Origin of the sequence: Micromonospora sp. NPDC005254 (assembly GCF_042872525.1) — a bacterium.
GTDB lineage: Bacteria > Actinomycetota > Actinomycetes > Mycobacteriales > Micromonosporaceae > Micromonospora.
The window spans coordinates 795,725-849,866 of record NZ_JBIAKM010000001.1; the positions used below are offsets into that span (position 1 = coordinate 795,725).

A 54,142-nucleotide genomic window follows, 5' to 3' on the forward strand; every position below is an offset into this window, starting at 1 on the left:
CGCTCTTGTGGGGGGGGCACCCCCCCCCCCCGGGGGGTGGGGGGCGCCCCCCCCCCCGCCGCGCGGGGGGGGGGGGGGCGCCCCCGCCCCCCCCGGGGGGGGGGGGGGGCCCCCCCCCCCCCCCCCCCCCCCCCCCCCCCGTCGATCCGTACGGTCAGACCTTGGCCTTGCCGAGAATCCGGTTCACTGTTGTGCCGCAAACCGGACACTTGCCCTTGGCCATGTTCATTCCGGTCTTCGAGACCTCGACGTGCCCCTCGAAGTCCCGCTTCTCCTTGCACTTCACGCAGTAACCGTTGTAGGTCTGGGCCTGGTCGGCCACGGTAGCCCTCCTCGTCTCGTCCGCCGGTCAATACGGTCCCGGCGGGGTGCCCGGCGGCGGGCCACACGGGGCGCCGGCGCTGGGTCTCACTCCACGGCCACCCTCGTGACCGCTGGTCCGCGGACCCTACCCAGGTCTGGGCAGTTCCATGTCAGCTGTGCATCGGCCTGTGAGCAAGTCGACGTCGAGAGTGTGCATGGCGAATTAGGTCGGATAAGTCAGTTTGGCGGGGACACGCCGACCAAACCCTCACAGCCACCCGTGCGAGTGCCCCCGCGGCAGCGCCGAGCACGGTGATCACCTACGGTGGAGGGAGCCCGCGCGCTGCCGCGCCGTCGACGTACACGGTGGGTGACGAGACGTCCCGGCGACGACCGGCCCAAGAAATTTTCGGGACGCGGGGCGACCAAACACCATTTTTTGGGCGCGTGTCGTGCGGTTGACTCTTGCGGACTCCTGGTCAGTACGCATTAGCTTTCCTTCGTGACACGTAGCCGAGGCTGCGCGGGCCAGTGATGGCGGGGACGCGTAAGCCGGTCGTCGAGGTGCGGCGCAGCCAGCGTCGGCGACGCACGGTGTCTGCGTACCGTGACGGTGAGCGGGTGGTCGTCCTCATCCCGGACCAGTTCTCCCGGGCCGAGGAGAGCGAGTGGGTCGACCGTATGTTGGCGCGACTCGCCGCCCGCGAGGGCCGGCTCGCCCGCTCGGACGACGAACTGGTCGCCCGGGCCAACCGGCTGATCGACCAGTACCTCGGCGGGTACGGCGCGAAGGCGATGCCCGCCAGTGTCCGCTGGGTCACCAACCAGAACGGCCGCTGGGGCTCCTGCACGCCCGCCGACCGCAGCATCCGCATCTCGCACCGCGTCCAGGACATGCCCGACTGGGTGATCGACTACGTGCTGCTGCACGAGCTGACGCACCTCATCGTGCCCAGTCACAACGCTCGCTTCTGGGCGCTGGTCGGCCGCTACCCCAAGTCGGAGCGCGCCCGCGGCTACCTTGAGGGCGTCGCCGCCGCGTCCTGTGCCCCCGTCCCCACCTGATCGCACCCTGCCCGTGCCCTTGATCGGCACCAGGTCGGCGAGGTGGGGGCATCTCCACGACAGGACAGCGCAACATCGCCGACCTTGGTGCCGATCATCAGCCGTGCGAGCTGGCCGCGCTGGGCGAGGGGGTGGGCCGGGGCGTTAGGGTCGGGTCATGGCGCGGCGGGTGGTGGTGGTGATGCTCGGGCCGGTGCGCTGGTCGCCGCCCGGGATCGACCGGGTGCAGTGGCGGGCGGCGCTCGCCGAGGACGTCGTCGACCTGGTCGCCACCCTCAACGAGGTGGACGTCGCCGTCGCGGTGACCCCGGCCGACCGTCCACTGGCGGACGCGCTGGTCTGGCCCGGTACCGCCGTCCACGAGGTGGCCGAGCCGACGCCGAACGCAGTGTTCGCCGCGTTGGACGGCTACGACCAGGCGGCCGTGCTCTGCGCTGACGTGCCCGATCTGCCCGCGCTGACCGTCGGCAAGCTGCTGCGCCCGCTCACCACCCGGTCGGTCGCCGTGGCGCCGGTGGAGGGGGGTGGGCCGGGTCTGCTCGGAGTGGCCGTACGACTGCCCGTGCCGGAGTGGTTGCCCCCGCTCGACCTGGACACGGCGACGCCGGCGGACGCCCGAGCCGGTGCTCCCGCGCCCGGGGACGTCGCCGTCACGGCCGGCTGGCGCCGCCAGCGCGGACCGGCCGACCTCGCCACCCTGGACCCGGCCTTCGAGGGTTGGGAGGCCACCCGCGCGCTGCTGTCGGGCTCGGGTCGCCCCGCCTGACCAGGCAATCCTGCGCCCCGCCGCAACGGTGACGCGGCGCGGACGCGTGCCGGGTGCCCGCCGCCGAGTGGCGCGGGCACCCGGGCTCGCGCGTCAGGCCTTGGTGTCGCCGTCGGTGTTGGTGTCGCCCTCGGTGTCGTCGGACTGGCCCGGGGCCTTCTCCTCCACCCCACCAGGCGCGGTGAAGTCGAAGCTGTCCAGCTCGCTCAGGTCCGTGTCGTTCATCGCGAAGGCCACCGGGTCGGCGAAGTCGTCGTCCGACGGGAGCAGGTCCGGGTGGCCCCAGACGGCGTCCCGGCCTTCGATGCCGCGGTGCTGGGTGAGTGCCGCCCACAGGGCCGCCGCCTCGCGCAGCCGGCGCGGGCGCAGCTCCAGGCCGACGAGCGCGGCGAAGGTCTGCTCGGCGGGGCCGCCGGCGGCCCGGCGGCGGCGGAACGCCTCGCCCAACCGGACGACGTTGGGCAGGCGGTCACTGGCCGCGCTGTCCACGACGTGGCACACCCAGCCCTCGACCAGGGCCAGCGCGGTCTCCAACCGGGCCAGCGAGGCCTTCTGCGCCGGGCTGTCCTCCGGGGTGAAGATGCCTTCCAGGGCGATCGCCTGCATCGACTCCGGGTCGGTCGGGTCGACCCGGCCCATCGCCTCCTCGATCGCCTCGCGGTTGACCCGGATGCCCGAGGCGTACATCTCCACGGCGCTGAGCACGTGCCCGCGCAACCACGGGACGTGCTGGAACAGCCGCTGGTGGGCGGCCTCGCGCAGCGCCACGTAGAGGCGGACCTCGTCCTCGGGCAGCTCCAGGCCCTCGCCGTACGCGCGGATGTTGGCCGGGATCAGCGCGGCCGTGCCAGCCGGGCCGAGCGGCAGCCCGATGTCACCGGCGGAGAGCACCTCCGCGGCGAGCGAGCCGAGGGCCTGCCCCAGCTGACCGCCGAAGAGCGCGCCACCGAGGGTGGCCACCATCGACTGCATCGGGCCGAGCTGGGCGCGCGCCTCCGGCGGCACCAGGTCGCCCATCGCGCCGACCATGCGGCTGGCCACCGGGTCGCAGAGCTTGCGCCACACGTCGAGCGTCTTGAAGATCCACTCATTGCGGTTCCAGGCGACCGGGGACTGGATGCCCGACGGCCAGGACGAGGCCGGCTCCAACCACAGGTCGGCCAGGCGCAACGCCTCCTCTACCGCGTGGCGCTCGTACGGCGACACCGCCGGGTCGCCGGCGGCGGCGAGCTGGCTGGCCGCCACCTGCCGGGCCAGGTCCCAGTTGACCGGCCCGCTGCCCGGCGCGGAGAGCAGGTGCTGCAACTGCGACATGAACTGCTGCATCTGCGCGGGATCGTTGGGGTCTGGTGGTTGCCCACCCGGGAGCGCGAAACCGAACGGAATATCAGGCACGACGTCTACGGTACGCGGGCCGCGCCCCAGGTAGCCGCCGCTGGCGTTGCGCTGAGGGCGAAGTCGCGCGGCGCATCCGTCGGGTGGGCCCGGAGCAATCGGTACGCTCTGGCGCATGAGACGTCGTGGCCTGACGGTCCTGCTCGGTGCCCTGTTCACCGCCCTGCTGAGCATCGGGGTGCTCCGGGTGCCGATCCCGTACGTGGTGCTCGGCCCGGGCCCGACGGTCAACACCCTCGGCACGGCCGACGGTAAGGAGGTCATCCAGGTCACCGGCCGGGAGACCTCCACCTCCGCCGGCCAGCTCCGGCTGACGACGGTGGGGGTGCAGCCCACGGTGCGGCTCCGCTCGGCGATCGCCGGCTGGTTCTCCCACGACGAGGCAGTGGTGCCGCGCGAGCTGGTCTACCCGCCGGGGGAGTCGACGGAGCAGGTCGAGCAGCGCAACGCCGAGGACTTCAAGGTGTCGCAGACCAGCGCCGAGACCGCCGCGCTGCGTGAGCTGGGCTTCCCCGTGCAGGTGGTGATCAAGACGGTGGCCGCGGACGGCCCGTCCGCCGGCGCGCTCCGGGTCGGCGACGTGGTCACCTCGGTCGACGGTAAGCCGGTGCCGGTGGCCGCCAAGGTCACCGAGCTGATCCGGGCCAAGCCGGCCGGTACGGCCCTGAGCATCGGTTACACGCGCGACGGCACGGCGTCCACCGCGACGGTGACGAGCCGCGAGCAGGACGGCCGGCCGCGGATCGGCGTCGAGATCGACCAGCAGCAGCCGCATCCGTTCACGCTCGGCATCGACCTGGGGGACATTGGTGGCCCGAGCGCCGGCCTGATGTTCGCGCTGGGCATCGTGGACAAGCTGACGCCGGCCGACCTCACCGGCGGAAAGGTCATCGCGGGCACCGGCACCATCGACGACGAGGGCACGGTCGGCCCGATCGGCGGGATCGCCCAGAAGCTGGTGGGCGCGAAGCGTGCGGGGGCCAAGGTCTTCCTGGTGCCGGCGGACAACTGCGCCGAGGCGGTCCGCAATCCGCAGCCCGACCTGCCGTTGCTGAAGGTGGGCTCGCTGGACGAGGCGCTTACCGCTCTGGAGACGTTGCGCGCGGGTGGTCAGCCGACCCGCTGCTGACCGGTGTGACCGTGCCCCGACACGTTCAGAAACACCCCGTACTCTGGGTGCCTGATCGGAGCCGATCACATCGAGCGTGCGGAGCCAACCGTGGTAATGCGTAGCAGCAGCCCCCTGCCGAGGATGAGCCGGCGCGGCCGCGTCACCATCGCTGTCCTGGTCGGGGTGTTCGTGCTCTTCACCCTGCTCGGCTGGGGTGTCCAGGCCTGGACGGACTGGCTCTGGTTCGACGAGGTCCGCTACACCGAGGTCTTCACCGGTGTGCTGGTCACCCGGCTGATGCTGTTCCTCGTCATCGGGCTCGGCATGGCGCTGGTCGTCGGCGGCAACCTGTGGCTGGCCCACCGGCTGCGTCCGCGGCTGCGGCCGCACTCGGTGGAGCAGGCCACCCTGGAGCGTTACCGGATGGTGCTCAGCCCGCGCCTCGGCACCTGGATCGCGCTGACCGCCGCCGTGGTCGGGCTCTTCGCCGGCCTGTCCGCGCAGAGCCGGTGGAACCAGTGGCTGCTCTTTCGCAACGGTGGTGACTTCGGGGTCAAGGACCCGGAGTTCGGGGTGGACATCGGCTTCTACGTCTTCCAGCTGCCGTTCTGGCGCTACCTGCTCGGTGTCGGCTTCACCGCCGTGGTGCTGGCCCTGATCGGCGCGCTGGCGGTGCACTACCTCTTCGGCGGGGTCCGCCTGCAGGGCATCGGCGACCGGATGAGCAACGCGGCCCGCGCTCACCTGAGCACCCTGGTCGCGGTGTTCGTGCTGCTCAAGGCCCTGGCGTACGTGCTGGACCGCCGGGCGATGCTGCTGGAGTACAACGAGGGCGCCAAGTTGTACGGCGCCGGCTACGCCGACGTCAACGCGTTGCTGCCGGCGAAGGAGATCCTGGCGTACATCTCGATCGTCGTGGCGATCGCGATCATCGTGTTCTCCAACGCCTGGATGCGGAACCTGGTGTGGCCGGGCATCTCGCTCGCTCTGCTCGGCGTCTCCGCCGTGGCGATCGGCGGCATCTACCCCTGGGCGGTGCAGACCTTCGAGGTGAAGCCGAGCGCCAAGGACAAGGAGGCGCCGTACATCCAGCGCAGCATCGACGCGACGCGGGCGGCGTTCGGGCTGGGCGCCACCGACACCACCGCGTACGCGGCGAGCAACCTCAAGCCACCGGCGAACCTGGCCACCGACACGTCCGTCGTGTCGAACGTGCGGCTGCTCGACCCGCAGCTGGTCAGCGAGACGTACACCCAGCTCCAGCAGGTGCGGGGCTTCTACGACTTCGGCCCCAAGCTGGACATCGACCGGTACGGGGTGAACGGCAAGACCTCCGACTACGTCGTCGGCGTCCGGGAGATCAACTACGGCGAGCTGACCGACCAGCAGAACACCTGGATCAACCGGCACACCGTCTACACCCACGGGTACGGCCTGGTGGCCGCCCCGGCGAACCAGGTGGTGTGCGGCGGGCAGCCGTTCTTCGTCTCGGGCTTCCTCGGCGAGCGGACGCAGGAGGCGTGCTCCTCGCAGACCGAGCAGATCCCGGCCAAGCAGCCCCGTATCTACTACGGCGAGCGGATGGCGCCCGACGACTACGCGATCGTGGGGCAGTCCGACCCGAACAAGAAGGCCGAGTTCGACAGGCCGGTCGGTGAGGGCGGCGGCGAGTCCTACACCTACACCGGCGAGGGCGGCGTCAAGATCGGCTCCTTCACCCGGCGGCTGCTGTACGCCATCAAGGAGCAGGAGTCGAACTTCCTGCTCTCCGAGGCGGTCAACAAGGACTCCAAGCTGCTGTACGTGCGCAACCCGCGGGACCGGGTGGAGAAGGTCGCGCCCTTCCTCACCCTGGACGGCGACCCGTACCCGGCGGTGGTCGACGGCCGGGTGCAGTGGATCGTCGACGGCTACACGACGGCGGCGACCTACCCGTACGCCGAGCGGGTCAACCTCCAGGTCGAGACGACCGACGAGCTGACCAACCGGGGCACCTTCCAGCTGGCCCGGGAGAACGTCAACTACATGCGCAACTCGGTGAAGGCCACCGTCGACGCGTACGACGGCACCGTGACCCTCTACGAGTACGACGACACCGACCCGGTGCTCAAGGCGTGGAACAAGGCGTTCGGTGGGGACCTGATCAAGCCGAAGGCGGACATCCCGGTCGAGCTGACGGAGCACCTGCGCTACCCGGCCGACATGTTCAAGGTGCAGCGCAACCTGCTCACCAAGTTCCACGTGACCAACCCGGGTGACTTCTACTCCGCGCAGGACTTCTGGCAGGTGCCGAACGTGCCGGACGCGCCGGACAGCGGCCAGAAGCAGCCGCCGTACTACCTGTTCACCCAGTTCCCGGGGCAGGAGGGTCCGCGGTTCCAGCTCACCTCGGCGGTCACCCCGAACGGCCGGCAGAACCTGGCCGCGCTGATCTCCGGGTCGTACGTCGACGGGAAGCCCCGGCTGGAGGTGCTGGAGCTGCCGGACCAGACCCGGATCTCCGGGCCGGTGCAGGTGCACCAGCAGATGACCAACAACGCGAACATCCGCCAGCAGCTCAACCTGCTCTCCAGCAACCAGGCGCAGGTGCAGTACGGCAACCTGCTGTCGCTGCCCTTCGCCGACGGCATGCTCTACGTCGAGCCGGTCTACGTGAAGAGCAACCAGCAGGACGCGTACCCGCTGCTGCAGAAGGTGCTGCTCTCCTACGGTGACGGCGGCTCGTTCGTGGCGCTCGCCGACAACATCAACGACGGCATCAAGCAGTTGGTCGAGCAGGGTAAGAAGGCCGGGCAGGGCACCTCGCCGCCGCCGACCACGGGTGGTAACCCGACCAACCCGTCGCCGAGCGCGACGCCGACGCCGGGCAGCACGACTCCGCCGCCGGCCGGCGAGCTGGCCACCGCCGCGGACCGGGTGCAGGCCGCCATCACCGAGGTCCGCGCCGCGCAGACCTCCGGCGACTTCGAGCGGTACGGTCGCGCGCTCAAGGCGTTGGACGAGGCGCTCACCGCGTTCCAGCAGGCACAGCAGGGCGCCAACCCGACCGGCGCGCCGAGCGGCGGTGCGCCGCCGGCGCCGACCGCCACCCCGAGCGCCGGCACGGGCGGCTGACCGGCCGCCCGAGGAGCACCACGGAGCCCTCGTCGTCGGACCTGTCCGGTCCTGGCGGCGGGGGCTCCGTCGCGTCCGTACGTTATGCCGGCCTGTCGCCTCTCCGACACGCTTTGTCCCGCTGAACCGCAACCCACGACCGCCTCCCGCCGTCCTTGATGCAACGGGGCGCGGACAAGGGGGCAGGCGTGAGGGACGCACAGAGCTTCGACGAGTTCTACCGCAGCACCGCCCGGCGGACTGCTGCCCGACGTCCACATCGAGGAGCTGGAGGCGAACGATGTCAGCTGAACTCTCCGACCTGTACCGGTCGCTCACCGTCGTGGCCGACGGTGTCGAGGTGGCCCACCCCGAGCTGGTCCGTCGGCACGCCGACCGGCGGGCCCGGGTCCGGGTGGCCGGCAGTGCGCTGGCGGTGGCGGTGCTGCTCGGCGGGGTGGCCGTCGGGGGGCGGCTGGCGTTCTCCGCCGACGGGTCCGCGCCGCTGCCACCACCGGCCGGCACGCCGGCCTCCCAGCTGCCCACCGGGTCGGCTCTTCCACCCTCCCCGTCGCCGTCCGCGCCGCCGTCGGCATCCACGGCGCCCTCGTCCCCGACGCCGTCGCGCGCCACGCCGAGCGGTACGCCCTCGGCCGAGCCCACCGGCGCGGCGACCGCCCACCCACCGACCTCGATCCCGGACCGCGCCTTCTTCGTCCTGGCGGCCGCCAACCGGACGGGCCTGGAATCGACCGCGCCGGGCCCGGTCCTGCCGGCGCTGTGCGGGACCCGGTATCCCAGCGACTCGGCCGTGGTGCAGCGCCGCGCCCGGTCGATGGCCTACAAGCGACCGGAGACCCCGACGGGGAGCGTGCCGGACGGCAGTTACCGGCACAGCATCACGATCTACCGTTCCGGCCGCGCCGACGACGCGCTGCGGGAGCTACGGCAGGCCGTCCGCGCCTGCCCGGAGCAGAGGATGCCCGACGACACCAGGACCTGGCGGCAGCGACTGCTGGACCCGGGGGAGTACGGCGACGAGTCGGTGCTGTTCGAGCTGCGGGCCCCGTACCCGCAGGGCATGGGCGATCCGGGCGCGTACGAGGTGCGACTGGTCCGGGCGGTCCGGGTCGACGACGTGGTGACGGTGCTCTGGGAGCAGGGTTGGGAGTACACCGCCGCCGAGCGCGCGCAGGTCGACGCCGACAGCCGGCGGGCGGTGGCGGCAATCGAGAAATGGCTCGGCTGACGGCGGTATCGGAGTCGTTTTGCGGTGCCCCGGGTCGGTGCGCTACGGTTAACGAGCCGACGCGGGGTGGAGCAGCTCGGTAGCTCGCTGGGCTCATAACCCAGAGGTCGCAGGTTCAAATCCTGTCCCCGCTACGACTGAAAGCCCGTCTCCGGATCTCCGGAGGCGGGCTTTCGCCATCTCCGGGACCCGTGTCCCGGGCCGTCGAGGCCCCCGCTGATCATCGTCGGGGCGGATGGGTTAGGGTTAACCAGTCGACGCGGGGTGGAGCAGCTCGGTAGCTCGCTGGGCTCATAACCCAGAGGTCGCAGGTTCAAATCCTGTCCCCGCTACCACGGAAAGTGCACACCGGAACCCGGCCCCAGATGATGGGGCCGGGTTTTCTGTTTCCCGGCCGGGTGCGGTGCGCGTGGGGGGTCGGCCGGTGGGCGCTGCCGACGAGGGGCAGGGTGCAGAAGGGCGGCGGGTCTGCTCCGGCCGCCCGAACGGCGTGAATTCGGCGTGGACCGACGTGCTGAGGTTGCGTCGTTCGGCGAGGATGGGCGCATGTCTTCATTCGGGAAGTGGTGGGGCCGGCTCAGCGCGGTCCTCGGTGCGGTCGTCCTGGCGGTCTTCGTGCCGGTCGCGGCCTGGGCGTCCACGGGGACCGGCGAGTTGGTGGTGGAGGCCGCCCGGCGGCGCTCCCGTGGCGGCGGCTTCGGTTTCCTCGGTCTGCTCTGCTGCCTCGTGGTGGTGGCGATCATCGTGTTCCTGGTGCTGCGTCTGACGCGCAGCCGACGCGGTGGCCCCCCGCGCTGACCGTGGCCCATCCGGCCGGGGGGCGCCGGCCCCCCGGCGGCGGCGGGGGGGGGGGGGGGGGGGGGGGGGGGGGGGGGGGGGGGGGGGGGCCGGGGGGGGGGGGGGGGGGGGGGGGGGGGGGGGGGGGGGGGGGGGGGGGGGGGGACCGCCCCCCCCCCCCCCCCCCCCGCGGCCCGCGGGGGGGGGGGGGGGGGGGGGGGGGGGCCCCCCCCCCCCCCCCCCCCCCCCCCCGCCCGCCGCCCCCCCCCCCCCCCCCCCCCCCCCCCCCCCCCCCCCCCCCCCCGGGCCGGGGCGGACGGCGGGCGTGGCTGGCGGCGGTGGGCCGCCGGTGGGTCAGGCCGCCAGGGCGGCGTTGGCCTGGGCGAGGAAACGTGAGGTCGCCGCCCGCGTGCCGGCACGCCGGGCGCGGAGGCTCTCCGCCGCGGTGACCAGCAGGGAACGCACCTTGGGATGGCCCTTCGGCGGTGGCGCGGGGGCCGGCCCCAACTGGTCGGCGATGCTGGCGCCGAACGCGGCGGCGCGCTGCTGAGCCGGGTCGGTGATGCTGCCCTCGGTGTAGCGGCGGACGGCGAGGCTGGCGTTGAGGCCCCGCTCGTGGCCGAGGACGGTGCCCGCCTCCCCGTTCGTGGTCAGAAAGTTGATCACGTCAGCCACCGTGTCCGCGTGGCGGGTGCCCCGGAACCCCGCCCAGTACATCGACGCCCGCGCCCACTGGGCGCCCGGCGGGCCGGGGAAGCCCACCACACCCAGCTCGGAATCGGTGAGTCGTTGCAGCTCCGGCAGCTGGTGGGACCAGGCGAAGGACGCGGCGGTCAACCCGGTGACCACCAACTGCCGGGCCGGCTCCCCGCTGTCGGCCTGGTCGACGAGGGCCGCGCCCGGCGTGGCCCGCCCGGTGCGGGCGCGCTGCCACAGCTCGAACCAGGCGATCAGCTCCTCGGCGCCAAAGCCGAGCTGCCGCCCGCGGTAGAACTCGCCGCCCTGGGACCGTAGCCAGAGCCAGAGGGCGCGGTAGTCGCCGGACGCGTCCATCGTGCCGGCCACCTGGCCGTCGCTCGCCTCGGTGACCTGCTGCGCCCAGGCGAGGTAGTCCACCCAGGACATCCCGCCGCGCGGCTCGGGCACCCGCAGCTCGCGCAGCAGGTCACGGTTGAAGACCACGGCCGCGAGAGTCTGCCCGGCGGCCACCGCCATCGTCCGCCCGTCCACGGTGCCGTAGCGGATCAGACCCTCCGGCAGGCCACGCAGGTCCAACCGGTGATCGGCGGTCGCTTCGGTGAGGTCGAGGGCGATCTGGCGTTCGGTGTACTCGGTCAGCATGGCGTCGTCGAGCTGGATCAGGTCCGGGACGTTGCCGCCGGCCGCCTGGGTGGCCAGCCGCTCGTAGTAACCGTCGGCGCCCTGCCAGGTGATCCGGAAGCTGACCCGCGGGTTGCGCTGCGAATACAGCCGAAGGACCTTTTCCGTCAACTCGGCCCGCTTCGTCCCGCCCCACCAGAAGACCGACAGCTCGATCGGCCCGTCCTGGGTCGAGGTGTCGGCGCCATCGCTGCATCCGGCCAGCCCACCGGTGGCCAGCAGGGGAGCGCCGAGCAGCGCGGTGAGCACTCGACGTCGGCCCGGGTCGGCGCCGAAACGGGCGATCGGGGGACGGACAACGGGCACGGGGTCTCCTGGCACGTACGGACGGGTCGGACCATTCACGCAGGCGGCGCAGGAGGGTGTCAACGTCCGTCCGGTCACCCGGCAGCCCGAGGGCGGTACGGGTGCCGGAACGGGCCCGGCGTCGCCGCGTGGTGTACTAGGGCGCGTGGAACTTCTGCACTCGGGCAAGGTCCGGGACGTGTACGCCGACGGCGACGACCTGATCCTGGTCGCGTCGGACCGCATCTCGATCTACGACGTGGCCCTCCCGACACCGATCCCGGACAAGGGTCGACTGCTCACCGCCCTCTCGCTGTGGTGGTTCGAGCAGCTCGCCGACCTGGTGCCGAACCACGTCATCTCGGCCACCGACGTGCCGGCCGAGTTCGCCGGGCGGGCCATCCGCTGCCAGCGGCTGGACATGGTCCCGGTCGAGTGCGTCGCCCGGGGTTACCTCACCGGCGGCGGCCTGCGGGAGTACGAGCGCACCGGCGCGGTCTCCGGCGTACCGCTGCCGCGCGGGCTCGGCGAGGCGTCGATCCTGCCCGAGCCGATCTTCACGCCGTCGAGCAAGGCGCCGGCGGGCGAGCACGACGAGCCGATCACGTACACCGACGTGGTGGACAAGGTGGGCGAGGCGACCGCCGAGCGGCTGCGACAGATCACCATCGACGTCTACCGGCGTGGCGCCGAGCTGGCCGCCGACCGGGGCATCCTGGTCGCCGACACCAAGATCGAGCTGGGCTGGGCGCCGGACGGCACCCTGGTGCTCGCCGACGAGCTGCTCACCTCCGACTCGTCGCGGTTCTGGCCGGCCGAGTCGTACCAGCCGGGCCGGGTGCAGTTCTCCTACGACAAGCAGTACGTCCGGGACTGGGCCACCGGCAGCGGTTGGAACAAGCTGCCTCCGGCGCCGGACGTGCCCGCCGAGGTCGTCGAGGCGACCCGCGCCCGCTACGTCGAGGTCTACGAGAAGCTCACCGGCAACCGCTGGGAGTGAACGCGGCGCCGGGACGGGTGTCGTCCCGGCTCGCTCAGTGGTTCCAGGCGTCGCCCCCGAACAGCCGTGCCCACAGGTTGTCCACCACGCCCGAGGTGCCCCAGACGGTGTCCCCGTCGCCGTCCGAACCGGCCGGCGCGACCTGGGTCCCACCGCCGTAGATGAGGTAGCCCGGCCCGGTCGGTGAACCCACGGCGTGCCGGGCGCCGCTGTGGATGCCGTAGCCGACGAAGTCGCGCTCCCACTTCGACAGGAACCCGGCGGCCACGTTGTCGAGCCCGTCGACGGTGGCCTGGACCAGATCCTTGAGCACCTCGGTGTCGCCGGTGCCGAGCTGGGTGCCGACGTCGAACGAGGCGGCGCCCGCGATGGCCGCCGCTCCGCCGGTGGCGATCGCCTCGGCCATCGCCTCGATCCCCTTCAGGAAGCTGAGCGCCGAGGCGGCGAACGAGGTCGCCGTCGCCTCGGCGGACGCCGCGGCGGGCGCTCCGACGACGGTCGCCGAGGCCGCCGCGATGAAGGTGGCGAAGACCGCCAGGATGGTGGACACCACCGCGTACGCCACGACGAGGCAGAGCAGGGCGGCGCCGACGCAGAGCATGGTGACGCCCACGGTGATCGCCAGCACCTGGGTGCCGACGACCTGCGCGCCGTAGGCGTTGATGTGCACCCCGAACGCGTCGCGGTCCTGGCCGCTCCACTGGGCCGGTGTCAGGGTCGCGACGGCGTCGTCGAGGTTGTCGTGGGCGGTGCCGAGTTGGTCGTACATGGCGAGCCAGTCGCCGCCCTTGCGCATGATCGTCTCTGGGTCGCACTGGTTGAAGTAGACGATCTGGGCGATGGGCCAGGCGGCGGGGATGACCGCGGCGGCCAGGCTGATCTCCACCAGCGCGATCTTCGCGGCTGCCGCGGGGTAGGTAGGGTCTGCCATGTCGGTCTCCGGCGTCTTCAGCGGGGGACGATGGTGCTGGCGGTCTCCGCGGCCTCCCAGTTGTCCGCGGTGCGGACCAACCGGGACCGGACCTCGGTGAGGTGCTCGCGCTTGGTGCGCAGTTGCTCCTCGACGAACTCGACGGCGCCGACGTAGGCGACCGCGAGTTGCGGCACCACCGAGGTGAAGTTGCTGTGTTCGATGGCGCGGGCGGACGTCAGCAGCTCGGCGCAGGCGTCCAGGGGCGGCCCGACCTGACGTTCGATCGTGTCGCCGAGCGCACGGATCGCCGGCGGATCAACCTCGATCATCGACTCTCCCCGTGTACGTGATCGATGTTCATGGTGCCGGAGCGCGGACAGCCTAACAGGATCATGGATGGGCGGGGGTGCCCGTCGCTGGTAGCCTGCGGCCCATGGCATCCGGACGGTCCGCGTCGACGCCCCCCGATGACTACGTGACCCGGATGGCCCGCCGGCCGCGCTGGCAGCGGGTCCTGGTGCCGATCCTCATGGTCCTGGTCCTCCTGGTGTTGCCCGTCGGCCTCGGCCGCAATCTGATCGGCGCCGAGCGGGTGAGCATCCAGGTCGAGTCGTGCGACCTCGGCGGTCCGAAGGCGACCGAGCGGTGCCGCGGCACCTGGAGCATGGCCGACGGCCGGGTGGTCACCGGCCCGGTGGGCGGCGGCTCCCCGCGCGCGGGGGAGCAGGTCGACGGCTGGGCCAACGGCGAGCGGGCCACCGTCAACCTGATGAGTTGGCTCATCGCCCCGCTGATGGTGGGCTCGGTCCTGTTGGCGGTGATGGTGGCGCTCGCCGTCGTGTTCGTGCGGGCGGCCGCGAAGCGGGCGCGGCAGGGCCGCTGACCCGCTCCGGGCCGGCTCGGGTCAGACCCCCAGTTGACGCCGCAGGCGTTCCAACATCTCCGTGCTCTCCCGGATCGGCCCGCTGACCATGTCGTTGAGCTGCGCCAGCTTGGCCTGCGCCGCCGCCGGGTCGTGCAGGACCGCCGCGGGCCCGGCCGGACCACCGAACTCGCGCATCACCTCGGCGGTGGCCCGCTGGAGGTCGGCCCGCGCCGCCCGAAGGAGGCCGGAGATCAGCTCCGCCAGCTCGGCTGCGGGCATCCGCAGCGCCCGCGGATCGATGTGCAGCTCCTGGGCGGGATCCTCGGCCGTGCAGGTGACCCGCACCAACCCGTTCTCGCTCTCCGCGTGACCGGTCAGGCCGGTCAACCGGCCGCGCAGCTCCTCGCCGCGGCCCAACTGCTCCCGCATCCGCGCCGCCAGCTGCGCCATCACGCCCGGAGTTGGTGTGGTGCCGATCGGCCCGGTCATCGTGCCCCTCCCGCTGTCGTCTGCCTGCGCGGCCGACGGTACCCACCGCAGCCAACCACTGTGGAGGGCGGATCAGCTCAGGACCGAGAAGACCACGATGCCGACGGCCAGCACGGTCGCGCTCACGCCGAACAGCGAGACGAACGGCACGACCACTGAGGACGTTCCCCCCAGAGCCGGCGACTCGACCAGGATCCGGGTCGGACGGGAGGGCTCGTGCACCACGGTGACCGGCCCGGGCGCCGTCGACAGCGGGGTCTGCCGCCAACGCCCCGGCGTCGCGGTGACCACGGAACGGTCGACGGTCTGGTACCGAACGACGGGGTAGTAGGTGCGCGGGCCGTGGCCGAAGGTGACCGGACGGAGCTCCACCACCTCGCCCGGCACCCGGACGCCCCGCCGCAGCAGGCCGAGGTCCCGCCAGAAACGGACGGCCGCGTACGCCATGCCGGCCAGACCGAGGCTCGCCATGATCGTCAGGACCAGGTACGGCATCTCGTCATCCTCTCGGATCGCGCAGCGAGCCCGGCCGCGTCGGTGGAGTCGAAGACGATGCACCGCGAGGAGGTGGTGCCCTGGTCGATGGCGGCGACGTACTCGGGGGTCACGGCAGCACCGTACCCAAAGCGGCGGCGCGGAGCGACCGCCGTCACGTTGGCCTCCTCGTCGCCTACGATGTGCGAACGTGCGCGACATCGCCGTTTTCAGTGGAACCGCCCATCCCGACCTGGCTGCCGAGATCTGCGCCCACCTGGGGGTGCCGCTGCATCCGGTGCGGGTCTCCCGGTTCGCCAACGACTGCCTGGAAGTGCAGTTGCAGGCCAACTGCCGGGAGCGGGACGTCTTCCTGATCCAGCCGCTGGTGCCCCCGGTGCAGGAGAACCTCGTCGAGCTGTTGTTGATGATCGACGCGGCGCGGGGCGCGTCCGCCGGCCGGATCACTGTGGTGCTGCCGCACTACGCGTACGCCCGCTCGGACAAGAAGGACGCGCCGCGGATCTCGATCGGCGCCCGGCTCGTCGCCGACCTGCTCACCTCGGCGGGGGCGGACCGGGTGCTCGCGATGACCCTGCACTCGCCGCAGGTGCACGGCTTCTTCAGCGTCCCGGTGGATCATCTGCACGCGCTGCGCGAGTTGGCCACCCACTTCCGGCGCTACGACCTCAGCAACACCGTGGTGGTCTCGCCCGATCTGGGCAACGCCAAGGAGGCCGCCGCCTTCGCCCGGCTGCTCGGCACGCCGGTGGCGGCCGGTGCGAAGCAGCGGTTCAGCGACGACCTGGTCAAGATCAGCGCGGTGATCGGCGAGGTCGCCGATCGGGACGTCATCGTGCTGGACGACGAGATCGCCAAGGGCAGCACGGTGGTCGAGCTGATGGAGCACCTGCGTGGCCTGAAGGTGCGCTCGATCCGGCTGGCCTGCACGCACGGCCTGTTCTCCGGCGACGCACTGCGGCGGCTCAGCGAGCAGGACGGCGTGTTGGAGATCGTCTGCACCAACACGGTCCCCATTCCGGCCGCGAAGCGGGTCGGGAAACTCCAGGTCCTCTCGGTGGCTCCCGCCCTGGCCGAGGCCATGCGCCGGATCCACAACGGGGAATCGGTCTCGGCCCTCTTCGGCTGAGCCCGCCCGCGCCCCGGCCCGGTCTCAGCGCTGGGTGCGGTCGGTGGCGGCGAGGGTGGCGGTGATGCGGACGGTGGTGCCGGCGGCGCTGGTGGCGATCTCCATGGCGTCGGTCAGCTCCCGGGCCAGCCAGAGACCCCACCCGCCGGCCGTGTCCGGGGCGGGCCGACTCCGGTCGCCCAGCCGCTGCGGGGTGATGCCCTGCCCGTGGTCCGCCACCTCGCAGAACAGCGCGCTGGGCTCCCGCCAGAGCCGCAGCCACCCGCGCCCACCGCCGTGCCGCACCGCGTTGGTGATCAACTCGTTGACCGCCAGCACGAAGTCGTCCAGCCGTTGGCCGTCGAGGCCGGAGGCGTGCGCGCAAGAGGTGACCGAGTGTCGAATCTCGGTCACCTGGGCCTGCTCGAAGGCCTCGGCGATCAGGAGGGAGGGTTCGATGGGCACAACCGTACGCGGTGCGTGCGGATCTGCATTCGTCATGGCCCGTCCCGACAGCGGATCTCGGAGTATTCGCGGCTTTTCAACCGTACGTCAGGGTTACGTGAGGCGCACTCCGTGACCCCGCGCCGTCGGCCCGGCTGTGGCATCCTGACCGCCATGCCGTCGCCGCCGGGTGGTTTCGAGGTGCCGCTCTGGCGGGCGCTCACGGTGTTCCGGGTGGCCTCCCTCGGGTATGTCTGCGCGCTCGCCGTGCGCGACGCCGACCGGTACGACCACCCGTTCGCCGTCGGCGCCCTGATCCTGGCGATGATCCTCTGGACCGGGGCGACCGCCGTCGGGTACGCCCGGCCCGCCTGGCGCCGCTGGCCGCTGCTGCTGGCCGACCTCGGGGTGGTGGTCGCCATCGTGCTGTCCACCCCCTGGGTGATCGGACGGGAGGCGCTCGCCCACGGCGTACCCACCCTGGGGGTTGCCTGGATGGCCGGCCCGGTGCTGGCCTGGGCCGTCTCCGGCGGCCGGCGGCGGGGCACGGTGGCCGCGCTGCTGGTGGCCGGCGCGGACGTGGCCACCCGGGAACGGATCAGCCAGTCCTCCTTCACCGGGGTGATCCTGCTGCTGCTCGCCGGGGTGGTGGTCGGCCATGTCGCCCGGCTCGCCGTGACCGCCGAGGAACGCCTGCAACACGCGGTGGAGCTGGAGGCGGCCACCCGGGAGCGGGAACGACTGGCACGCGACATCCACGACTCGGTGCTCCAGGTGCTGGCGCTGGTGCAGCGGCGCGGCGCGCACCTGCCCGGCGAGGCCGGCGAACTGGCCCGGCTCGCCGGTGAGCAGGAGGCCGCCCTGCGGGCACTGATCACGGGCATCGCACCGGCCGCCGCCGGGGCGGAAGTGGTGGACCTGCGGAGCCTGCTCGGCCGGTACGCCTCGGCGGCGGTGTCGCTCTCGGCCCCCGCCACGCCGGTGACCCTGCCCCGGCAGGTGGCCGGCGAGTTGGCGGCGGCGGCCGGCGCGGCCCTGGACAACGTGGGCCGCCACGCCGGCGGGCGGGCCTGGGTGTTGATCGAGGATGAGGGGGAGACCGTGACCGTGTCGATCCGCGACGAGGGGCCGGGCATCCCGGACGGCAGACTGGTCGAGGCCGCCGCGCAGGGGCGGCTCGGCGTGGCCCAGTCGATCCGCGGTCGGGTGACCGACCTCGGGGGTACGGTCCGGATCATGTCGACCCCCGACGCGGGCACCGAGATCGAGCTGATCGTGCCGAGGGTGCAGCGGTGACGGCGGTGCGGGTGATGGTGGTCGACGACCATCCGATGTGGCGCGAGGGCGTGGCCCGAGATCTGGCCGAGGCTGGCTTCCTGGTGGTGGCGACCAGCGGCGAGGGGCGGCAGGCGATCCGGGTCGCCGCCGCCGCCCGACCCGACGTGGTGGTCCTCGACCTGCAACTACCGGACATCTCCGGGGTCGAGGTGGTCGTCGGGCTGCGCGCCGCGCTGCCCGAGGTCCGGGTGCTGATGCTCAGCGCCAGCGGCGAGGAGCAGGGCGTGCTCGACGCGGTCAAGGCGGGCGCCACCGGCTACCTGGTGAAGTCGACGGCGCCCGCCGCGTTCCTCGACGCGGTCCGCCGCACCGCCGCCGGTGACCCGGTCTTCACGCCCGGCCTGGCGGGGTTGGTGCTGGGGGAGTACCGGCGGATGGCCGCCGGGCCGGGACAGGGCACGAGCGGGGACGCGGAGCCGGGAATGCCCCGCCTCACCGACCGGGAGACGGAGGTGCTGCGCCTGGTGGCCAAGGGAATGTCGTACAAGCAGATCGCGCAGCGGCTCGGCCTGTCCCACCGCACCGTGCAGAACCACGTGCAGAACACGCTGGGCAAGCTGCAGCTGCACAACCGGGTCGAGTTGACCCGTTACGCGATCGAGCGTGGCCTGGACGACTGATCGGCTCAGACCGAGCGCGGCGGCTCGGTCTCGTGGATGGCCAGCTCCTCCGCGGTCGCCCCGCCGCCCGCCGACCCGGCGTCGTACGCCACGGAGTCGGTCTCCTGGTCGGTGTGCGCCCCCTCGTCCGGTTCCACGAGCCGGCCCACGGTGGCGTCGGCGACCGTGCCGAGCTGGCCGTGGTCGTAGAGGGAGACCGGCGAGTTGGGATCCGAGGTGGGCCCCGGGTCCATCACGTCGGCGTCCAGCTGGGCCTCCGCCGCGGCGGCCTCGTTCTCCGCCTCGAAGGCGATCTTCGGGTCGACCGGGCCGGCCAGGGGGTCGTCCACCGGGCGCTCGTAGACCTCTCGGTCGAGCTTGTAGTCCAACGACTCCCCGTCCAGTTGCTCCTCGGCGGTCGTCCCGAAGCGGTCCACCGCCACCGGCGTCCGGTCGCCGGGCAGCTGGGCCGGCTCCGGGCCGTCCGCCTCGCGCCCGGTGAGCACGTCGTCGTTGGCGCTCGAGTCGTCATCGGCGGTGTCGGGCAGCCCCTCCGCCTCGGTGTCGGACACGGGGGTCGGGTACTCGTTGTCGCGCATGTCTGATCACTACCCGCTGCCCTCCCGCCGTAACCGGAGCACCGCCGGTCATGCGGCGGCGAACCGGACACCGGGTGCGGGAAGCCCGTCAGCCGTGCGCCGCCTCGTCGTCCGGATGCAGCACGCACCAGACGACCTTGCCGTCCGGCACCATGCTGGTGCCCCACCGGCGGGCCACGGTGTCGATCAGCAGCAGACCCCGGCCACCCACCCGGTTCGGCGGGGACAGACCGGCGAACGTGGGCCGGCGCGACGAGTGGTCCCGAACCGCCAGGCGCAGGGTGTGGTCCTGCGGCGCCAACCGGACGCTCATCGGGGTCCGGGCGTGCGTGACCACGTTGTTGACCATCTCGGTGACCGCGATCTGCGCCGGCTCGGTCAGGGCCGGCATGCCCCAGCGCGCACAACCGGTGGCGACCAGCTCGCGGGCCTGCCGGGCGGACTCCGCGGTCGGCGGCAGCTCGGCGGTCAGCACCGCCGCCAGCGCCGCGGCGACCGCGGCCAGCGCGGCGTCGAGGGTGGGCCAGGCCGGCACACCCGCCAGGACGGCGTCGGGGCGACCGGGCCCGGAGACCGCCGGGTCGCACAGCAGCAGGTCCGCGGCCGGCCAGTCGGCGATCTCCCGGCGGACCTCGGCAAAGACGCTCCGTCCGGCCGGGTCGGTGACCCGCAGCCCGGTCACGTCGGCGACCACCGGGCCGGGCCGGTCGCTGAGCCGTGCGAGCAACGCGTCGTGGACCCGGTCGGCCTCGGCGGTGTCGAGCACCCCGCTCAACCGGATGACCGGGGACGACTCGTCGACCTCCACCCGGCAGCGCTCGTCCACCGGGATGGTCGCCTCGGGGCGTGGCCCGCGGACGAACGGCGCGTCCGGTCGATCGACGCCAGCCATCAGTGATCCGACCGGGAGCGGCGGTTCATGGCCATCGTGCCGACGGCGGTGCCGGCCGCGGCGAGACCGAACGCGGCGGTCATCCGCACCAGCTGACGCCGCCGACCGTGCCAGCCACCGCCGCGGCTGGCCTGCCCGTCGGCGTGGAACACGTTTCCGGTGCTGTCCAGCCGCGCACCCGGACCGAACTGGGTGCGGTGGACGTACCAGCCGAGGGTGCGCTCGACCAGCGCCGGCGCCAGCCGCCACTGCAGGCCGAGCAGCCGCGCGGCGCCACCGGCGTACGCCTCGCGACGCGGCCGGCGCAGCAACCGCACGATCGTCTCGGCGACCACCTCCGGAGGGTAGATCGGCGGGGGTGGCACCAGCTCGCGACCGCTGTGGTTGGCCGCGTGCCGGAAGAAGGGGGTGTCGATGGTGGCCGGCAGCACGGTGCAGACGGAGATCTGCCCCCGACCGGTGACCCGCAGCTCCTGCCGGACGGTGTCGGTCAGCCCGCGGATGCCGTGCTTGGCCGCGTTGTACGCCGACTGGTAGGGCATCGCCACCTCGGCCAGCACCGACGCGTTGTTGACCAGCACGCCGCCGCCGGCCGCGCCGAGGTACGGCAACGCGGCCTTGATGCCGTGCACCGTGCCCAGCAGGTTGACCTCCAGCACGCGCCGGAACTCGGCGACGGGGATCTCGTCGAACAGGCCCACCGCGCTCACCGCGGCGTTGTTCACCCAGGCGTCGATGCGGCCGAATTCGCCCACCGCGCGGTCGGCCAGCCGCTGCACCGACTCCAGGTCGGTCACGTCGGTCGGGACGGCCACCGCCCGGCCGCCCAGCTCCCGGCAGCGCTGCGCGACCTGTCGCAGCGCGGGCTCGCTGCGGGCGGCGAGCACCACGGCGGCACCCCGGCGAGCCAGCGCGTACGCGGTGGCGGTGCCGATCCCGCTGGACGCGCCGGTGATCACCACGGTCGAATCGTCGAGGGTGCGGGTCAGCGGCATTCTCCAGCGGTACCCCCGGGCGGGCCCGGTCATACCAGCAGCCGCCCGACGATCATCGGCGATCCGTCCGATACGTCGTCGAATCGGGGCTCATGTGGTTGCCGTGGCGCAAGTGTCGGCGGCACTCGCGGTGACTGTTCCCGATCTGCCAGGTTTCGGCTCGGGGCTCCGAGGTTAATGGGACGCTCTGACCGGGACCGCCGAGGAAAAGATCGCAGGGAGGTGACCCATGCGCGTCGGCCTCGTCTGCGCGCACACCAGCTCGTACCGGCACGCCGACGGCCCGCCGGTCGGCACCCAACAACACATCGCGCGGGTCGCCGCCGAGCTGGCTGGCAGAGGCCACGATGTCCGCATCTACGAGCGCCGGGACGACCCGGACCTGCCGGCGACTGTGGACGTCGGCGGCTACCGGGTGCACCGGGTGCCCGTCGGCCCGGCGACCGCCCTGCCCACCGCCGGTCTGATCCCGCACGTCACCGAGTTCGGGCGCTGGCTGACCGACGAGTGGGGCGGCGCCTGGCGCCCCGAGGTGGTGCACGGGCACTACTGGATCGGTGGCCTGGCCGCCGCGCACGCCGTCCGGGAGACCGACATCCCGGTCGTGCAGACCTTTCATTCGCTCGGTGTGGAGCAGCTGCGCCATCTGGGCGGCGAGTACGACGGCCCGGGGGAGCGGATCCCGCTGGAGCGGGCGCTGACCCGGGCGGTGGACATCGCCGTCGCCCAGTGCAACGACGAGGTGGACGAGCTGACCCGGATGGGTCTGCAACGTACCTCCGTGGCGATGGTGCCGGCCGGGGTGGACACCGCGCAGTTCCACCCCGACGGTGAGGCGGCCCCGCGCGAACAGCGGGCCCGGATCCTCTCCGTCGGCGGACTGTCCCCGGGGCATGGCCAGGACGACCTGATCCGGGCGATGCGGCTGGTCGGCGACGCCGAACTGGTGATCGCCGGTGGCCCACCGGCCGGCCAGCTGGCCAACCACGCGGAGGCGCGTCGCCTCCGCGAGCTGGCCGAGCGGGCCGGGGTGGCCGAGCAGGTGCGCCTGGTCGGGGCGGTGCCGCACGACCAGATGGCCACCTGGTACCGGTCGGCCGACGTGGTGGCCTGCACGCCGCACTACTCCTCGGCGGGACGGGTCTCCCTGGAGGCCATGGCCTGCGGGGTGCCGGTGGTCGGTTACGCGATGGGCGGCCTGGCGGACGCGGTGGTCGACGAGGTAACCGGCCGTCTGGTGCCTCCCGGCGACGTGCGGACGCTCGGGGTCTCCCTGCGCCGGCTGCTCGCCGACAACGCCGGCCGGTTCGCCTACGGTCACGCCGCCGTGGACCGGGTCCGCAGCAGCTACACGTGGGAGCGGACCGCCGGGGCGTTGGAACGTCTCTACGAGCGGGTGGTGAGCCGCCGCAAGCCCGTCGAAGCCTGAGCCGAGAAACCCACGCCGCTCCCTTCGGTGCGGCGTGGGTTTGCGGTCAGACGGGCCGGCCGGCGCCGACCATGGCCCGGTCGTGGCGGTGCGCCACCGAGCGGTGCTGCTGCGGCTGCGCGTAGCGGGTCAGGCCGATCACGGCGGCCAGGGTGACCAGGAAACCGGTGGCGGCCAGCCACTCCCGACCCGGCCAGATCTTGTCGTTGAGCAGCAGCAGGCCGACGATCGCCGCCGGCACCGCTCCGGCGGCGTCCATGGCGGCGACCGCAGCGGTCGTCGAACCGCGCTGCATGGCCAGGCCGAGCAGCAGTTGGCCGACGATCGAGTGGGCGATCAGCAGGTAGAACAGCGGGTTGGCGAGGAACGCCTCGGCCGACGGCGCGGAGGCCAGCGGCCGGGCCGCGACGGCCGCCGAGGAGAACGCCAGCCCGGCCAGCGAGCCCAGGGCCACCGACCCGGGCGCCCCGTGCAGTCGGACGGCGAAGAAACCAAGCACCGCGATGACCCCGAGCGCCACCAGCAGGGCCACCGAGCCGGCGGTGCCGAGCTGCTTCGACGGCGCCGGCCGCGCGGCCAGCACCAGCGCGGTGATCCCGGCGAAGAGCAGCGCCAGCAGGGCCACCTCCGCCACCGGCAACCGCCACTTCAGCACCAGCACGCCGATGATGGTGGTCACCCCGAGCCCGGCCGCCACGCTCGCCTGCACCAGGAACAGGGGCAGGTCCCGCCGGGCCAGGAAGGCGAGCACGAACCCGCCGATCTGGCAGCCCAGCCCCACCAGGTACGTCCGGTGCCCGGCCAGTCGCAGCAGCAGACCCGGATCGAAGGTGTGGTGGACTGTGGTGCGCGCCGCGGCCACCGACTGGAGCAGGTTGGCGAAGCCGTACGCAACGATCATCGCCGCGAGGAAGCACCAGCCGGAGGAGACCACCTGGCGAGGATAGAGGTTGCCGGGGGTCAGCGCTCGGCTGGTCGATCCAGCCGGGCGAGGATGTCGGCGTGCAGCACACCGTTGGTGGCCACCACACTGCTCTCGGTGCCCGGCTCGCCGGTCGGGGACGGTCGACCGCCCAGATCCGTGACCGTCCCACCCGCCTCCGTGATGATCGGAACCAGCGCCGCCACATCCCACAGTGACAACTCCGGCTCGGCCATCACGTCCAGTGCGCCCTCGGCCAACAGCATGTAGCCGTAGAAGTCGCCGTACGCCCGGCTGCGCCAACCGGCCCGCAGCAGGTCGAGCATCGCGTCGAGTCGCCCGGCGTTCTCCCACCCGGTCAGCGAGGAGTAGCAGACGCTCGCGTCGGCGACCCGGCGCACCGCCGAGACCTCGATCCGGTCGCCCGCGGCCGGGCCCCGCCCGGCGTACGCGCCCGCGCCGGCGCTCGCCCACCAGCGTCGGTCCAACGCCGGCGCCGACACCACGCCGACGGCCGGTCGGTCGCCGTCGTACAGCGCGATCAGGCTGGCCCAGATCGGCACCCCACGGACGAAGTTCTTGGTGCCGTCGATCGGGTCGACGATCCACCGCCGGCCGTTCGGATCGGTGGCCGGCTCGGCGCCGTACTCCTCGCCGAGCAGCCCGTCGGCGGGCCGGTGCTCGGCCAGCAGCGCGCGGATCTCCCGTTCCACGGCCGTGTCCGCGTCGGAGACCGGGGTCAGGTCGGGCTTCGTCTCCACCCGCAGGTCGAGCGCCCGGAACCGGGTCATGGCGATGGCGTCGGCCCGGTCGGCGAGCAGGTGGGCGAGGGCGAGGTCGTCGGCGTAGCCGGTCATGCCGGCAACCTAGCCGACGCCTCGCGGGTCACTCGTCGGGCCCGCGCCGGTCACCCTCGCCGGGCCCGCGCTGGTCGCTGTCGCCGCGCGCGTCGCCCTCGCCGGCCCGCGAGGCGAGCAACCGGCGGTACGACGCCAGCCGGCGCGGGTCGGCCTTGCCGGCGGCCACCCAGGCGTCCAGCGCGCAGTCGGTCTCGTCGGCCGTGTGCTGACAGTTGGGCGGGCAGTCGACGGTGCCCTCGACCAGGTCCGGGAAGCCGTGCAGCAGGCTGTCGGCGGAGACGTGCGCCAGCCCGAAGCTGCGGATACCGGGGGTGTCGATGATCCAGCCCGGGTCGGTGTCGACGCCCGGCACCGGTGGCAGCCGCAGCGCCACGGCGCTGGTCGAGGTGTGCCGGCCCCGGCCGATCGCGCTGACCACGCCGACCGCGCGCAGCGCCTCCGGGACGAGGCGGTTGACAAGCGTCGACTTGCCCACCCCGGAGTGCCCGACCAGTACCGACACCTTGCCGCTCAGCAGCGCACGGAGCGCGGCGAGGTCGGAGTCGGGGCGGTTGAGCACGTACGGCAGCTCCAGCTCGGTGTAGTAGCCCAGCACCTCCTCCGGCCCGGCCAGGTCGGCCTTCGTGAGGCAGAGCAGCGGCTCGACGTCCGCGTCGTACGCGGCCACCAGGCAGCGGTCGATGAACCCGGTGCGCGGCGGCGGGTCGGCCAACGCGCTGACGATCACCAACTGGTCGGCGTTCGCCACCACCACCCGTTCCAGCCGACCCTCGGCGGTGGTCTCGTCGTCGTCGGCGGTGCGGCGCAGCACCGAGCGGCGCACGGCGATCCGGACGATCCGGGCGAGAGCACCCTCCGCGCCGGAGGTGTCGCCGACCAGGCTGACGCGGTCACCCACGACCACCGACTTGCGGCCCAGCTCCCGGGCCCGCATCGCGGTCACCGTGGGCAGCTCGGCCCCCACCACGCCGCGTTCGGCCCCGGCCAGCACGCACTGGTAGCGCCCCCGGTCGACGGCGATGACGAAGCCGTCCACCGCGTCGGCGTGCTGCGGGCGGGTGCGCGTACGCGGGCGCGACGACTTTCCGGGTCGGACGCGTACGTCGTCCTCGTCGTACTCCCGCCGTTTGGTCGCCAGGACCTGTCCCCTTCTCGCGTCAGTTCTTGCCGGTCACCATCGCTGACCATAGTGCCGGGAACTCGGGCATGGTCTTGGAGGTACACCCCACGTCGTCCACCTCGATGCCCGGAACGGCGAGCCCGGCCACCGCGGCGGCGTGGGCCATCCGGTGGTCGTGGTAGGTGCGGAACATCCCGCCGCGCAGCGGGCGAGGCCGGATCTCCAGCCCGTCCGGTGTCTCGGTGATGTCGGCCCCGAGGGCGGCGAACTCCCGCGCCAGCGCGGCCAGCCGGTCGGTCTCGTGGCCGCGGATGTGCCCGACACCGGTGAAGACCGACGGCGAGTCGGCAAGCATGGCCAGCGCGGTCAGCGCGGGGGTCAGCTCGCTGACGTCGGACAGATCGGCGGTCAGGCCGTGCACCACCCCGGTGCCGCGCACGGTCAGCCCGTTGGTGGAGAGGGTGACCTCGCCGCCCATCCGCTGCAGCAGCGAGCGGAGTTGCTCGACCGGCTGGGCGCTGCTGTGCGGCCAACCCTGCAGGGTCACCTCACCACCGGTGACCAGGGCGGCGGCGAAGAACGGCACCGCGCCGGAGAGGTCCGGCTCGATCTCCCAACCACGCCCGGTGAGCGGGCCGGGCTCGACGGTCCAGACGTCGGGGGTGGTGTCGTCGACGGCGGCGCCGGCGGCCCGCAGCATCTGCACGGTCATCCGCAGGTGCGGCGCGGAGGGCACCGGCGCACCGACGTGGCGCACCACGAGGCCCCGGTCGAAGCGCGGGGCGGCCAGCAGCAGACCGGAGACCAGCTGGCTGGACGCGGACGCGTCGATCACCACCTCGCCGCCGGTGACCCCACCGGTGCCGAGCACGGTCAGCGGGAGGCTGCCCGTCCCGGTGGCGTCGATCCGGACGCCCAGCGAGCGCAGCGCGTCGACCAGCGGGCCGAGCGGGCGGGTGCGGGCGTACGGGTCGCCGTCGAAGGTGACCTGCCCGTCGGTCAGCCCTGCCACCGGCGGCAGGAACCGCATCACGGTGCCGGCCAGCCCCACGTCCACGTGGGCGGGGCCGACCAGCGGGTGCGGCCGGACCAGCCAACGCTCGTCGTCGTTGATCGACACGTAGGTGCCCATCGCGCGCAGGCCGGCGGCCATCAGCTCGGTGTCACGGGCGCGCAGCGGCTCGGCCAGGGTCGACGGCCCGGCGGCCACGGCGCTGAGCACCAGGGCGCGGGCGGTCATCGACTTGGAGCCGGGCAGGCGCAGTGTCGCCGACACCGGGTCGGACGCGGTCGGTGCGCTCCACGGCTGCGGCGGCCGGGTCGCGGTCAGATTCCCCACGGTTACATTCTGCCGTGTCGGCCGGTGAGTGACGCCGACCGGCGGTCGTACTCCCGGTTGGCGGGACAGCAGGCCGGGCCCCCGGCGGGTTAGCGTGAGCCCATGTGCGGCAGGTACGCGACGACCCGTGGCTCCGGCGAGTTGAGCGCGCTGTTCGAGTCGTCCGACGACACCGACGGCGCAATCCGGCCGGATCACAACGTCGCGCCCACCGATCGCGTGCCGCTGGTCCGGCTCACCCCGGAAGGGCACCGCAGCCTCTGTGTCGCCCGCTGGGGGTTTCTGCCGCACTGGTCCCGTTCCGCCGCCGGCGCGGCCCGCATGATCAACGCGCGGGCCGAGACGGTGGCCACCAGGCGGGCGTACGCCGGCGCGTTCACCCGCCGCCGCTGCCTGGTCCCGGCCGACGGCTGGTACGAGTGGGTCCGCCAGCCCGACGGCGGCCGGCAGGCGTACTTCATGACCCCGGCCGACGGCTCGGTGCTCGCCCTGGCCGGCATCTGGTCGGTCTGGGAGTCCGGCGCCGAGAGTCGGCTCACCTTCAGCGTGCTGACCACCGCGGCGCTCGGCGAGCTGGCCGAGGTGCACGACCGGATGCCGGTGCTGCTGCCGCCCGATCAGTGGTCGTCCTGGCTGGGGCCGTGCGACGAGCCCGAACGCCTGCTCGCGCCCGCGTCGCCCGATCGGCTGGCCGGGTTGGAGATCCGCCCGGTCGGGCCGGCGGTGGGTGACGTCCGCAACGACGGCCCGGAGTTGACCGCCCGAGTGTCCGTTCCGCCGCTGCCGGCCCCATCGGAGCTGACCCTGTTCTGAAGATGACAGGCATCGTCGGGCACCGATTTGCCAGGGTTCTGCTCGATTCGTCGCCTGGCCGTTCAGCCATGTTCTCCGTAGCCCCTTGTCCCGGTGTCCAGAAGTGCGATACAACACAGCGCCGGTAGTGGCTGTCGATTCGCACGGGGCGGACGACATCCACCGATCTTGCCGGTCCCACGGGGGAGGTGGGTGGAATGACACGGGCGCGTATGCCCCGTCCGCACGAGGTGGCTGCGGCACGGAGAGATCCGCGGCTGCTGCGGGCCTTGCGAGAACGCCGACAGGACGACGCGTGGCGCACCAGAGGGACGTGCCAGAGCGTCGATCCGGAGACGTTCTTTCCGGCGCCGAACGAACCGGCGGACGCCGCCGTCGCGCTGTGCCGCAGTTGTGACGTGCAGGGTTCCTGCCTGGCATGGGCGCTGGAGGTCGGCGACTGCCACGGCGTGTGGGGCGCGACCACACCCCGCGAGCGGCGGGCGATGCTGGTCGCCTGGCGCGGCGAGGTGGAGCCCGATCCGGACGCGGCCGACGACGCCGGCCCTCCGGTACGCGACCGCCTGCTCACCCTGGTGCCGCTGAGCTGACCGCCGGGGCGAACCATCCCGGTGATCGGCGAGGGCGGCGCAGAATGGGTCGGTGCTGCCCAGCGAAGAGATCAACACGCCCCGCGGTCCGGCGCGGATCGACACCGACCTGCCGGCCCGGTCGGCGACCGCCCTGCTGGTGCTCGGGCACGGGGCGGGCGGCAGCGTCGACGCGCCCGACCTGCTCGCGGTACGGGACACGGCGGTCGCGGCCGGCCTGACGGTGATCCGGGTGACCCAGCCCTACCGGGTCGCCGGCCGTCGCGCGCCGGCCCCCGCCGGGCACCTCGACGAGGCGTGGACGGCAGTGCTCGCCGCGCTGCGCGCTCGCCACGACGAGGTGCCCACGTTGCTGGTCGGAGGTCGTTCCAGCGGCGCGCGGGTGGCCTGCCGGACGGCCCGCGCGGTGGGCGCCGCCGGCGTCGTCGCGCTGGCCTTCCCGCTGCACCCGCCCGGCCGGCCGGAACGCTCCCGGGCCGCCGAACTGGCCACCGGCCTGCCGACGCTGGTGGTCAACGGCGACCGGGACCCGTTCGGGGTGCCGGCGTCGGGGCCGGAGGTGCAGGTCGTGACCCGGCCCGGTGAGACGCACGACCTACGGCGGGATCCGGCCGGCACCGCGGACGTGGTGCGGGACTGGCTGCGCCGGCACCGGTGGACGGCCGACTGAACCGTCCGACCGTTTCCGCTGCCGGCCGCGGGTCGTTGCATCCGTTGGTGCCGCCGGCCCGATTCGGACGGACGGCGCCAGTCCTCCCAGGCCCTTCCTGGTCCCAGCGCCGGTGCCACCGGGGCCGGGACCAGGAACGGGAGAGCCGGGCGGAATGCCCCACCGGTCATCTCGCGTTACTAACCCCGGACGACTTTTCTGCGAGGGGGGTGACCGGTGCCGACCGAGACACGAAGCCTGGAACGGGACGAGCGGGACGCCCGGCAGCTACAGCGGCTGCTGGATGGTCCGGACTGGCCCGTGACAGCGGGACCGGGCGTGGTGGGTGCGGTGAGCACGGGCACACCAGCCGGAAGTGAATCTGTGGGCAGGTCCGTGCGCGTATCCTCGGCGGGAAAGCATCCGACGCGAGGGGATGTGCGGTTGACCACCGAGAAGACGGACGAGCGCAGGGCCCGGTTCGAGCGGGACGCGATGCCATTCGTCGATCAGCTCTACGCTGCTGGGCTGCGCATGACGCGCAACCCGGCGGATGCCGAAGACCTGGTCCAGGAGACCTACCTGAAGGCGTACGCGGCCTTCCACCAGTTCGAGCAGGGCACGAACCTGAAGGCCTGGCTCTACCGGATCCTGACCAACACCTACATCAACTCCTACCGCAAGCGGCAGCGCCAACCGATCCAGGCGCCCACGGAGGAGATCACCGACTGGCAGCTCGCCGAGGCCGAGTCGCACACCTCCAGCGGGCTGCGCTCGGCCGAGACCGAGGCTCTGGACCGGCTGCCGGACAGCGACGTGAAGGAGGCCCTCCAGCAGTTGCCGGAGGAGTTCCGCCTGGCCGTCTACCTGACCGACGTGGAGGGCTTCTCCTACAAGGAGGTCGCCGACATCATGGGCACGCCGATCGGCACCGTGATGTCGCGTCTGCACCGCGGCCGTCGTAATCTGCGCAAGCTGCTCGAGCAGTACGCCGCGGAGCGGGGCTTCAGCCCCGCCCGGTCCGCGAAGGGCTCTGCCGCTGCCGCTGCCGGCCGGGAGGTGTGACGTGAGCTGTGGAAAGCCGCACGAGACGGACTGCCGCGAGGTGCTCGCGGAGGTCTACCTCTACCTGGATCTCGAGTGCGCCGACGAGCGGCGCTCGCTGATCCGGCACCACCTCGACGAGTGCGGGCCGTGCCTGCGCGAGTACGGGCTCGAACAGGAGGTGCGGGCACTGGTCGCCCGTTGCTGCGGCAACGAGACCGCACCCGATCAGCTGCGCGAGCGGCTGCGGGTCAAGCTCACCGAGCTGGTGGTCTTCGAGACCAGCGATTCCCGTGAGCTGGCCGACTGAGCGTCGGCGTACCGATACGGCGAAACACCGGTGGCCCGGGTCGATCTTCGACCCGGGCCACCGGCGTACCCGGCCTGCGCCGGGTCGGACTGACCGGTGACGGGCGCATCGCCCGTCGGCGCGTTCAGGAGTTGGGACGCTTGCCGTGGTTGGCGGCGCTCTTCTTGCGGGCCTTCTTCTTGCGGGACTTCTTCGCCATGCTGACCTCCTCGTGATGGGTCGGATCCGTGCTGCGCGCGGCCTCGCGCCGGTGCACCCACCGGCCGCCCGGCGTCGGGTCCGACCCGCTGATGGTAGTGCGCTCGGCACCCGGTGCCTTCCCCCGGGGCCGCCCCGGCCGGCGGGCCGCACCGCTCCGCTCCCGCGCCCCACCCTCGCGTGATTGGATACGTCGGCAGACACATCGCGAAAAAGGGAGGGCCGTGGACATGGCCGAGGAGATCCGCGCCGAGATGGTGGCGAACGTCTGGAAGGTCGTCGCGTCGGCGGGCGACACCGTGTCCGAGGGCGACACTCTGGTGATCCTCGAGTCGATGAAGATGGAGATCCCGGTCGTCGCCGAGGCCGATGGCGTGGTCCAGCAGCTCGCCGTGCACGAGGGCGACGTCGTGCAGGACGGCGACCTGATCGCGGTGATCGGTTGAGCGGGCTTCTGGTCCGGCTCGCCGACAGCGCCGACTTCCCGGCGGTCGCCCGGCTGACCGTGGCCGCGTACGAGGCGGACGGTCAGCTCAAGGGCGAGCACGGGTACGGGGCGGTGCTGGCCGACGTCTCGACCCGGGCCGCCAGCGGCGAGGTGCTGGTCGCGGTGGACGAGGCGACCGGCGCGGTGCTCGGCTCGGTCACCTTCGTGCTGCCGGGCACCCCGTTCGCCGAGCTGTCCGGGCCGGGCGAGGCGGAGTTCCGCATGCTGGCGGTCGACCCGGCCGCCCAGGGGCGGGGTGTGGGCGCGGCGCTGGCCCAGGCGTGCGTCGACCGGGCGGCCGAGCTGGGCTGTACGGCGGTCGTCATCTGCGTCCGCGCGGGGATGGCCGTTTCGGCCCACCGGCTCTACGAGCGCCTCGGGTTCGTCCGCATGTCGGAGAAGGACTGGTCGCCGGTGGAGGGCGTGGCCCTGCTGGGCCTGCGGCTGGAGCTGCCCCGCACCTGAGGCCGGCTCGTCAGCCCCGACCGCTGGTCGAGGCCGCGTCCTCGTCGGGCTCCGTGCCGATCGCGGCCAGCAACTCGTCGGCCACCTCCAGCGCCAGCCGGCGGCGTTCGGCGTCGGTGATGCCCGGCGCCCGCACGGCGAACCAGCTGGTGTGCACGGCGAACAGGGACAGGGTGGCGCGCAGTTGGGCGGCGGGGGAGTCGTCGCCCCGGCAGAGGGCGCTGGCGAGCCGCATCATCCGGCCACGCATCTGCTGGCCGGAGGAGAGGCTCTTGAGCACTGTCTGGTTCTGCTCGAAGAAGCGCATCACCGACGGCATGTCGCCGCCGAACATCGTGTCGGCGTAGCGGGAGATGAGGGCGCGGCGGGTGGCCAGGGTCGCGGGCTGTGAGTCGGCCCAGGCGGTCAGCGCGTCCATCTGATCCAGCCGATCCTCCACGAAGCTGGCGACGATGTCGTCCTTGCTCTTGAAGTGGTAGTAGAGCGCCGCCTTGGTGACGTTGAGGCGTTCGGCGATCTCCCGCAGCGAGGTCTTCTCGTAGCCCTGCTCGGTGAAGAGCTCCAACGCGACGGCCTTGATCCGCTCTCGGGTGCCGCCTGTGCTCTCCCTCACCTACGCCCCCCAATTCACTTGACCGTCAGTTGGTACCCAACTTACCGTGCGGCTAGTAAGGTGACTAGCCGGGCGGCAAGTAAGTAAGGCAATCTTTGGGGGGAGCTTACCCATGACACAGGCAACCCAGGCCGGCGCACGACCCAACGTACGGGTCGTGCTGTTCGGGCTGATGATCGCGATGATGCTCGCGATGCTCGACAACATGATCGTGAGCACCGCGCTGCCGCGGATCACCTTCGAGTTCGGCGGTGCCGGCCACTTCACGTGGATCGTCACGGCGTACATCCTCGGCACGACTGTCTCCACGCCGATTTGGGGCAAGCTCGGCGACCTCTACGGTCGCAAGACGGTCTTCCTGACCTCGGTGGTCATCTTCCTGATCGGATCGGCGCTCTGCGGCATGGCCGGCTCGGCGATGTTCGGCGGTGTCGACAAGGGCATGATGGAGCTGATCGCCTTCCGCGCCGTGCAGGGCCTGGGCGCCGGCGGCCTGATGGTCGGCGTGATGGCGATCATCGGCGATCTGGTGCCGCCGCGTGAGCGCGGGCGCTACCAGGGCATGATCGCTGGCATCATGGCCATCGCCATGGTGGCCGGCCCGCTGGTCGGCGGCTTCATCACCGACAACCTCTCCTGGCGCTGGGCGTTCTACGTGAACCTGCCGCTGGGTGGCATCGCGCTGCTCGTGCTGATCACCACGATGCACCTGCCGAAGTACCGCACCGAGCACCGGATCGACTGGCTCGGCGCCGGCCTGCTCTCGGTCGGCATCACCGCGATCGTGCTGATCACCACCTGGGGCGGCAACGAGTACGACTGGGTCTCGCCGCAGATCCTCGGCCTGGCCGTGCTGGCGCTGGTCGCGCTGGTGGCGTTCGGCCTCGTGGAGCGCCGGGTTCCGGAGCCGATCCTGCCGCTGGCGCTGTTCGCCAACCGCAACTTCGCGCTGATCTCGGTGATCGGCTTCCTGCTCGGCTTCGCGATGTTCGGCGCGATGAACTTCCTGCCGCTCTACCAGCAGACCGTGCAGGGGGCCTCGGCCACCAACAGCGGCCTGCTGCTGCTGCCGTTGATGTTCGGCATGCTGGTGGTCTCGCTGGTCATCGGCCGGGCGATCACCAAGAACGGTAGGTACCGGGCGTACCCGATCATCGGCGGCGTGGTGATGACCGGGGGCATGGCGCTGCTCTCCATGCTCGCCCTCGACACCAGCAAGCTGCAGTCCTCGCTCTACATGGTCGTGCTGGGCGTCGGCATGGGCTTCCTCATGCAGACCTCCATGCTGATCGCGCAGAACAGCGTGGAGCAGAAGGACCTGGGCGCGGCGAGCGGCGCGGCCACCTTCTTCCGGTCGATCGGCGGCTCGTTCGGTGTCTCGCTCTTCGGCGCGATCTTCGCCAACCAGCTCGCCGGCTCCGCCGCCGGCAAGGCGTTCAGCGGCGGCGGCGAGGGCGGGATGGACCTGGAGAAGCTCAAGCAGCTGCCCGCCCAGACGCGTGAGCTGGTCCTCACCGGCCTCTCGGACGCGATCTCGCACGTGTTCCTCTGGGCTGTGCTGTTCACCATCGTGATCCCGGTGCTCGCCTGGTTCATCAAGGAGATCCCGCTGCGCACCGCCAACGAGGCGCCGCCGCAGGCCACCCCGGAGGAGGAGGCCGAGGTCGCCCTCGGCAAGGCCCCGGTCGCCTGAGCCCACCCGGCACCCGCGCGCCGCGTCGTCCCCCGGTGGGGAGGGCGCGGCGCGCGGGTCAGGAGCGGCGGGTCAGCCGTTGCCAGAGGCGGCGCAGCGGGTTGCGGGGGCGGGGGATTCGGGGGGCCAGCTCGCCGAGCATCCGGGTGGCCAGTGCCGCGGTGTCCGGGTCCAGGGCGGGGGCGGCCAGCGCGAGGTGGGCCAGCGAGACCGCGATCGGCACCGGCCGGGCCTGGGCCACCGCCGCCGCGTCGGCCAACCGGTCCGCCACCACGCGGGCCACGTCCGGCCGCACCGCCGGGTCCACCCAGGCGGCGGTGATCAGGGCGAACAGCGCCGCCTCGGTGACCCAGTCCTCCACACCCCAGACCAGGTCCACCAGCACCCGGCGCCGGGTCGAGTCCGCCCAGGGCTCGTCGGTGCGCTGGTGCAGCAGCCCCAGACAGGCCCAGACCTGCACCCCGCGGACCCAGATCGACGGATCCTGGGCGGCCAGCAGTCGTCCCAGCCCGCTCGCCGGTGCCGCGGGCGGGTGCACCAGCAGCCCGAGCAGGTCGTCGACGTCGAGGCCGGCCAGGCCCACCGCCGCGTCGTAGGCCGCTGGCGGGTGCGGCCACGCCGGGTGGGCCACCTGTCCGATCCGTTCGACCGCCGCCGCCGAGGGCACCGGCAGCGCCGGCGTCGGCACGTTCTCCGCGAAATGCCACAGCCGCTGCGCGGACGGGCGTCGGGGCTCGCGCGGGTCCGGCTCCGCGGCGTCGGCGACCTCGATCCGCAGTCCGGGCGCCACCGCCGTCGCCGTCCGTAGGGCGCTCGGTGGGGCTGCCGCCGCGAGGCGTACGGCGCCGCCGATGCCGTTGTCGTCGTCGGCGACCGCCCGACGGAGCGCGTCGACCAGGGGGCCGCCGGCCGGCGTCAGTTGCCCGAGCCAGGGCCGTCCCCGGCAGCACTGGGCCAGATCGCCGTGCTCGTGGCTGTCGTCCGGGTGGTCACGGATGAAGTCGGCGAGCGCGACCAGGTGGGACAGGTCGCCGTCGCGCAGGTGCCGCAGCCGGTGGGCGGTGTGCACCGCGCAGTCGAACGACGGGTCCCGGGCCAGCGCCCGCTCGGTCCACTCCAACGCCTCGTCGAGTCGGCCGGTCTCGGCCAGGGTGCCGGCGATGTCGGCGTAGATGGCCAGGTCGTCGGGGTCCAGGTCGACGGCCCGGCCGAGCGCCGCGAGGGCGTCGCGGGTCCGACCCGCGCTGCGGTACGCGTACCCGAGCCAGACCTCGCCCATCTTCGAGGGCTGGCACCGTACTCCTCGGCTGGCCCAGCGGATCGCCAGCGCGACCTCGCCGAGCCGTCGGGCCAGCGCGGACGCCGCGCCCAGCAGGAGACCGTGTTCGGGGTGCACGGTGGCGGCGTTGCGGGCCAGCGTGAGGTACGGCGTGAGGGCGTTCCGCCCGGCCCTCGGCACCGGGTCGGTCAGCGCCGCGCAGACCTGCATGAGGACGCGGGCGATGTGTTCCGGTTCCAGCCGTTCGGCCAGTTCGGAGGCGGTCACCCACGGCACGCCCGCCCACTGGGTGCCGGGGGTGTGACCGGTCGCCGCGGCCAGCAGCTCCAGCCCTTCGGCGGGGCGACCGGCGGCGGCCAGCAGGTGGGCGCGGGCGACGACCGCGCCCACGAAGGTGTGGTGGTTGATCGGGAAGAGGTCGAGCCCTCCTCCGTCGGCCGCGGCGAGGCGGGCCAGCGTCTCGTGCACCTCAGGCAGGGTGGGCGCCCGCGCCAGCGCGCCGGCCAGGTGGCCGGCGGCGTGGTGGAGGTCACCCTCGTCCAGTGCCAGCCGGGCCAGGGCCAGCTCCTCCGTCGCGGAGAGCGCGGGCTCGTCCCTTCCCTCTGGCACGGTGTCCTCTCGTCGCAGCTACAGACAGCGGGGCCAGCGTAGTTGATATTGAGATGATCAAGTGATCAACTGCGCACTGCTGCTCGAACAATTGCTGCTGTCAACTCTAACGTGCAAGACTGAGCAGGAAACGCGCGGCAATCGCGCAAGAGGGGAGCGTTCGTGACACGTGCAGGGTCCGGAATGGCGGCCGACATCGACGAGCAGCCCGCCAGCTACGCGCGCCTGCTCGACAGCGCCAACGCCGCGGCGATCGCCCGGGTGGCGGCTGTCGTGGCCGAGCGTCGACCGCGACACGTGGTCTTCACCGCCCGGGGCACGTCCGACCACGCGGCCCTCTACGGCGCGTACCTGACCGAGATCCGGCTCGGCCTGCCCGCCGGGCTCGCCTCGCCGAGCGTGGTCACCCTGTTCGGCGCCCGCCCCGACCTGTCCGACGCGCTCGTCGTCGGGGTCAGCCAGAGCGGTGGCTCACCCGACCTCGCCGAGGTGCTGCGCGCCGCGCGGGCCTCCGGCGCGCTCACCCTCGCGGTGACCAACGCCCCCGGCTCCCCGCTGGCCGAGACGGCCGAGTTGAGCATCGACATCGCCGCCGGGCACGAGCGGGCGGTGGCGGCGACGAAGACGTACACCGCTGAACTGCTCGCCCTGCTCATGCTGGTCGAGGGGATCCGGGCCGGCGACGGCGTGCTCCCGGCGGCCGAGCGGGAGGCGCTCGCCGCGCTGCCCGACCTGGCCACCAGGACGCTCGCCGACGACACCCCGGCCCAGCTCGCGCCGCGCTACCGCTTCGCCCGCCAACTGGTCACCACCGGCCGTGGGTACGCCTACCCGACCGCCCGCGAGGCCGCGCTGAAGCTGATGGAGACCTCGTACCTGCCGGCGCTCGCCTTCTCCGGCGCCGACCTGCTTCACGGGCCGCTCGCGATGACCGACCCGGAGGTCCCGGTGCTCGCCGTCGTCGGCTCCGGTCCGGGTGGTCGGTCGATGGGCGAGGTGCTGCCCCGCCTCGGCGAGCGCCGCGCCGACGTGGTGGTCGTCGGCTCCGCCGACGTGCCGGGCGCCACCCGGCTCGCCGTCCCCGAGGTCGACGAGCGGTACGCGCCACTGCTGGACATCCTGCCGTTGCAGCGTCTGGCGCTGGCGTTGGCCCTGACCCGTGGCGAGGACCCGGACGCGCCGCGCGGCCTGAAGAAGGTCACCGCGACGATGTGAGGCGCCGCGCGGCGTGGCACCCTGGTCACCGTGTCCACGCTGCGCGACCTCGCCGAGGAGCACACCCATCTCCGTCCGGCCGACATCGACCACCTGCACCGGATCGCCGGCGACTGGCAGCTGCTCTCCGATCTGTCCTTCGCCGACCTGCTGCTCTGGGTGCCGGTCGACGCCGAGGGCACGTTCCTCTGTGTCGCCCAGGTCCGCCCGACGACCGCGCCCACCGCGTACCAGGACGACCAGGTGGGCCGGATCATCGGCGGCTCGGAGGTGGCCCACCTGGGGGTCGCCTACTCCCAGGGGCGGATCTGGCGGGAGGGCGACCCGGTCTGGTACGGCGACGTGCCGGCCCGACACGAGGCGATCCCGGTCCGGCTACGCACCGCCGACGGCGAGGCCGGCGAAGTGATCGCGGTGGTCGGCCGCGACACCAACCTCTCCACCGCGCGTACGCCCAGCCAGCTGGAACTCAACTATCTGACCACGGCCGACGACCTGGCCCAGATGATCGCGGACGGCACCTTCCCGCCACCGCGGCACCCGGGCGAGACCACCTCCGCCCCCCGCGTCGGCGACGGCCTGGTCCGGCTGGACGCCGGTGGCAAGGTCACCTACGCGAGCCCGAACGCGCAGTCCGCGTACCGCCGGTTGGGCTACGCCTCCCACCTGGTGGGGGAGGATCTGGCCGCGCTGCACCGCCGGCTGGCGGGCGACCCGCTGGACGGCACCGAGGCGGCGAACGGCATCCTGGCGGCGTTGCGCGGCGAGGCGCCGCCCCGGCGGGAGATCGACGCACGCGGGGCCACGATGCTCACCCGCGCCCTGCCGCTGATGCCGGCCGGGGTGCCGATCGGCGCGCTGGTGCTGGTGCGCGACATCACCGAGGTCCGTCGTCGGGACCGGGCACTGATCACCAAGGACGCCACCATCCGGGAAATCCATCACCGGGTGAAGAACAACCTCCAGACGGTGGCCGCCCTGCTGCGGTTGCAGGCCCGCCGGGTGGCCATGCCGGAGGCCCGGGTCGCCCTGGAGGAGTCCGTCCGCCGGGTCGCTTCGATCGCTCTCGTGCACGAGACGCTCTCGATGTCCAGCGATGAGGCGGTCGAGTTCGACGGCATCGTCGACCGGGTCGCCAGCGCGGCGACCGAGGTCGCGGCGACCGAGGTGAGCGTCGGCATGCGCCGCAAGGGCAGCTTCGGCGTACTGCCCGCGGAGATCGCCACGTCGCTGGTGATGGTCCTCAACGAACTGCTGCTCAACGCCGTCGAACACGGCTTCCCGCCAGCCGACGAGACGGACGACGCACCCGTGCCGCCGACCTCGGGCGTGGTGCCGGCCGTCGTCGCCGAGGTTGATCCGTCGGCGCGACCGGAGGTGGTGGTCTCGGCGCACCGGTTCCGCAAGATGCTGCACGTCTCGGTGACTGACAACGGGCGCGGGCTGCCACCCGAGTTCGACGCCGAGCGCGGCAGCCGACTCGGTCTCCAGATCGTGCGGGCCCTGGTCACCGGCGAGCTGCGCGGCACCATCGAGCTGCGCGCGGGCGCCAAGGGCGGCACCGAGGCGCTGCTCGTCGTCCCGCTGGCCCGCAACGCCCCGGAAGGCCGCGCACAAGCCTGACCCCCGCCCGGTTACGCCTCCGTCGGCCGCTGGGGCTCTGGCGTTGGTGACGCGTTCGCGGTCCGGCGTTGGTGGCGCGTTTACCGTCCCGGCTTGCCGGCGCGGCGCGGCCGGGCAGTCATGTCGTTTGGAGCCCTATACCTGTGAGTCATAAATATGACTCACAGGTATATCGCCTACTGAGGTGTGGCGGCTGACGGGCGACGGCTGGCGGGGTGTCCAGGCTGTCGCGCCGAGCCCCCCGACCCTGGGCGGCATCGGCCCGAGGCGACGACCGGGCTGGGCCGGTGGGTCAGCGATCGGGGCGGCTGGTCAGCAGCGCGACGGTCAGGCCGGCACGCTGCCAGACCTGCGTGACGGTGAAGTCGGTGCGCAGCGCGTCGCCCTTGGCGCCGGGCACGGCGGCCAGCGGCTCGGCGTGCCGGCCGGAGACGACGAGCCACACTCGTGTCGTACCGGCCAGGCACTGTGCCGGTTGCGGGCACTCGGCGGCCCACAGGTCGCCCCGGCGGACCTCGTCCTCGGTGACCAGCACATCCCGTGGGGGGTCGCCGAGGTGGTATTCGATGCCGAGGTCGAGGAAGAGCCAACTGTGCCGGGGCGAGTAGACCACCGCGTCCCCCGGGCGTTGGCCGTCGGCGATCACCTGAGCCGCGCCCGCGTAGTCCACCGGCGCGCTGCGCGGCCACTCGTGGGTCCGGCGCAGCGCGGCCTGGTCGGGTAGGCCGAGCAGCGCGGCCAGGACCACCACGACGAGAGCGGCCGGCGTCGCGACCGCGGCCAGCGCCGCGCCCGCCAGCAGACACGCGAACGGCACCACGAAGACCAGGTACCGAGGAACCCACAGGGGTACGACCGTGCCGACGGCGAAGAGCAGCAGCACGGGCAGCAGCATCGCGCTCACCGGCAGCAGGGCGCGCCGCCCGAGCCGGGCAGCGCCCAGAGCGGCGACCCCGACCAGCAGACCGCCCACCACGCTGCTCTGGGCCACGCCGCCGGGCAGCGCGCTCAGGTCGTCCAGCCGGGCCGGATCGACCCAGCTCAACTGCTGGGAGCGCTGGGCGCGGGCGCGCAGCAGCAACGGGGTCACCACCAGCGCGGCCGGCACCAGGGCGATCACCCACCGCCAAATCCGCCCGTCCCGGCCGCCGGGACGACCGGCGGGCGCATTGTCGTGGACCGGCGCGCTGTCGTGGGTCGGGGTGGTGTGGTGGACCGGCGCGGTGTGGTGGGTCGGCGTGGTCCCGGCGACCGGCGAGGCGATGCCGGCGGCGGCCGGGCCACGCCACCAGGTGATGACGACGACCAGCGCATGCGCGGCGAGCAGGGTGAGCGCGATCAGATGGATGAGCCCGAGCGCGGCGACGGCGACGGCGTAACCGGCCCAACGGGCCCAGCTCGGTCGACGCAACGCGGTCACCAGCTGCAGGGTGGCGAGCACCGCGAGCATGGTGGCCAGCGCGTACGGGCGGGCCTCCTGGCCGTAGCGGGAGGTGCCGGGGAGCACCGCGAACAGCAGCCCCGCGAAGAGGCCGGCACGCCGGTCGACGAGTCGCGCGCCGAGCACGGCGAGCAACCCGGCGGCCGCGGTCATCGCCAACACGGCCGGTACCCGCAGGGCGATGGTGGAGTCGCCGAAGACTCTGGTCCAGCCGTGCATCAGCAGGTAGTACGGCCCGGTGGCGGCGTCGATGGTGCCGGCCAGGCGGGCCAGGTCGCGGGGCGACCGGGTGGCCGCGCTCCAGGTCGCCAGCTCGTCGCGCCAGAGCTGGGCGGAGCCCAGCCCGGTCACCGTCACCGCCAGGGTGAGCAGCGCCGGGGCGAGCCAGACCGGCAGGCGACGCAGGTGTTCCCACGCCGCCCCGGTCGACTCGGACAATCCGCCCACGGTTCGAGCCTGCCACGACCAGGCGGGCCCGTGATGTGGGATCCAGCACGCGGACATTGGCCGGCCCCCATGGGGTGTGGCAGCATGGGCCTATGACCGCCGCAGTCGTCCGCCGCTTCGTGGCTCGTCGCCACGTTGATTACGGCCGCGTGCGCAGCGCGATCTGTCCGGCCTACTGACGACGCCCGACCAATCCGTCTCGGGCGCGCTCCGCGCCGGCTGTCTGAAGACACCGTTGTCCCGCCCGCTATGCGGGCCGGCCGCCGCGCCCCGCGTAGCCTGAGGCACAGCAGACAACGGAGGACGCCGCGATGGCGGTCAGCAGCATCCCGGCCCGTTCCGAGGACCCGACGGCCCGCCCGGCCCGGGCGCCACGCCGGCCCCGGGGTGAGGGTCAGTGGGCGCTCGGCCACCGCGAGCCCCTCAACCCCAACGAGCGGATCAAGAAGGACGACGACCCGCTCAACGTCCGGGCCCGCATCGAGAACATCTACGCGCACCGCGGCTTCGCCTCCATCGACCCGCAGGATCTGCGCGGCCGTTTCCGCTGGTGGGGCCTCTACACCCAGCGCAAGGCGGGCATCGACGGCGGGCGCACCGCCGTGCTGGAGCCGCACGAGCTGGAGGACGAGTTCTTCATGCTCCGGGTCCGCATCGACGGCGGCCAGCTCAGCCTGGCCCAGTTGCGGGTGATCGCGGACATCTCCCGGGAGTTCGCCAGGGACACCGCCGACATCACCGACCGGCAGAACATCCAGTACCACTGGATCCGCGTCGAGGACATGCCGGAGATCTGGCGTCGGCTGGAGTCGGTCGGCCTGCAGACGACCGAGGCCTGCGGCGACTGCCCACGGATCGTGCTGGGCAGCCCGGTCGCCGGGGTGGCCCGCGACGAGCTGGTCGACCCGACCCCGGCGATCGACGAGATCGTCTCCCGGTACGTGGGGGACAAGCAGTTCTCCAACCTGCCCCGCAAGTTCAAGACCTCCATCTCCTGGCTGGTCGACACCCCGTACGAGTCGAACGACATCGCCTTCCTCGGCGTCGACCACCCCGAGCACGGGCCGGGCTTCGACGTCTGGGTCGGTGGCGGGCTCTCCACCAACCCGATGCTCGCCCAGCGGCTCGGCGTCTGGGTGCCGCTGGCCGAGGTGCCGGACGTGTGGGCCGGCGTGGTCGGGATCTTCCGCGACTACGGCTACCGCCGGCTGCGTAACCGGGCCCGGCTGAAGTTCCTGGTGGCCGACTGGGGCGTGGAGCGTTTCCGGGAGGTCCTGGAGAAGGAGTACCTGGGCCGTACGCTGCTCGACGGTCCCGCCCCGGAGCTGCCGGCGAAGCCGGTCGACCACGTGGGCGTGCACGAGCAGGCCGACGGGCGGCACTACGTGGGGGCCGCCCCGGTGGTCGGGCGGGTCTCCGGTGGGCAGCTCGCCCAGCTGGCCGACGTGGTCGAGGCGCACGGCAGCGACCGGGTGCGGCTCACCCCGTACCAGAAGCTGCTGGTGCTCGACGTGCCGTCGGAGCGGACGGAGTCGCTTGTCGACGCGCTTCGCGGGATCGGGCTGGAGGCCCGGCCGTCGGCCTGGCGACGCGGCACGATGGCGTGCACCGGCATCGAGTACTGCAAGCTCGCCATCGTCGAGACGAAGGCCCGCGGCGAGGAGCTGGTGGCCCGGCTGGAGCAGCGGCTGCGCGACTTCGACGCGGACATCTCGATCCACATCAACGGCTGCCCGAACGCCTGCGCCCGCACCCAGGTGGCCGACATCGGGCTCAAGGGCCAGCTGGTGGTCGGCCCGGACGGCCGCCAGGTAGAGGGCTTCCAGGTGCACCTGGGCGGTGGCCTGGGCATGGCGCAGGGGCAGAAGGCTGGTTTCGGCCGCAAGCTGCGCGGTCTGAAGACCACCGCCGACGAGCTTCCGGAGTACGTGGAACGGCTGGCCCGTCGCTACCTGGCCGGGCGGAGCGAGGGCGAGACGTTCGCCAACTGGGTGATCAGAGTCGACGAGGAGGAACTGCGATGAGCAGCGAGAACCGAGCGGCACCCCTGTACTGCCCGTACTGCGGCGAGGAGGACCTACGGCCGCACGAGGCGGGGCACGGCGCCTGGGAGTGCCACGCCTGCGCACGGGTCTTCTCGGTGAAGTTCACCGGGCTGCTCTCGCAGGCGGTGACCCGATGAGTCTCGTCTCCGCCGCGAGCCTGCGCCTGGTCGGTCCGGGCGCTCAGACCTCGACCGACCCGGCCGGGCGCAGCCCGGACGAGCTGCGGACGCTGGCCGAGCAGGCGGCTCAGGACCTGGAGGGCGCCCCCGCCCTGGAGATCGCCCGCTGGGCGGCGCAGACCTTTGGTGACCGCTTCTGCGTCACCAGCTCGATGGCCGACGCCGTCCTGGCCCACCTGGTGTCCCGGGTCGCCCCGGGGGTGGACGTGGTCTTCCTCGACACCGGTCTGCACTTCCCGGAGACACTGCGGGTGCGCGACGAGGTGGCCCGGACGCTGCCGGTGAACGTCCGGTCGATCCGGCCCCGGCTCACCGTGGGGCAGCAGGACGGCCAGTACGGTCCGCGACTGTTCAACAAGTCGCCGGACGACTGCTGCCAGCTGCGCAAGGTGGAGCCGCTGGAGCGGGCGCTGTCCGGGTACGACGCCTGGGCCGCCGGCCTGCGCCGGGACGAGTCGCCGACCCGTGCCAACACGCCTGTGGTGACGTTCGACGCGCGGCGCGGCAAGGTCAAGGTCAACCCGATCGCGGCCTGGTCGCAGGCGGACGTGGACGCCTACATCGCCCGCTGGAACGTCCCGGTCAACGAGCTGTTCAAGCAGGGCTACGGCTCGATCGGCTGCTGGCCGTGCACCCGACGGACGAAGGCCGGCGAGGACCCGCGGGCCGGGCGGTGGGCCATGTTCGAGAAGACCGAGTGCGGGCTGCACGTCTGACCCCGTCACCGACGACCCCGACCGGCCCGGTTGCGGCCGGCGGGGCGGCCCCGGTGGTGCTTGTCGCACACGGCAGCCGGGATCCACGAGCGGCCGAGGCCACCCGGGCGCTGGCCCGGGCGGTGTCGGCCGCCCGGCCCGGCCTGTCGGTGTGGGCGAGCTGGCTGGACCACACCGAGCCGGGACCGACCGAGGTGCTGCGCAGGCTGGCCGAGGCCGGGCATCCCCGTGCGGTGGTCGTGCCACTGCTGCTGACCGCCGCGTACCACCACCGGGTGGACATTCCGGCGGCCGTCGCCGCCGCGACGGAGGCCGGGCCCCCACTGGCGGTACGGGTGACCGACGTGCTCGGTCCGGCGGACGGAACGGTGTCGCCGGCGTTGCTGGCGGGGCTGCGCCGTCGGCTCGTCGAGGTTGGCCCGGGGCGCTTCGACGCGCTGGTGCTGGCCGCCGCGGGCACCCGGGACGCCCGGGCGCGCGGTTCGGTGGGCCGGGTGGCGGACGCGCTCGGCGCGGAGTTCGGGGTGCCCTGCCGGGTGTCGTACGCCTCGGCTGCCCCACCGGCGACCGGTGTGGCCGTGGCCCGGCTGCGGGCGGCCGGCGCGCGCCGGGTGGCGGTGTCCGCGTACTTCCTCGCGCCGGGCCTGTTCCACGACGCGGTGGCCGACTCGGCTCGGGCGGCCGGTGCGGTGGCGGTGGCGGCCCCGCTCACGGATGCGCCGGAGTTGGCCGAGCTGGTGCTACGCCGGGTCGACGACCGGGGCGCGCTGGCGCCGACGGGTTGACGGCTCAGCGGCTCGGGCGGCTCTGCCGCTGGCGGCTCAGGCGGCTCAGACCCTACGGCTCGGACGGCGGCTCAGGTGGGTTCGCGGGCACGGGACAGCAGTACGCCCCGGCAGGCGGACCTGCCGGGGCGTGCAGCTGTGTCGTTGGGGATCAGGCGGAGTGAGCGCGCAGCACCCGGAGGCCGCCGCGCCGCTTCACAGCGCGCCGCTCCTCCTCGCTCATCCCGCCCCAGACGCCAGCGTCCTGACCGGACTCGAGCGCCCACTGCAGGCACTGGTCGGTCACGGAGCAGCGCCGGCAGACGGCCTTGGCCTGCTCGACCTGCAGGAGAGCCGGTCCGGACGTCCCAATCGGGAAGAACAGTTCCGGGTCCTCGTCGCGGCAGACAGCATGGTGACGCCAGTCCATGGCGGCAACACTCCTCATTCTGGATGGGTGGCAATTTATTGCGGGTAGTGCTTTTCCTATATGCATCAGCAGTGCCTAAGGTGACCGTTCGCGTCTGACCATTCGGCAGTGCGTGAGCAGGCGGTTAGCCTCGGAGACCTGCTGGAACAGCTCAACCTGACGAGCATATCCAGGCAATGTCCCGGTAACTCAAGTTCGCTTGTGAATACTTTCACGAACGCTCGTGATGTCAAGGGTGACGCTCGGAAAAACTCCAAGCGGTGAGCAAGCCCACAACCCATTTGTCCGGGTTCCAGTGCGTTCCTGGTTACCCGCCGTGCCACAGCCGAGGATCAATATAGTACAGTCCGCGTGACATTGCTGACATTTCCGGCACCTGCCCCTCGGTGTGGCGGCACCTGCCGGCGCGGTTGCGGCGCCGCGTCGACCAAGGGCAGTACCCGAGACCTAGCAGATTACTCTGAGTGCGGCCGGAATGGATGCGAATCTGACTTTCTCCCGCTCGCCAAGATAGTCGCCGTCCAGCTGGAACGCCTGCGGGCGGCTGGAGAGCAGGGTGAACTCCGCTGTGTCATGGAGTCGTAACACCTGACGACCGCTCGGATCCGGCCGCCGGGACAGGAACTGGGTGACTGTCCGTGTTGTGCTAGCCACCCGGAGCTGACGCAGTGCCAGCACGTCGAGGCCGAGATCGAACGACGCCTCCGGGTTCGGGTTGACCTCGCGGTCGCCCAGGTACGTCCACGGAGCGGTGTTCTGGATGATGACGGTGGCCAGCTCGTCCTCCGCCGGCTCACCCGGTCGCTCCAGGCTGATCGCCGGATGCCGCCGGTCCGAGGCGAAGAAGTACTGGTTCATGATCGAGCGCAGGTAGAGCCCCGGAGTCGAGACCCGCCCCTTCCGCCGCGCCTGCTCCACCCGGTGGATCACCGCAGCGTCCAGGCCGAACCCGGCGCAGAAGGTGAAGTAGCGGTCGTCCGCGCGGCCCAGCCCGACCGTGCGGTGCCGGCCCAGGCGCAACCCTTCGAGGATCATGCTGGTCGCCTCCGGCCATTCCCGGGGCAGGCCCAACGCGCGGGCGAACACGTTTGTCGAACCGCCCGGAACGGTGGCCAACGCGGGCAGTCGCTCCGCCATCGAGGCGCCCTCGACGCCGGCCGGCGGTTCGGCCGCCATCAGGCCGTTCACCACCTCGTTCACAGTGCCGTCACCACCCAGGGTGACGACGAGATCGACCCCCTCCACGGCGGCCTCCCGGGCCAGCGCCATGGCGTGCCCCCGGCGACGGGTGTAGCGCACACTGAGGTCGACTTCGCTGCGCAGCGCCCGGACAAGCACGTCCCGGCTGCGTTCGCTGGTGGTGGTGGCCTTCGGATTGACCACCAGGACGGCCCGCATGGGCGGCACTGTACCTCTCGATAGCCCGGGTATCGTGGCGCGCGTGACCATCGACTCGGCCCCGGTTCCCGTCACACTCCGCTGGGCGGTGCGGCTGCTCTGGGCGGAGGCGGTCGCCGTCGGGCTGATCGCGGTCTGGCTGGTCTGGGCCGACCTCACCGCCACCACCACCGACCTGGCGTCGGCGTTGCTGGTGACCGCGTTCGCCGTCGGGGCGGCCGTCGCGCTCTGGGCGTTGGGCCGCGCGCTGCTGCGCCGACAGGCCGGCGCGCGGGCCCCCGCGATCGTCCTTCAGCTCATGCTGCTGCCGATCGGCTGGTTCATGATCCAGGCCGGGCTGGGCTGGCTGGGCGTACCGCTGATGGCGCTCGGCCTGGGCGTCGGCTGGCTGCTCGTCAGCCCGCCCACGACGAAGGCCCTCGGCTTCGAGTGACCCCGCCGCACGGGCGGAGAGCAACGGATTCGCCCGCGGCCCCGGCTGTACGGGGTCGGCGGGGTGCGTCGGTCAGTAGCCGCCGGAGCGGCGGGTGAGCAACGAGATCGTCGCCCGGCCGTCGGTGGCCGTGGCGGACGCCGACGTGGTCAGGGCGGTGAGCACCTTCCAGGCGAAGGACGACTCGGCCGGCAACGTTGCCCCGCGTACGGTCGGCACGGTCACCTCGACGGTCAGCGCGTCGTTGGTGACCGAGAACCGGCACTCCAACTCGGCGTCGCGGGTGGCGATGGCGAGCAGCATGGCGCACGCCTCGTCGACGGCGATCCGCAGATCCTCGATCTCGTCGAGCGCGAACTGCAACCGGGCCGCGAGGCCGGCGGTGGCGGTGCGGAGCACGCCGAGGTAACCGCCGTCGGCGGGCACCGTGAGGTGCACCACGTCGTCGTCGGTCGCTGGCTGGCCGGTCAGTTGAGTCACGCCTCATCCCCCCGGTCGGGGACTCTACCCGGTCAGTCGTTCGGGCGCGTGTCGGCGGCCTCCGCCTGAGCGGCCAGGTCGCGCAACGCGTCACCGCTGAGCCGGTAGGGGACCCACTCGCTCATCTGCTCGGCGCCGATGGAGGCGTAGAAACCGGCAGCCGGATTCCACTCGATCATCCACCACTCCAGCCGCCGGTAACCCCGTCGTACGCAGATGTCGGCGAGCGTGGCGAGCAGCAGCCGGCCCGCGCCGGTGCCCCGGGCGGCCGGGGATACGTAGAGATCCTCCAGGTAGATGCCGTGCACGCCAGCCCAGGTGGAAAAGTTGAGAAACCACAGGGCGAAGCCGACCGGCTGGTCGCGCTCGTCGACCGCGACGTGGCCGAAGAGCGCCGGAGCAGTCGCGAACAGCGCCGAGGTGAGCTGCTCGGTGGTGAGGTGGCACTGGTCGGGAGCGCGTTCGTACTCCGCCAACTCGTGCACCATGGCGACGACGGCCGGCACGTCCTCGGGACGTACCGGCCGGATCGTCGGGATGACCGCGTTGGTCACGCCTTCTTGGTCTCCCAGAAGATCTTCGCGATCTCGTCGATCTTCGCGAGGAGCTTGTCGGCGGTGGCCGGGTCGAGGCTGCCCTTGACGCCACCGGCGCCGGCGAGCTTGGTGGCCTCGTTGAACAGGGTGTGCAGGTTCGGGTACTTCTCGAAGTGCGGCGCCTTGAAGTAGTCGGTCCAGAGCACCCACAGGTGGTGCTTGACCAGCTCGGCGCGCTGCTCCTTGATGATGACCGCCCGGGTGCGGAATTCCGGGTCGGTGTTCGCCTGGTACTTCTCGCAGATCATTTTGACCGACTCGGCCTCGATCCGGGCCTGGGCCGGGTCGTAGACGCCGCACGGCAGGTCGCAGTGAGCGCTCGCGGTGACGCGGGGCGCAAGGATGCGTGGAAGTCGCATCGGGATCCTCCATGGGAAGTTTGCGATGATCAAAGGCGACATTACTCCTGGGAATGCTCCCCGAACCGGGTGGAGGTGAAACCAGTGCGAGCCGATCACCCGGCGGAGGCACCGCACCTGCGCGGGCCGCTGACGCCCGTTTCGGTGACGGGCCCGTCCATGGCGCCGACGCTGCGGCACGGCGACGCGGTGCTGGTCCGCTCGGGGGGGCGCCCGATCCGACCCGGTGACGTGGTGGTCGCCGTCTTCCGGACGCGTCCCGAGCTGCTGGTCGTGAAGCGGGCGGTACGACCGCAGGACGGCGGCTGGTGGCTGCGCGGCGACAACGATCTGGTCACCGACGACTCCCGGGCGTACGGGGTGGCCGACGTGCGCGGGAGGGTGCTGTTCCGCTACTGGCCCCGCCCCGGACGGGTGCACCGTCGGACGTTATGACCCTGCTCACATCCGAGTGACGGTACCGACACTATGCTCGGAAAGTGCCCGGGTGACCCCCCGCACCGCGTGCCACTGCTCGCCGCCCACCTCGCGGCCGGGCCGGCCGCCCCGTCTGCTCGACAGATCCTGGAGTCACCATCATGTCTTCGTCCACCGTGGACCCTGCTGATCCCGTCTTCCAACTGCACCTGGGCGGCAAGATGGCCGTCGCCTCGACGGTCCCGCTCACCAGCCGCGAGGACCTCTCCCTCGCGTACACCCCGGGTGTGGCCCGGGTGTGTGAGGCGATCGCCGCCGACCCCGACCTGGCCGACGACTACACCTGGGCGTCGCACGCCGTCGCGGTGGTCACCGATGGTTCGGCGGTGCTCGGGCTCGGCAACATCGGCCCGCGCGCCGCGTTGCCGGTGATGGAGGGCAAGGCGGTGCTGTTCAAGCAGTTCGCGGGGGTGGACGCGGTTCCGGTCTGCCTGGACACCCAGGACGTGGACGAGATCGTCGCGGTGGTGCGGGCACTGGCCCCGTCGTTCGGCGGGATCAACCTGGAGGACATCAGCGCGCCGCGCTGCTTCGAGGTGGAGCGCCGACTCGACGAGGCGCTGGACATCCCGGTCTTCCACGACGACCAGCACGGCACCGCCATCGTGGTGCTCGCCGCGCTGCGCAACGCCGCCACCCTGCTCAACCGCAAGCTCGGTGACCTGCGGGTGGCGGTGAGTGGCGCGGGCGCGGCCGGCGTGGCCGTGACGAAGATGCTGGTCGCCGGTGGGGTCAACCCCGACCAGGTGGTGGTCTGCGACTCCAAGGGGATCATCGGCCGGCACCGCACCGAGTTGACCGGCACCAAGGCCGAGTTGGCGGCGAGCACCAACGCCGACGGCCGCCAGGGCGACATCACCGAGGCGCTGCGTGGTGCGGACGTGCTGATCGGCGTCTCCGGCGGGCAGATCCCCGAGGCGGCCGTCGCCCAGATGGCACCCGGCGGGATCGTGTTCGCGCTGGCCAACCCGACCCCGGAGGTGCACCCCGAGGTGGCCACCCGGCACGTCGCGGTGGTCGCCACCGGCCGCAGCGACTTTCCCAACCAGATCAACAACGTGCTGGCCTTCCCCGGGGTGTTCCGGGGCGCGTTGGACGCGCGGGCCACCCGGATCACCGAGGGGATGAAGGTCGCCGCCGCCGACGCCATCGCCGGCGTGGTGGCCGAGTCGCTCACCGCCGACGCGATCGTCCCGTCGCCGCTCGACCCGCGCGTCGCCCCGGCCGTCGCCGAGGCCGTCGCCGAAGCGGCCCGCCGCGACGGAGTCGCCCGCCGGTAGGCGGGGCCCTTCTTAACGGGCGCTCAGCTTGTTACCGTGCCGATCATGCGTGCCGCCTTCGCCTCCCGCTTCGACGATGCCGATCCGCTCGCCGCCCTCACCGTCGGTGAGCGGCCCGAGCCGACCCACCCGGAGGACGACTGGGTGACCGTGCAGGTACGGGCCACCTCGCTCAACCACCACGACCTCTGGTCGCTGCGCGGCGTCGGTCTCACCGAGGCCCAGCTGCCGATGATCCTCGGCTGCGACGCGGTCGGCGTGGACGCCGAGGGCAACGAGATGGTCGTCTACCCGGTCGTCGTCACACCGGGTGACCCGCGCGGGGTCTCGATCCTGTCCGAGCACTTCGCCGGGACCCTCGCCGAGCGGGTCGCCGTACCCCGGTCGAACCTGATCCCACTGCCCGACGGCATGGCGGCGACCGACGCGGCGTGCCTGCCCACGGCCTGGCTGACCGCGTGGCGGATGCTGACCACCAAGGGCCGCGTCGCGGACGCCGACAGCGTGCTGGTGCAGGGCGCGGGCGGCGGCGTCGCGACCGCGGCCGTCGCGCTCGCTGTCGCGATGGGCAAGCGGGTGTACGCGACCAGCCGTGACGCCGCCAAGCGGGAGCGGATCACCGCCCTCGGGGCGACTGCCCTGGAGTCCGGTGCCCGGCTGCCGGAGCGGGTCGACGTGGTGATCGAGACGGTCGGCGCGGCGACGTTCGACCACTCGTTGAAGTCGGCCGCGCCGATGGCCCGGATCGTGGTCTCCGGCGCCACCGCCGGGCACCAGCCGTCGGTCAACCTGCGCCGGGTCTTCGCCATGCAGCTGGAGATCCTGGGGACCTCGATGGGCACGCCGGAGGAGCTGTACGAGCTGCTGGCGTTCTGCGCCGAGAACGAGGTCCGCCCGGTGATCGACACCGTGGTCCCGTTCAGCCGGGTCGAGGACGCCTTCGCCCGCCTGCACTCCGGCGACACCTTCGGCAAGATCGTCATCGACCACACCGCCTGACGCACGTCGTGCCCCCGCCGGACGCCGCCCGGCCGGCCGGCCCAGCCCAGCCCCAAGATCGCGCAACATCATGGAAATAGTGGCCTCCGCGTCGTGGGAGGCCACTGTTTCCTGGTTGTTGCGCGATCTTGAGCGGTCGGGATCTCAGAGGTGATCGTCGAAGGTGGCGATGTCGCCGCGCGTCGCGTCGGTGGGGATGCGCTTCTTGGCCTCCGCGTCGCCGTACAGCGACCAGCGCAGGAACTCGACGGACGTGTCCGAGACGACCCGCAGCGTCGCGGCGTCGCTGAGCAGCGCCCGCCCGTGGTCGCCCTTGGGCAGGCTGAGCAGCGCCTTCGGCCAGGGCACCTTGTCGTACGCCGCCTTGCCCGCCGCGTAGTCGACCACCTCGTCCAGCTCGCCGTGCACGAACAGCTGCGGCGCGGTCGCCCCTGCGAACGCCGTACCCACGCCGACGGCCGTACCGGCGAACACCACCCCGGCGTCCAGCCGCTCGTCCCGGCTGGCGGTGAAGAGGCCGATGGTGGTCACCCCGCCGGCCGAGTGCCCGGCCGCGGCGACCCGGTCGGTGGCCAGCCGGCCGCGCAGCCCGTCGCCGGCCTTGCCGTCGAGCGCCAGCACCTGGGTCAGCGCGTACGACACGTCGGCCGGCTGGTTGAGCACGTCGAGGATGTTGCCGTCGCTGCCCCGGGAGGTGTGCGGGAAGGTCGGCGCGGCCACCACGAAGCCCGCCGCCGCCCAGCGGGTCAGCAGGGTGGCGTAGTCCTCCGGCCGCCCGGTGAGGCCGTGGCTGAACATCACCACCGGAAACCGGCCCTGTGCCGCCGCCGCGGACCGCTTGACCGCGCCGCCGGACTCCCCGGCCGCCGGATACCAGAGCGTCACCGGCAGCGCGCGGCCGTCCCGGTTCAGCTTGAGCTGGCGTACGCCGACGCCGAAGGCGCTCTTCGGTGCGGTCCCGGCGGGTACCTGCGGCGTCGGCGTGGCGGCGGGCGGTGGCTCGGCCGGCGCCCGCCAGCTCTCGGTCTTGCGGGCGTCGGCGGAGCAGCCGACCAGGCCGGCCATGAGCAGGACGCTGGCCAGCAGCGTGGAGGTGACGCGACGCGACATGAAGCCAATTGTGCCCTGCCGCGCCGACCGGCTCGGCGCGGTTCGACGCGCGGTGGCCGCGGCGTGACCGGTTCGCTCAGGCCGCGGCGTGACCGGCTCGCTCGGGCCACGCCGTGACCGGTTCGCTCAGGCCGCGGCGCGGTCGGGGAGCGGGCGCCGTCGCCGGGCGGTGTCGGTCAGGGAGCGTGGCGGGAAGGCGGCGTTGGGGTCGTACCGGTTGGTTCCGGGCGGCACGATCTCGTCGATCCGGTCGAGGGTCGCGTCGTCCAGGGTGAGCGTGGCGCCCTTGAGCAGGTCCTCCAGGTGCGCCATGGTCCGCGGTCCGATGATCGCCGAGGTGACCGCCGGATGGGCCACGGTGAAGGCGATGGCGAGCTGTGGGAGCGTGCAGCCGATGCCCGCCGCGAGGTCGACGAGCTGCTCGACGATGTCGAGCTTGGCGGCGTTCTCGGCGAGCGTGGGATCGAACTGCGCCGGCCGGAGCACGGCACGCCCGGTCGACAGGTCGACGGGCCGGTCCCTGCGGTACTTCCCGCTGAGGAACCCGAAGGCGAGCGGACTCCAGACCAGCACCCCCATGCCGTAGCGCTGACAGACCGGCAGGGTCGACGCCTCGACCCCGCGGGCCAGGATCGAGTACGGCGGCTGCTCGGTGCGCAGCCGCCCGAGGCCGCGACGCTCGGAGACCTGGTGCGCCTCGACGATCTCCTCAGCGGGGAACGTCGAGCACCCGAAGGCGCGGATCTTTCCCTCGCGCACCAGGTCGGTGAGCACCGAGAGCGTCTCCTCGATGTCGGTCGAGGGGTCGGGGCGGTGGACCTGGTAGAGGTCGATCCAGTCGGTGCCCAGGCGCCGCAGGCTCCCCTCGACCGCCTTGAGGATCCAGCGCCGCGAGTTGCCACCCTGGTTGGGCCCCTCACCCATCGAAAAGTGCACCTTGGTGGCGAGGACGACGTCGTCCCGACGCCCCCGCAGCGCCTTGCCCACGATCTGCTCGGACTCGCCCCGGCCGTACATGTCGGCGGTGTCGACACAGTTGATGCCCTGGTCCAGGGCCGCGTGGACGATGCGGACGCAGTCGTCGTGGTCCGGGTTTCCGACGGCGCCGAACATCATGGTCCCGAGGCAGTGGGTGCTCACCTCGATGCCGGTGCCGCCGAGTGTGCGATAGCGCATGCCGATGCTCCCTTGGCGATGTCGTAACGATCACGGGGGACCCTAGGAGCTGGAGTCGGCTCTAGGTCAAGCCTCGTTACCCTGCTCGGCATGGCCGAGGACACCGTGAGTCTGAGCATCGGGCAGGTCGCCGAACGCACCGGCTTGAGCGTGCACGCCCTCCGCTTCTACGAGCAGGAGGGCGTCTTCGTCGATCCCGTACGCCGTGGGCCCGGTGGGCGTCGTGTCTACAGCCAGGACGACGTCGACTGGCTGACCGTCTGCATCATTCTCCGCGCCTCGGGCATGCCGTTGCCCGCGCTCCGCCGGTACACCGACCTCGTCCGGGAGGGCGCCGGCAACGAGGAGGAACGTCTCGCCCTCCTGCGCGAGCACCGGGAGCGCGTCACCAGCCAGATCGGCAGGCTCACCCAGTGCCTGGACCTGATCGGCTTCAAGGTCGGGGTGTACGAGGACCTTCTCGACGGAGCCCAGCCCGCAGTCGAGCCAGGTCGTCCGCGTCCTTCGGACGGCGGGGCCGCTCCGGCATCCACACCGGGTACATCTGCTTGAACTCGATCTGGGCCGGTACCGAGATCGTCGGCACGGTCAACGGGCCGAGCCGGCCGGGTGGTGCGTCCAGCATCCCGACCGGCAGTGGCGTGCCGGCCCAGGACCCGGCACCCACCGTCGGTCGACCGGCGTCGTCGCGACCCAGGTACGCGAAGCTCACCTCCACGTCGGCGGCGAACAGGTCGAGCTGTAGCTCCACCGGCATCCGAGGATCGGGTCGCCAGCCCCGGGCCAGCAGCAGGGCTGCCAGCCGGGCCGCGTCCTCGCGCCAGCAGTACCAGTCGACGTCGACGTGCGGTCGGGACACCTGGCCGAGCTGGAAGTCCATCGCCCAGCCGCCACGCAACCACACCGGAATGCCGGCCGATCCGGCCACCTCGACCACTTCGGCGATGCTCGCCAACTGGCGGCGCGCGAGGTCGTCCACCGGGGCACCCTAGCGGCACTTGCGAGTGCACGGGGGAGGGCCTCAGTGGGCAGCAAGCGCTTGTCGTGTGCGGCCACCGCCACCGCCGCTAGGTGAGGCGGGACTCGTAGTGGGTGCCGGGCGTGCGCGCGTCGGTGGGCAGGCGGGCGCCGGCGGTCCGGTCACCGTAGAGGGTCCAGCGCAGGAAGTCGGTGGTGGTGGCGAGGACGGCGGCGAATCCGGGGTTGCCCGGCGTGAGGTACGCGCCGTGGTCCTGGCCGAGCACACTGACGAACACCGCCGGTCCCGGGGTACGCGCGTACGCCGCCCGGCCGACCGTCACCGGCACCACCGGGTCGGCCGTGCCGTGCACGAAGAGCACCGGTGCGGTCGGTCCGGCGAAGCTGCCCGGCAGCCCGCCGCCGGCGATCACGA

General features: G+C 72.6%; 59 protein-coding genes, 2 tRNA genes and 1 pseudogene (1 of these 62 only partly in view). 33 read left to right on the top strand and 29 right to left on the bottom strand.

Annotated features, from left to right (window positions below; all coding sequences use genetic code 11):
- Positions 1–154 precede the first annotated feature (154 nt).
- Positions 155–322, bottom strand: a complete 168-nt coding sequence (locus tag ACFYPR_RS03830) for a DUF5679 domain-containing protein (protein ID WP_007464795.1) — start codon at positions 320–322, stop codon at positions 155–157.
- Between the two features lie 515 nt (positions 323–837).
- On the opposite strand from ACFYPR_RS03830, the gene ACFYPR_RS03835 reads away from it, so the two are divergent.
- Both ACFYPR_RS03835 and ACFYPR_RS03840 read left to right on the top strand, forming a co-directional pair.
- Positions 838–1,368 carry a M48 family metallopeptidase gene (locus ACFYPR_RS03835; protein WP_387258507.1) on the top strand — a complete coding sequence of 177 codons (531 nt, stop codon included), beginning with the start codon at positions 838–840 and terminating at the stop codon, positions 1,366–1,368.
- Between the two features lie 157 nt (positions 1,369–1,525).
- Positions 1,526–2,134: a hypothetical protein gene (locus tag ACFYPR_RS03840; RefSeq protein ID WP_354862709.1), complete on the top strand. Its 609-nt coding sequence runs from the start codon at positions 1,526–1,528 to the stop codon at positions 2,132–2,134.
- Positions 2,135–2,227: 93 nt separating this feature from the next.
- On the opposite strand, the gene ACFYPR_RS03845 is transcribed toward ACFYPR_RS03840, so the two are convergent.
- Positions 2,228–3,529: a zinc-dependent metalloprotease gene (locus ACFYPR_RS03845; protein ID WP_387258509.1), complete on the bottom strand. Its 1,302-nt coding sequence runs from the start codon at positions 3,527–3,529 to the stop codon at positions 2,228–2,230.
- Between the two features lie 115 nt (positions 3,530–3,644).
- On the opposite strand from ACFYPR_RS03845, the gene ACFYPR_RS03850 reads away from it, so the two are divergent.
- From ACFYPR_RS03850 to ACFYPR_RS03875, 6 genes are all read left to right on the top strand, one after another.
- Positions 3,645–4,658: a PDZ domain-containing protein gene (locus tag ACFYPR_RS03850; RefSeq protein ID WP_355063692.1), complete on the top strand. Its 1,014-nt coding sequence runs from the start codon at positions 3,645–3,647 to the stop codon at positions 4,656–4,658.
- Between the two features lie 96 nt (positions 4,659–4,754).
- A complete protein-coding gene (locus ACFYPR_RS03855; protein WP_354862714.1) occupies positions 4,755–7,754 on the top strand; it encodes a UPF0182 family protein in 3,000 nt (999 codons plus the stop codon).
- A gap of 280 nt (positions 7,755–8,034) precedes the next feature.
- A complete protein-coding gene (locus ACFYPR_RS03860; protein WP_387258511.1) occupies positions 8,035–8,982 on the top strand; it encodes a hypothetical protein in 948 nt (315 codons plus the stop codon).
- Between the two features lie 60 nt (positions 8,983–9,042).
- Positions 9,043–9,116, top strand: a tRNA-Met gene (locus ACFYPR_RS03865).
- Positions 9,117–9,240: 124 nt separating this feature from the next.
- Positions 9,241–9,317 (top strand) — tRNA-Met (locus ACFYPR_RS03870).
- Between the two features lie 211 nt (positions 9,318–9,528).
- Positions 9,529–9,780, top strand: coding sequence for a hypothetical protein (locus tag ACFYPR_RS03875; protein ID WP_354862718.1), 252 nt, complete (start codon positions 9,529–9,531; stop codon positions 9,778–9,780).
- Positions 9,781–10,113: 333 nt separating this feature from the next.
- On the opposite strand, the gene ACFYPR_RS03880 is transcribed toward ACFYPR_RS03875, so the two are convergent.
- Entirely contained in the window at positions 10,114–11,445 is a 1,332-nt protein-coding gene (locus tag ACFYPR_RS03880) for an extracellular solute-binding protein (RefSeq protein ID WP_354861369.1), read from the bottom strand.
- Between the two features lie 145 nt (positions 11,446–11,590).
- On the opposite strand from ACFYPR_RS03880, the gene ACFYPR_RS03885 reads away from it, so the two are divergent.
- Positions 11,591–12,424: a phosphoribosylaminoimidazolesuccinocarboxamide synthase gene (locus ACFYPR_RS03885; protein WP_354861367.1), complete on the top strand. Its 834-nt coding sequence runs from the start codon at positions 11,591–11,593 to the stop codon at positions 12,422–12,424.
- A gap of 34 nt (positions 12,425–12,458) precedes the next feature.
- Here the strand turns inward: ACFYPR_RS03885 and ACFYPR_RS03890 are convergent, their stop codons facing one another.
- Together ACFYPR_RS03890 and ACFYPR_RS03895 are read right to left on the bottom strand one after the other, a co-directional pair.
- On the bottom strand, positions 12,459–13,355 hold the full coding sequence (locus ACFYPR_RS03890; RefSeq protein WP_355063686.1) for a hypothetical protein: 897 nt from the start codon (positions 13,353–13,355) through the stop codon (positions 12,459–12,461).
- 17 nt (positions 13,356–13,372) lie between these two features.
- Positions 13,373–13,666, bottom strand: coding sequence for a hypothetical protein (locus ACFYPR_RS03895; protein WP_354861363.1), 294 nt, complete (start codon positions 13,664–13,666; stop codon positions 13,373–13,375).
- 104 nt (positions 13,667–13,770) lie between these two features.
- Here ACFYPR_RS03895 and ACFYPR_RS03900 point away from each other — a divergent pair, with 104 nt between their 5' ends.
- Positions 13,771–14,220 (top strand): hypothetical protein, encoded by a 450-nt coding sequence (locus tag ACFYPR_RS03900; protein WP_354861361.1) that lies wholly within the window; start codon positions 13,771–13,773, stop codon positions 14,218–14,220.
- Between the two features lie 21 nt (positions 14,221–14,241).
- Here the strand turns inward: ACFYPR_RS03900 and ACFYPR_RS03905 are convergent, their stop codons facing one another.
- From ACFYPR_RS03905 to ACFYPR_RS03915, 3 genes are all read right to left on the bottom strand, one after another.
- A complete protein-coding gene (locus tag ACFYPR_RS03905; protein WP_355063684.1) occupies positions 14,242–14,691 on the bottom strand; it encodes a YbaB/EbfC family nucleoid-associated protein in 450 nt (149 codons plus the stop codon).
- Between the two features lie 72 nt (positions 14,692–14,763).
- Positions 14,764–15,186 (bottom strand): DUF3592 domain-containing protein, encoded by a 423-nt coding sequence (locus ACFYPR_RS03910; protein WP_354861357.1) that lies wholly within the window; start codon positions 15,184–15,186, stop codon positions 14,764–14,766.
- On the bottom strand, positions 15,168–15,299 hold the full coding sequence (locus tag ACFYPR_RS03915) for a hypothetical protein (protein ID WP_355063682.1): 132 nt from the start codon (positions 15,297–15,299) through the stop codon (positions 15,168–15,170). Before ACFYPR_RS03915 ends, ACFYPR_RS03910 begins: the two co-directional genes overlap by 19 nt.
- 77 nt (positions 15,300–15,376) lie before the next feature.
- Here ACFYPR_RS03915 and ACFYPR_RS03920 point away from each other — a divergent pair, with 77 nt between their 5' ends.
- Positions 15,377–16,315, top strand: coding sequence for a ribose-phosphate pyrophosphokinase (locus ACFYPR_RS03920; RefSeq protein ID WP_354861355.1), 939 nt, complete (start codon positions 15,377–15,379; stop codon positions 16,313–16,315).
- A gap of 24 nt (positions 16,316–16,339) precedes the next feature.
- Here the strand turns inward: ACFYPR_RS03920 and ACFYPR_RS03925 are convergent, their stop codons facing one another.
- Positions 16,340–16,795 carry an ATP-binding protein gene (locus ACFYPR_RS03925; RefSeq protein ID WP_354861354.1) on the bottom strand — a complete coding sequence of 152 codons (456 nt, stop codon included), beginning with the start codon at positions 16,793–16,795 and terminating at the stop codon, positions 16,340–16,342.
- A gap of 117 nt (positions 16,796–16,912) precedes the next feature.
- Here ACFYPR_RS03925 and macS point away from each other — a divergent pair, with 117 nt between their 5' ends.
- Both macS and ACFYPR_RS03935 read left to right on the top strand, forming a co-directional pair.
- A complete protein-coding gene (macS, locus tag ACFYPR_RS03930) occupies positions 16,913–18,034 on the top strand; it encodes a MacS family sensor histidine kinase (RefSeq protein WP_355063680.1) in 1,122 nt (373 codons plus the stop codon).
- A 14-nt stretch (positions 18,035–18,048) separates the two neighbouring features.
- On the top strand, positions 18,049–18,696 hold the full coding sequence (locus ACFYPR_RS03935) for a response regulator transcription factor (RefSeq protein ID WP_354861371.1): 648 nt from the start codon (positions 18,049–18,051) through the stop codon (positions 18,694–18,696).
- Positions 18,697–18,701: 5 nt separating this feature from the next.
- Here the strand turns inward: ACFYPR_RS03935 and ACFYPR_RS03940 are convergent, their stop codons facing one another.
- From ACFYPR_RS03940 to ACFYPR_RS03950, 3 genes are all read right to left on the bottom strand, one after another.
- Positions 18,702–19,274, bottom strand: coding sequence for a DUF5709 domain-containing protein (locus tag ACFYPR_RS03940; RefSeq protein ID WP_354861350.1), 573 nt, complete (start codon positions 19,272–19,274; stop codon positions 18,702–18,704).
- A gap of 88 nt (positions 19,275–19,362) precedes the next feature.
- Complete coding sequence (locus tag ACFYPR_RS03945; RefSeq protein WP_354861348.1) at positions 19,363–20,166, bottom strand: ATP-binding protein; 804 nt, start codon at positions 20,164–20,166, stop codon at positions 19,363–19,365.
- Positions 20,166–21,161 (bottom strand): SDR family oxidoreductase, encoded by a 996-nt coding sequence (locus tag ACFYPR_RS03950; protein WP_387258513.1) that lies wholly within the window; start codon positions 21,159–21,161, stop codon positions 20,166–20,168. The genes ACFYPR_RS03945 and ACFYPR_RS03950 overlap by 1 nt, the downstream gene beginning before the upstream one ends.
- A gap of 229 nt (positions 21,162–21,390) precedes the next feature.
- Here ACFYPR_RS03950 and ACFYPR_RS03955 point away from each other — a divergent pair, with 229 nt between their 5' ends.
- Positions 21,391–22,590, top strand: coding sequence for a glycosyltransferase (locus tag ACFYPR_RS03955; protein WP_354861345.1), 1,200 nt, complete (start codon positions 21,391–21,393; stop codon positions 22,588–22,590).
- Here the strand turns inward: ACFYPR_RS03955 and ACFYPR_RS03960 are convergent.
- The 4 genes and pseudogenes from ACFYPR_RS03960 to aroA all read right to left on the bottom strand — a co-directional run bounded on the left by ACFYPR_RS03960 (position 22,548) and on the right by aroA (position 26,831).
- Positions 22,548–23,491: pseudogene (locus ACFYPR_RS03960) on the bottom strand (hypothetical protein). The gene ACFYPR_RS03955 and the pseudogene ACFYPR_RS03960 sit on opposite strands and share 43 nt — an antisense overlap.
- Positions 23,492–23,550: 59 nt before the next feature.
- Positions 23,551–24,369 (bottom strand): histidinol-phosphatase, encoded by an 819-nt coding sequence (gene hisN / locus ACFYPR_RS03965; protein WP_387186456.1) that lies wholly within the window; start codon positions 24,367–24,369, stop codon positions 23,551–23,553.
- A 28-nt stretch (positions 24,370–24,397) separates the two neighbouring features.
- Positions 24,398–25,408: a ribosome small subunit-dependent GTPase A gene (gene rsgA / locus ACFYPR_RS03970; RefSeq protein WP_354861340.1), complete on the bottom strand. Its 1,011-nt coding sequence runs from the start codon at positions 25,406–25,408 to the stop codon at positions 24,398–24,400.
- Positions 25,409–25,529: 121 nt separating this feature from the next.
- A complete protein-coding gene (gene aroA, locus ACFYPR_RS03975; protein ID WP_354861339.1) occupies positions 25,530–26,831 on the bottom strand; it encodes a 3-phosphoshikimate 1-carboxyvinyltransferase in 1,302 nt (433 codons plus the stop codon).
- A 102-nt stretch (positions 26,832–26,933) separates the two neighbouring features.
- On the opposite strand from aroA, the gene ACFYPR_RS03980 reads away from it, so the two are divergent.
- From ACFYPR_RS03980 to rsrA, 5 genes are all read left to right on the top strand, one after another.
- Complete coding sequence (locus ACFYPR_RS03980; protein WP_387258515.1) at positions 26,934–27,644, top strand: SOS response-associated peptidase; 711 nt, start codon at positions 26,934–26,936, stop codon at positions 27,642–27,644.
- Positions 27,645–27,841: 197 nt separating this feature from the next.
- Positions 27,842–28,234: a WhiB family transcriptional regulator gene (locus tag ACFYPR_RS03985; protein ID WP_007464737.1), complete on the top strand. Its 393-nt coding sequence runs from the start codon at positions 27,842–27,844 to the stop codon at positions 28,232–28,234.
- Between the two features lie 52 nt (positions 28,235–28,286).
- A complete protein-coding gene (locus ACFYPR_RS03990; protein WP_387258517.1) occupies positions 28,287–28,904 on the top strand; it encodes an alpha/beta family hydrolase in 618 nt (205 codons plus the stop codon).
- Positions 28,905–29,120: 216 nt separating this feature from the next.
- The gene (locus tag ACFYPR_RS03995) at positions 29,121–29,948 is read left to right on the top strand and encodes a sigma-70 family RNA polymerase sigma factor (protein WP_387258519.1); all 828 of its coding nucleotides are present in this window, start codon (positions 29,121–29,123) and stop codon (positions 29,946–29,948) included.
- Position 29,949: 1 nt separating this feature from the next.
- Complete coding sequence (rsrA, locus tag ACFYPR_RS04000; protein WP_007464731.1) at positions 29,950–30,237, top strand: mycothiol system anti-sigma-R factor; 288 nt, start codon at positions 29,950–29,952, stop codon at positions 30,235–30,237.
- A gap of 124 nt (positions 30,238–30,361) precedes the next feature.
- Here rsrA and ACFYPR_RS04005 read toward each other — a convergent pair whose 3' ends face one another.
- On the bottom strand, positions 30,362–30,436 hold the full coding sequence (locus ACFYPR_RS04005) for a 50S ribosomal protein bL37 (protein ID WP_369814844.1): 75 nt from the start codon (positions 30,434–30,436) through the stop codon (positions 30,362–30,364).
- Between the two features lie 223 nt (positions 30,437–30,659).
- Here ACFYPR_RS04005 and ACFYPR_RS04010 point away from each other — a divergent pair, with 223 nt between their 5' ends.
- Positions 30,660–30,881, top strand: coding sequence for a biotin/lipoyl-binding carrier protein (locus ACFYPR_RS04010; protein ID WP_007464729.1), 222 nt, complete (start codon positions 30,660–30,662; stop codon positions 30,879–30,881).
- Positions 30,878–31,387 carry a GNAT family N-acetyltransferase gene (locus ACFYPR_RS04015; RefSeq protein WP_387258521.1) on the top strand — a complete coding sequence of 170 codons (510 nt, stop codon included), beginning with the start codon at positions 30,878–30,880 and terminating at the stop codon, positions 31,385–31,387. The genes ACFYPR_RS04010 and ACFYPR_RS04015 overlap by 4 nt, the downstream gene beginning before the upstream one ends.
- Positions 31,388–31,397: 10 nt before the next feature.
- Here ACFYPR_RS04015 and ACFYPR_RS04020 read toward each other — a convergent pair whose 3' ends face one another.
- The gene (locus ACFYPR_RS04020) at positions 31,398–32,000 is read right to left on the bottom strand and encodes a TetR/AcrR family transcriptional regulator (protein ID WP_387258523.1); all 603 of its coding nucleotides are present in this window, start codon (positions 31,998–32,000) and stop codon (positions 31,398–31,400) included.
- 112 nt (positions 32,001–32,112) lie between these two features.
- Here ACFYPR_RS04020 and ACFYPR_RS04025 point away from each other — a divergent pair, with 112 nt between their 5' ends.
- Entirely contained in the window at positions 32,113–33,693 is a 1,581-nt protein-coding gene (locus ACFYPR_RS04025; protein ID WP_355063663.1) for an MDR family MFS transporter, read from the top strand.
- 58 nt (positions 33,694–33,751) lie between these two features.
- Here ACFYPR_RS04025 and ACFYPR_RS04030 read toward each other — a convergent pair whose 3' ends face one another.
- Positions 33,752–35,581: a tetratricopeptide repeat protein gene (locus ACFYPR_RS04030; RefSeq protein ID WP_355063661.1), complete on the bottom strand. Its 1,830-nt coding sequence runs from the start codon at positions 35,579–35,581 to the stop codon at positions 33,752–33,754.
- A gap of 183 nt (positions 35,582–35,764) precedes the next feature.
- Here ACFYPR_RS04030 and ACFYPR_RS04035 point away from each other — a divergent pair, with 183 nt between their 5' ends.
- Both ACFYPR_RS04035 and ACFYPR_RS04040 read left to right on the top strand, forming a co-directional pair.
- Complete coding sequence (locus tag ACFYPR_RS04035) at positions 35,765–36,796, top strand: SIS domain-containing protein (RefSeq protein ID WP_387258696.1); 1,032 nt, start codon at positions 35,765–35,767, stop codon at positions 36,794–36,796.
- A 30-nt stretch (positions 36,797–36,826) separates the two neighbouring features.
- A complete protein-coding gene (locus ACFYPR_RS04040) occupies positions 36,827–38,419 on the top strand; it encodes a histidine kinase N-terminal domain-containing protein (protein ID WP_387258525.1) in 1,593 nt (530 codons plus the stop codon).
- Between the two features lie 292 nt (positions 38,420–38,711).
- Here ACFYPR_RS04040 and ACFYPR_RS04045 read toward each other — a convergent pair whose 3' ends face one another.
- Positions 38,712–40,307, bottom strand: a complete 1,596-nt coding sequence (locus tag ACFYPR_RS04045; protein ID WP_387258527.1) for a glycosyltransferase family 39 protein — start codon at positions 40,305–40,307, stop codon at positions 38,712–38,714.
- Between the two features lie 311 nt (positions 40,308–40,618).
- On the opposite strand from ACFYPR_RS04045, the gene ACFYPR_RS04050 reads away from it, so the two are divergent.
- Genes ACFYPR_RS04050 through ACFYPR_RS04065 form a run of 4 tightly spaced genes read left to right on the top strand, consistent with a single transcriptional unit; the run spans position 40,619 to position 44,032 of the window.
- A complete protein-coding gene (locus tag ACFYPR_RS04050; RefSeq protein WP_355063655.1) occupies positions 40,619–42,331 on the top strand; it encodes a nitrite/sulfite reductase in 1,713 nt (570 codons plus the stop codon).
- Entirely contained in the window at positions 42,328–42,489 is a 162-nt protein-coding gene (locus ACFYPR_RS04055; protein WP_354858473.1) for a hypothetical protein, read from the top strand. The genes ACFYPR_RS04050 and ACFYPR_RS04055 overlap by 4 nt, the downstream gene beginning before the upstream one ends.
- Positions 42,486–43,247 (top strand): phosphoadenylyl-sulfate reductase, encoded by a 762-nt coding sequence (locus ACFYPR_RS04060; protein WP_355063653.1) that lies wholly within the window; start codon positions 42,486–42,488, stop codon positions 43,245–43,247. The genes ACFYPR_RS04055 and ACFYPR_RS04060 overlap by 4 nt, the downstream gene beginning before the upstream one ends.
- Positions 43,244–44,032 (top strand): CbiX/SirB N-terminal domain-containing protein, encoded by a 789-nt coding sequence (locus ACFYPR_RS04065; protein WP_355063792.1) that lies wholly within the window; start codon positions 43,244–43,246, stop codon positions 44,030–44,032. The genes ACFYPR_RS04060 and ACFYPR_RS04065 overlap by 4 nt, the downstream gene beginning before the upstream one ends.
- A 151-nt stretch (positions 44,033–44,183) precedes the next feature.
- On the opposite strand, the gene ACFYPR_RS04070 is transcribed toward ACFYPR_RS04065, so the two are convergent.
- On the bottom strand, positions 44,184–44,441 hold the full coding sequence (locus ACFYPR_RS04070; protein WP_007072794.1) for a WhiB family transcriptional regulator: 258 nt from the start codon (positions 44,439–44,441) through the stop codon (positions 44,184–44,186).
- Between the two features lie 447 nt (positions 44,442–44,888).
- Positions 44,889–45,839 carry a diacylglycerol kinase family protein gene (locus ACFYPR_RS04075; protein WP_354858476.1) on the bottom strand — a complete coding sequence of 317 codons (951 nt, stop codon included), beginning with the start codon at positions 45,837–45,839 and terminating at the stop codon, positions 44,889–44,891.
- Between ACFYPR_RS04075 and ACFYPR_RS04080 the strand changes: the two genes are divergently transcribed.
- A complete protein-coding gene (locus ACFYPR_RS04080) occupies positions 45,838–46,272 on the top strand; it encodes a hypothetical protein (RefSeq protein ID WP_387186472.1) in 435 nt (144 codons plus the stop codon). The two genes, ACFYPR_RS04075 and ACFYPR_RS04080, sit on opposite strands and share 2 nt — an antisense overlap.
- A gap of 72 nt (positions 46,273–46,344) precedes the next feature.
- On the opposite strand, the gene ACFYPR_RS04085 is transcribed toward ACFYPR_RS04080, so the two are convergent.
- From ACFYPR_RS04085 to sodN, 3 genes are all read right to left on the bottom strand, one after another.
- A complete protein-coding gene (locus tag ACFYPR_RS04085; protein ID WP_266245852.1) occupies positions 46,345–46,752 on the bottom strand; it encodes an ATP-binding protein in 408 nt (135 codons plus the stop codon).
- A gap of 32 nt (positions 46,753–46,784) precedes the next feature.
- On the bottom strand, positions 46,785–47,240 hold the full coding sequence (locus ACFYPR_RS04090) for a GNAT family N-acetyltransferase (protein ID WP_354858530.1): 456 nt from the start codon (positions 47,238–47,240) through the stop codon (positions 46,785–46,787).
- Positions 47,241–47,302: 62 nt separating this feature from the next.
- Positions 47,303–47,707 carry a superoxide dismutase, Ni gene (gene sodN, locus ACFYPR_RS04095; RefSeq protein WP_007464694.1) on the bottom strand — a complete coding sequence of 135 codons (405 nt, stop codon included), beginning with the start codon at positions 47,705–47,707 and terminating at the stop codon, positions 47,303–47,305.
- 84 nt (positions 47,708–47,791) lie between these two features.
- On the opposite strand from sodN, the gene ACFYPR_RS04100 reads away from it, so the two are divergent.
- The 3 genes from ACFYPR_RS04100 (at position 47,792) to ACFYPR_RS04110 (ending at position 50,463) form a co-directional block, all read left to right on the top strand.
- A complete protein-coding gene (locus tag ACFYPR_RS04100) occupies positions 47,792–48,142 on the top strand; it encodes a S26 family signal peptidase (RefSeq protein ID WP_354858479.1) in 351 nt (116 codons plus the stop codon).
- 143 nt (positions 48,143–48,285) lie between these two features.
- Positions 48,286–49,464, top strand: a complete 1,179-nt coding sequence (locus tag ACFYPR_RS04105; RefSeq protein ID WP_355063651.1) for an NADP-dependent malic enzyme — start codon at positions 48,286–48,288, stop codon at positions 49,462–49,464.
- A 36-nt stretch (positions 49,465–49,500) separates the two neighbouring features.
- A complete protein-coding gene (locus ACFYPR_RS04110) occupies positions 49,501–50,463 on the top strand; it encodes a zinc-binding dehydrogenase (RefSeq protein ID WP_387258529.1) in 963 nt (320 codons plus the stop codon).
- A gap of 144 nt (positions 50,464–50,607) precedes the next feature.
- Here ACFYPR_RS04110 and ACFYPR_RS04115 read toward each other — a convergent pair whose 3' ends face one another.
- Together ACFYPR_RS04115 and ACFYPR_RS04120 are read right to left on the bottom strand one after the other, a co-directional pair.
- On the bottom strand, positions 50,608–51,573 hold the full coding sequence (locus ACFYPR_RS04115) for an alpha/beta hydrolase family protein (protein WP_387185105.1): 966 nt from the start codon (positions 51,571–51,573) through the stop codon (positions 50,608–50,610).
- A gap of 126 nt (positions 51,574–51,699) precedes the next feature.
- Positions 51,700–52,749 carry an aldo/keto reductase gene (locus ACFYPR_RS04120; RefSeq protein WP_387258531.1) on the bottom strand — a complete coding sequence of 350 codons (1,050 nt, stop codon included), beginning with the start codon at positions 52,747–52,749 and terminating at the stop codon, positions 51,700–51,702.
- A gap of 90 nt (positions 52,750–52,839) precedes the next feature.
- On the opposite strand from ACFYPR_RS04120, the gene ACFYPR_RS04125 reads away from it, so the two are divergent.
- Positions 52,840–53,301, top strand: a complete 462-nt coding sequence (locus tag ACFYPR_RS04125) for a MerR family transcriptional regulator (protein WP_355138047.1) — start codon at positions 52,840–52,842, stop codon at positions 53,299–53,301.
- On the opposite strand, the gene ACFYPR_RS04130 is transcribed toward ACFYPR_RS04125, so the two are convergent.
- Both ACFYPR_RS04130 and ACFYPR_RS04135 read right to left on the bottom strand, forming a co-directional pair.
- Positions 53,183–53,728, bottom strand: a complete 546-nt coding sequence (locus ACFYPR_RS04130; protein ID WP_387258533.1) for a nucleotidyltransferase domain-containing protein — start codon at positions 53,726–53,728, stop codon at positions 53,183–53,185. The two genes, ACFYPR_RS04125 and ACFYPR_RS04130, sit on opposite strands and share 119 nt — an antisense overlap.
- Positions 53,729–53,816: 88 nt before the next feature.
- On the bottom strand, positions 53,817–54,142 hold the final stretch of the coding sequence (locus ACFYPR_RS04135; RefSeq protein WP_355138043.1) for an alpha/beta hydrolase. It continues 565 nt past the right edge of the window; only the last 326 of its 891 coding nucleotides appear in the window; its start codon lies beyond the right edge, outside the window; the stop codon is at positions 53,817–53,819.

Bases quoted from the DNA above. Each gene is read 5' to 3' on its own strand.
- ACFYPR_RS03935 (WP_354861371.1), top strand. From the start codon at position 18,049: ATGGTGGTCGACGACCATCCGATGTGGCGCGAGGGCGTGGCCCGAGAT.
- sodN (WP_007464694.1), bottom strand. From the start codon at position 47,707: ATGCGACTTCCACGCATCCTTGCGCCCCGCGTCACCGCGAGCGCTCAC.
- ACFYPR_RS04120 (WP_387258531.1), bottom strand. From the start codon at position 52,749: ATGCGCTATCGCACACTCGGCGGCACCGGCATCGAGGTGAGCACCCAC.
- ACFYPR_RS03950 (WP_387258513.1), bottom strand. From the start codon at position 21,161: ATGCCGCTGACCCGCACCCTCGACGATTCGACCGTGGTGATCACCGGC.
- hisN (WP_387186456.1), bottom strand. From the start codon at position 24,369: ATGACCGGCTACGCCGACGACCTCGCCCTCGCCCACCTGCTCGCCGAC.
- ACFYPR_RS04105 (WP_355063651.1), top strand. From the start codon at position 48,286: ATGTCTTCGTCCACCGTGGACCCTGCTGATCCCGTCTTCCAACTGCAC.
- ACFYPR_RS04125 (WP_355138047.1), top strand. From the start codon at position 52,840: ATGGCCGAGGACACCGTGAGTCTGAGCATCGGGCAGGTCGCCGAACGC.
- ACFYPR_RS04080 (WP_387186472.1), top strand. From the start codon at position 45,838: ATGGGCGGCACTGTACCTCTCGATAGCCCGGGTATCGTGGCGCGCGTG.
- ACFYPR_RS04075 (WP_354858476.1), bottom strand. From the start codon at position 45,839: ATGCGGGCCGTCCTGGTGGTCAATCCGAAGGCCACCACCACCAGCGAA.
- ACFYPR_RS04060 (WP_355063653.1), top strand. From the start codon at position 42,486: ATGAGTCTCGTCTCCGCCGCGAGCCTGCGCCTGGTCGGTCCGGGCGCT.
- ACFYPR_RS03925 (WP_354861354.1), bottom strand. From the start codon at position 16,795: ATGACGAATGCAGATCCGCACGCACCGCGTACGGTTGTGCCCATCGAA.
- ACFYPR_RS04055 (WP_354858473.1), top strand. From the start codon at position 42,328: ATGAGCAGCGAGAACCGAGCGGCACCCCTGTACTGCCCGTACTGCGGC.
- ACFYPR_RS03900 (WP_354861361.1), top strand. From the start codon at position 13,771: ATGGCATCCGGACGGTCCGCGTCGACGCCCCCCGATGACTACGTGACC.
- ACFYPR_RS03905 (WP_355063684.1), bottom strand. From the start codon at position 14,691: ATGACCGGGCCGATCGGCACCACACCAACTCCGGGCGTGATGGCGCAG.
- ACFYPR_RS04070 (WP_007072794.1), bottom strand. From the start codon at position 44,441: ATGGACTGGCGTCACCATGCTGTCTGCCGCGACGAGGACCCGGAACTG.
- ACFYPR_RS03985 (WP_007464737.1), top strand. From the start codon at position 27,842: ATGACACGGGCGCGTATGCCCCGTCCGCACGAGGTGGCTGCGGCACGG.
- macS (WP_355063680.1), top strand. From the start codon at position 16,913: ATGCCGTCGCCGCCGGGTGGTTTCGAGGTGCCGCTCTGGCGGGCGCTC.
- ACFYPR_RS04050 (WP_355063655.1), top strand. From the start codon at position 40,619: ATGGCGGTCAGCAGCATCCCGGCCCGTTCCGAGGACCCGACGGCCCGC.
- ACFYPR_RS03980 (WP_387258515.1), top strand. From the start codon at position 26,934: ATGTGCGGCAGGTACGCGACGACCCGTGGCTCCGGCGAGTTGAGCGCG.
- ACFYPR_RS03840 (WP_354862709.1), top strand. From the start codon at position 1,526: ATGGCGCGGCGGGTGGTGGTGGTGATGCTCGGGCCGGTGCGCTGGTCG.
- ACFYPR_RS04090 (WP_354858530.1), bottom strand. From the start codon at position 47,240: ATGGTGCACGAGTTGGCGGAGTACGAACGCGCTCCCGACCAGTGCCAC.
- ACFYPR_RS03855 (WP_354862714.1), top strand. From the start codon at position 4,755: ATGCGTAGCAGCAGCCCCCTGCCGAGGATGAGCCGGCGCGGCCGCGTC.
- ACFYPR_RS03850 (WP_355063692.1), top strand. From the start codon at position 3,645: ATGAGACGTCGTGGCCTGACGGTCCTGCTCGGTGCCCTGTTCACCGCC.
- ACFYPR_RS03835 (WP_387258507.1), top strand. From the start codon at position 838: ATGGCGGGGACGCGTAAGCCGGTCGTCGAGGTGCGGCGCAGCCAGCGT.
- ACFYPR_RS03940 (WP_354861350.1), bottom strand. From the start codon at position 19,274: ATGCGCGACAACGAGTACCCGACCCCCGTGTCCGACACCGAGGCGGAG.
- ACFYPR_RS03875 (WP_354862718.1), top strand. From the start codon at position 9,529: ATGTCTTCATTCGGGAAGTGGTGGGGCCGGCTCAGCGCGGTCCTCGGT.
- ACFYPR_RS03945 (WP_354861348.1), bottom strand. From the start codon at position 20,166: ATGGCTGGCGTCGATCGACCGGACGCGCCGTTCGTCCGCGGGCCACGC.
- ACFYPR_RS03860 (WP_387258511.1), top strand. From the start codon at position 8,035: ATGTCAGCTGAACTCTCCGACCTGTACCGGTCGCTCACCGTCGTGGCC.
- ACFYPR_RS03955 (WP_354861345.1), top strand. From the start codon at position 21,391: ATGCGCGTCGGCCTCGTCTGCGCGCACACCAGCTCGTACCGGCACGCC.
- ACFYPR_RS03890 (WP_355063686.1), bottom strand. From the start codon at position 13,355: ATGGCAGACCCTACCTACCCCGCGGCAGCCGCGAAGATCGCGCTGGTG.
- ACFYPR_RS04035 (WP_387258696.1), top strand. From the start codon at position 35,765: ATGGCGGCCGACATCGACGAGCAGCCCGCCAGCTACGCGCGCCTGCTC.
- ACFYPR_RS04115 (WP_387185105.1), bottom strand. From the start codon at position 51,573: ATGTCGCGTCGCGTCACCTCCACGCTGCTGGCCAGCGTCCTGCTCATG.
- ACFYPR_RS03910 (WP_354861357.1), bottom strand. From the start codon at position 15,186: ATGCCGTACCTGGTCCTGACGATCATGGCGAGCCTCGGTCTGGCCGGC.
- ACFYPR_RS04025 (WP_355063663.1), top strand. From the start codon at position 32,113: ATGACACAGGCAACCCAGGCCGGCGCACGACCCAACGTACGGGTCGTG.
- ACFYPR_RS03895 (WP_354861363.1), bottom strand. From the start codon at position 13,666: ATGATCGAGGTTGATCCGCCGGCGATCCGTGCGCTCGGCGACACGATC.